Source organism: Cupriavidus sp. 291-E7, assembly GCF_057798835.1.
In genome coordinates this window covers 222,344-278,163 of record NZ_JBYOJV010000010.1, presented here as the reverse complement: position 1 = coordinate 278,163, position 55,820 = coordinate 222,344, and the positions used below count along the sequence as shown (strand labels likewise).

Genomic DNA, 55,820 nt, shown 5'->3' with positions numbered 1-55,820 from the left:
TTGCGGTCGCGCAGGGTGCTGACCGTGCCGACACTGGAACGGAAGACGTTGGCTTCTTCCTCGGCGCGCCTGGCGGCGGCTTCGGCGGCCACGCGCTCGGCCTCGCGACGCTCGGCGTCGACCTTGAGGTCGTCACGCAACCCGGCCAGATCGTGCAGGCTGAATCGCTTGGGAGGGGTTTTGGCGCCGTTCGACATAGCAGAAACCTTAGATAACGCTCGGCACCGATTATAAGGAAAACGGGGACGACCGCAGCAAGGCGGGCGTCCCCGTTGGCTTCGCGCCGGGGCCAGCCGTGGGCTGGCCGGCGGGAATTTACTTCAGTGCTTCCACGTAGCGCTGGGCATCCAGCGCGGCCATGCAGCCCGTTCCGGCGCTGGTGATGGCCTGGCGATAAACGTGATCCTGCACATCGCCCGCGGCGAAGACGCCCGGGATATTCGTTGCCGTGGCATCGCCCGACAGGCCGCTCTTGGTGATGATGTAGCCGTTCTTCATCTCCAGCTGGCCCACGAACAGGTCGGTATTGGGCTTGTGGCCGATTGCCACGAACAGGCCGGACAGTTTCAGGTCCTCGGTTTTCGACGCGTCCTTGGTGCTGCGGATGCGCAGGCCGGTCACGCCCGACTGGTCGCCCAGGACTTCGTCGAGCGTATGGTCGTAGCGCAGTTCCACGCGGCCTTCCTTGACGCGCTGGAGCAGGCGGTCCACCAGGATCGGTTCGGCGCGGAACTTGTCGCGGCGATGGATCACGGTGACCTTGCTGGCGATATGCGACAGGTACAGCGCTTCTTCCACGGCCGTGTTGCCGCCGCCGATCACGGCCACTTCCTGGTTCTTGTAGAAGAAACCGTCGCAGGTGGCGCAGGCCGACACGCCGCGGCCCATGAAGCTTTCTTCGGACGGCAGGCCCAGGTACTGTGCCGAGGCGCCCGTGGCGATGATCAGGGCATCGCAGGTGTACTCGCCTGCGTCGCCGATCAGGCGGATGGGTTTTTCGGTCAGGTTGGCCGTATGGATGTGATCGAAGATGATTTCGGTGTTGAAGCGCTCGGCATGCGCCAGGAATCGCTGCATCAAGTCCGGGCCCTGGACGCCGTTAGGGTCAGCGGGCCAGTTTTCCACGTCGGTCGTGGTCATCAGCTGGCCGCCCTGGGCCAGGCCGGTGATCAGCACCGGGTTCAGGTTGGCGCGGGCCGCGTAGACGGCGGCGGTGTAGCCGGCCGGGCCGGACCCGAGAATCAGCACTTTTGCGTGTTTTGCAGACATGATGCGTTCCTGTAGGCAGCAAATGACCCGGCGCGGTATTCGTGCCGGTGTCACTCGAAACCGCCATTATAAGTGGCGCGGCGTTTGCCGACTGTTGCAAATTCCAATGGAGGCGATAGGGGCAGCCGAGGTTAAAATGGCCCCCATCGTCCACTTCGCACGATCGAACAGACCCTGACGCATGGCTCGCGCAACCACGACTACCCGGACCGACCCGTCGGCACTCCCATCGCGCATCGGCAAGCTGCTTGGCGAGGTGCGCTGGTTCCTGCTGCTTGCCGTGACGCTCGGCTTCCTGTGTGTGCTGGCCAGCTACAGCAAGGCGGACCCCGGCTGGTCGCATGCCAGCCAGGTGTCCGATATCCGCAACCTCGGCGGCCGTGTGGGCGCCTGGGTGGCCGACATCCTCTTCTTTATCTTCGGTTTTTCCGCCTATTGGTGGAGCGTGCTGCTGCTGCGCCGGTGCTGGCGCGGCTGGCGCGAGCTGACCGCCGAACTGCCTGAGCGTGTGCAGGAGCCGCAGCACAGTACCGTGATCAGCTGGATCGGGTTCGTGCTGACGCTGGTGTCGAGCATGGGCCTCGAGGCCATCCGCATGTATCCGCTGCGCTCGGCGCTGCCGCGCGCGCCGGGCGGCGTGCTGGGCGATCTGCTCGGGGGCTGGCTGCAGCTGGCGCTGGGATTTTCCGGCGCGACGCTGCTGTTGCTGCTGATGTTCGCCATCGGCCTGTCCCTGTTCTTCCATTTTTCCTGGCTGTCGGTGGCCGAGCATGTGGGCGGCTTCGTGGAGACGTTCTTCATGGGCTTCAAGGCCCGCCGCGAGAAAAAGCAGGACCGCATCATCGGTGCCGCGGCGAAAGTGGAACGTACCGAAACCGTGGAAGTGCAGCGCGTGAAGCAGGAAGAGGCCGTGCCGGTGCAGATCGTGCGTCCGCAGGCCGTGCCCAAGCACGAGCGTGTGGAGCGCGAAAAGCAGCAGCCGCTGTTCGCGGACATCCATGATTCGGACCTGCCGCCGCTGTCGCTGCTGGACGCCGTGCCCGCGCATCAGGAAACGGTCAGTGCCGAGACGCTGGAATACACGTCGCGCCTGATCGAGAAGAAGCTCAAGGACTTTGGGGTCGAGGTCAAGGTGGTGGCCGCCTATCCTGGCCCGGTGATCACGCGCTACGAAATCGAGCCGGCCACGGGCGTGAAGGGCAGCCAGGTAGTGAACCTGGCCCGCGATCTGGCGCGAAGCCTGTCGCTGGTGTCGATTCGCGTGGTCGAGACGATTCCGGGCAAGAACTACATGGGCCTGGAACTGCCGAATCCGAAGCGCCAGACCGTGCGCCTGGCCGAGATACTGGGTTCGCACGTGTACAACGAGAGTGCGTCGAGCCTGACGATGGCGCTGGGCAAGGACATCGCCGGCAAGCCGATGGTGGCCGACCTGGCCAAGATGCCGCATTGCATGGTGGCCGGTACCACGGGTTCGGGTAAGTCGGTGGGTATCAACGCGATGATTCTGTCGCTGCTCTACAAGGCCCGCGCCGACCAGGTTCGCCTGATCCTGATCGATCCGAAGATGCTCGAAATGAGCGTCTACGAGGGCATTCCGCACTTGCTGTGCCCGGTGGTGACCGACATGCGCCAGGCCGGCAACGCGCTGAACTGGGCCGTCGGCGAGATGGAACGCCGCTACAAGCTCATGAGCAAGGTGGGCGTACGTAACCTGGCTGGCTACAACAAGAAGATCGACGAGGCCGCGGCGAAGGAAGAGAAGATTCCGAACCCGTTCAGCCTGACGCCCGATGCCCCGGAACCGCTGGAAAAGCTGCCGACGATCGTGATCGTGATCGACGAACTGGCCGACCTGATGATGGTGGTGGGCAAGAAGGTCGAGGAATTGATCGCGCGGATCGCGCAAAAGGCGCGTGCGGCGGGTCTGCACCTGGTGCTGGCCACGCAGCGCCCGTCGGTGGACGTGATCACGGGCCTGATCAAGGCCAACGTGCCGACGCGTATCGCGTTCCAGGTCAGCAGCAAGATCGACTCGCGCACGATCCTGGACCAGCAGGGCGCCGAAGCCCTGCTGGGCATGGGTGACATGCTCTACCTGGCGCCGGGCACCGGGATGCCGGTGCGTGTGCATGGCGCCTTCGTGTCCGACGATGAAGTGCACCGCGTGGTCGAGAAACTCAAGGAAGGCGGCGGGGCCAACTACATCGAGGGCATTCTCGAAGGCGGCCTGGTCGATGGCGACGGCGCTGGCGACAGCCTTGGCGGCGGTGCCGGCATTGGCGGGGGCGGGGGCGAGGCCGATCCGCTCTACGACCAGGCGGTGGAAGTGGTGATCAAGAACCGCCGCGCGTCGATCTCGCTGGTGCAGCGGCATCTGCGCATCGGCTACAACCGCGCGGCGCGGCTGCTGGAAGACATGGAAAAGGCCGGACTGGTCTCGGCCATGTCGGGCAACGGCAACCGCGACATCCTGGTGCCGGCGGGCAGCAGCGCAACCGCCGACGACTGACGCCGCACCATCCGCACGCCGCACAGGCCAAAGTGACGGGTAATATACCGTTACGCCCGTCACAGCCTGTCGCGGAATTGGCGACACGCGGCACGCTCTAATCGGACATCAGCCACACGTAAGGGATGGATTTCATGCGACATCGCATTCTCGCGCCGCTGTGCGCGACGCTGGCGCTGCTGGCCGCCGTGCCCGCCGCGCATGCAGCCGCCACGGACCAACTGCAAACCTTCGTCACCAGCGTGAAGACCGCGCGCGGCGAGTTCACGCAGAAGCAGATCAAGGGGCAGGGGGGCGAGGCCAAGGTGGCCGGCACGTCGAGCGGCACGTTCGCGTTTTCGCGCCCGGGCAAGTTCACATGGCGCTATATCAAGCCTTATGACCAGCTGCTGCAGGCCGATGGCCAGACGCTGTACATCTACGACAAGGACCTGAACCAGGTGACCGAGCGCAAGCTCGACAACGCGCTCGGTTCAAGCCCTGCCGCCATCCTGTTCGGCAGCAATGACCTGTCGAAGAACTTCGATGTGAAGAACGGTGCCACGCGTGATGGCGTCGAGTGGCTGGAACTGACGCCGAAGTCCAAGGACACCCAGTTCGAGCGTATCGGCATCGGCTTCAAGGGCGGCAATCTTGAGGCGATGGAACTGCGCGACGCATTCGGCAACACCACGTTGCTGACGTTCACCGGCATCCAGAAGAATCCGTCGCTGCCGGCCGATGCATTCCGCTTCACGGTGCCGAAGGGCGCCGATGTGATGAAGCAGTGAGAGACCGACGCCCAAGGACCGCTATGAAAGACGCCCCCGCTTTCCGTCATCTCCCGGCCCTGCGCCACATTGTCATGCCCGGCGGCGCGCTGGCCGCCGCGCTGGTCCTGTCCGCCTGCGCGCACAGCCAGGCCAGCCGTTTCGATGTCGACGCCTTCCTGCGCGGCTCCGACACGGCTCTGCCCGAAGTGCTGGGCAATACCGACTTCCTCAACGCCACGCGCATCGCGCAGACCGATTGCGCCGTGTTGCTGCAATCGCCGCACAACGGCGTGCTCGAAGATCTGCCGGCCAGCAACACGACGCGCGGACCGGCATGGGTGCTGCATCCCAATGGCACGCCGGACAAGGTCTGGCTGATCGTCGGTCAGGCCAATGGCGAGCGCAGCTGCCACGGCCCGCTGCCCGCGGATGCGATGAAGACCCTCACCGATCGGGCCAAGGGCTGAAGACTTGCAAGGTGGCGGCCCCCGTCGCGGGGCCGCGTGCTACGACGCCAGTGCTTCGCGCGCGTAGCGTTGGCGCGGCTTGGGCAGCGCCTGCAATTGCTCGCGCCGTATCCGGATGGCTTCCTCGTTGCCGCGCTTGATGGCGGCGCGCAGCTTCAGCACCGCTTTCTTGTACTGCTTCTTCTTGCGCATGCGGGTGGTGATGGCCATGACAGTGGTTTCCTCCTGACGGGCCGGCACGGGCGCCGGCTGCCAGTCATGGTAAGGCTGGCCCAGCGCTGCCGCGCCCGATTTCGAAAGAATTCAGATCGCCCCACAAGCCTGCTCATTGCTGCGCCGCGCAACCGGCCGCCGCCGCCCGGCCAGCCGGGTCAGAGCAGAAAGCGCCGGTTGTCGTTTTCCTCGTAGCGCGGCTCGACCTTGCGGAATTTCAGCTTCGTGCTGCTGTCGAGCTTGCGGCCGGCCAGCTTGCGTTGTAGCTGGCGATGCACGGCGCGGATATGACCGACCGAATCCTGCGCATAGGGCTTGCCGTCGCTGGCGCCGGCCAGGCCGCCGCCAGCGGCGAGCGCTTCGTTGTGAGCGGCCGCGGAACGGGCGATCAGTACGTCCAGATACTGGCGGGCGCGCACGGCGGCGTGCAACATGCCATCGGTCGGATTCTGCTTGGCGCGCACGGCGTCCTGCGGCAGGCGGACATTGGCGGCGATACGGCGCAGCGCGGCGCGCAGTTCGGCGCCGTCCAGATCGGCTTCCTGGATGATCCAGACCGCGTCGTGGCGAATCCAGCCTTCCACATCGATCATGCGGCGCATCAGCGCCGGCAGCAGCAGGCGGCCGCCGTAGCGCCGCGTGCGGCGAATGGCGGACAGGCCGATGCGGCGCACGTGCGCGTTTTCATGATCGAACAGGTCGTTGACGACGTGGTCGGCATCCTCCTGGGATGCGATCAGTTCGGCAAACTGCCCGGCCAGCGAGATTTCTTCCACGCCATTGAGCTTGTTCTTGCTCGCCAGCCGGTTCAGCTTGAACATCAGCATGCGGTATCGCAGCATACAAATCCCCGAAATTCGCAAACAGTGGTTCTGGAGTGAGCCGCCGGTCGTTGTGCCGGCGTCGCCCTTCCCGCGTGCATGAAACGCGGGCCATTGGAAGTTATCGGCATAACCAAAGCCGGCTTTAGGGGGTGGCGCAAAATAATTCGCGCGGCGCCGATGGTCTACACTGTGGCGTTCCGCGCCGCCTGCGGCGGCCGCTACCTGACAGAAAGGCTCCAGTACCGTGGCGGATTCGTTGTTCTCCGACCCTCCTGAACGTTCCCGGCAACCGCTGGCGGAGCGCCTGCGCCCGCGCAATATCGACGAGGTGATTGGCCAGCAGCATCTGCTGGGCGCCGGCAAGCCGCTGCGCGTGGCTTTCGAATCGGGCGAACCGCATTCGATGATCCTCTGGGGGCCGCCCGGCGTGGGCAAGACCACGCTTGCCAGGCTGATGGCCAATGCGTTCGACGCCGAATTCATCGCGCTGTCGGCCGTGCTGTCCGGCGTCAAGGACATCCGCGAGGCGGTGGAGCGTGCCGAGCAGTTCCGCGCCCACGGGCGCCGCACGCTGGTGTTCGTGGATGAGGTGCACCGCTTCAACAAGAGCCAGCAGGACGCCTTCCTGCCCCATGTGGAAAGCGGTCTGTTTGTATTCATCGGTGCCACCACCGAAAATCCGTCGTTCGAAGTCAACGGCGCATTGCTGTCGCGCGCGGCGGTCTATGTGCTCAAGAGCCTCGACGACAACGAGCTGAAGCAACTTGTGCTGCGCGCCAGCGAGGAGCTGGGCGGCGTGCAGTGGGACGACGAGGCGCTGGGCCTGATCGTCGGTTCGGCCGATGGCGATGGCCGCAAGCTGCTGAACAATATCGAGATCGTGGTGCGTGCCGCCCGCAATGCTGGCGTGCAAATCATCGATACGGCCTTGCTGGGCAGCGCGCTGGCCGAGAACCTGCGCCGTTTCGACAAGGGCGGCGACGCGTTCTACGACCAGATCAGCGCGCTGCACAAGTCGGTGCGCGGCTCCGATCCCGATGGCGCGCTGTACTGGTTCTGCCGCATGCTCGATGGCGGCGCCGACCCGCGCTATCTGGCGCGCCGGATCGTCCGGATGGCTTGGGAAGACATCGGTCTGGCCGACCCGCGCGCGGCCCGCATCACGCTCGACGCGTCTGAAACCTATGAGCGGCTTGGCTCGCCGGAAGGTGAGCTGGCGCTGGCGCAGGCCCTGATCTACCTGGCCGTGGCGCCGAAGTCGAACGCCGGCTACAACGCCTACAACGCGGTGCGCGCCTTTGTTTCCAAAGACAAGTCGCGCCCGGTGCCCGTGCACTTGCGCAACGCGCCGACCCGGCTGATGAAGGAGCTGGGTTACGGCCACGCCTACCGGTATGCGCACGACGAGCCCGAAGCCTACGCCGCCGGCGAGCACTACCTGCCTGATGACCTGCGCCGGCAGGACTGGTACCAGCCCACCCCGCGCGGGCTGGAAGGCAAGATTGGCGACAAGCTGCGCCATCTGCGCGATCTGGACGCCGCCTGGCATCGTGAAAACCGGGGAAAGCCGGCGGATGACAAGAAGGGCGGCGACAAGGATTGAGCGTTGCAACCTGGGCCTTGGGAGCCGGATCCGGCGCCGAATGACCGAACAGCGTGGGAAATCCGGGCAGATTCGGCGCCGTCCGGTCATGCCGGTGCAGTAAAATGTCGCGTTCGCCGGCATGTCGCCGGCACTGCACACGACCCCCAAGCAACATGCTCGACATCCAGCTGTTCCGCAAAGACATCGACGCCGTGGCCCAACGCCTGGCCGCGCGCGGTTTCCAACTCGACGTGGCCACGTTCCAGGCCCTGGAGGCCGAACGCAAGCAACTGCAGACCCAGACCGAGGAACTGCAGGCCCGCCGCAACGCGCTGAGCAAACAGATCGGCATGCTCAAGGGCAAGGGCGAGGACGCCTCGGCCCCGATGACCGAAGTGGCCGGCATTGGCGATACGCTCAAGGCTTCGGCCGAGCGCCTGGGCCAGATCCAGAGCCAGCTCAATGACGCGATGATGTCGATTCCGAACCTGCCGCACGAGAGCGTGCCGGTGGGCAAGGACGAGACGCAGAACGTGGAGGTGCGCCGCATCGGCACGCCGCGCACGTTCGACTTCGAGGTCAAGGACCACGTCGACGTGGGCGCCCGGCTCGGCCTCGATTTCGAGACCGCATCCAAAGTGACCGGCTCGCGCTTCGCGTTCCTGCGGGGCGGCGTGGCTCGCATGCATCGCGCGCTGGTGCAGCTGATGGTGGACACCCATACGCTGGATCACGGCTACACCGAGATGTACGTGCCGTACATCGTCAATGCCGCGTCGATGCGTGGCACCGGCCAGCTGCCGAAGTTCGAGGATGACCTGTTCAAGGTGCCGCGCAAGGTGGGTGGCGAGGATGGCCAGGATGTCATCGAGAACTTCTACCTGATCCCGACTGCGGAAGTGCCGCTGACCAACATCGTGCGCGACGCGATCGTTTCGGCGGAAAAGCTGCCGATGCGCTTCGTGGCTCATACGCCGTGCTTCCGCTCGGAAGCCGGTTCGTATGGCAAGGACACGCGCGGCATGATCCGCCAGCACCAGTTCGACAAGGTCGAGATGGTGCAGGTGGTACCGGCCGAGCAGTCGATGGACGCACTGGAGCTGATGACCGGCCATGCCGAGGCGATCCTGAAGAAGCTCGAACTGCCGTTCCGGACCGTGGTGCTGTGCACGGGCGACATGGGCTTTGGCAGCACCAAGACCTATGACATCGAGGTGTGGATTCCGGCGCAGAATACGTACCGCGAAATCAGCTCGTGCTCGAACATGGGCGATTTCCAGGCACGCCGGATGCAGGCGCGCTCGCGCGCCGGACAAGGTAAGCCGGAACTGGTGCACACGCTGAACGGATCGGGCCTGGCCGTGGGCCGCACGCTGGTGGCCATTCTCGAGAACTACCAGAACGCCGACGGTTCGGTGACGGTGCCGAAGGCACTGCAAGCCTATATGGGCGGCATCGAGCGCCTGGAACCCGAAGCGTAAAAAATTTCCAGGAAGGGGCTTGCGCTCGGTATAGCAATGTCCCTATAATCTTGGTTTCGCTGCTTACGCAACGACCCAGTTACCGGAGAGGTGGCAGAGTGGTCGAATGTACCTGACTCGAAATCAGGCGTACCGGCAACGGTACCGTGGGTTCGAATCCCACCCTCTCCGCCATACAAAAAGCTGCTAGCTGTTTCGACCACCAGCAGACAAAAACATCGTAGTAAAGCTAGAGCCGACGCCTGTGAAAACACGCGTCGGTTTTGTTTTTCTGCGACGCCCATCCTCAGCGGGGTACGCGAACTACTCACCGAGGCCCGACATAGACTGCTCCAAACAACAACAATGTATGAAGCAGCATGTTAGTCGGATACGCACGGGTTAGTACGCAAGAACAAGAGACACACGCACAAACCGACGCACTGCGAGAAGCGGGCGTCGGTTTTGTTTTTTCCGAGAAGCGATCAGGCGGGAGCGTATCGAAGCGGCCAGTGCTTGAGGAGATGTTAAGCACCATCGGCCAGGGCGACACGGTAGTGGTCTACAAGCTCGACCGTATCGCACGTTCGCTGAAAGACCTACTCATCATCATCGAGCGCATCGAGCAAGCAGGCGCTCAATTCCGCAGCCTCACAGAACACATCGACACGCGATCACCTGCAGGGCGGATGATCTTTCAAATCGTCGGGGCATTCGCGGAATTTGAGCGCGAACTCATTCGAGAGCGCACACGTGTAGGCATGGCTGCAGCTGCGCGACGCGGCGTGAAAATGGGTAGACCCACAGCAATGAGCCCTGCAGATGAGGCAGAGGCCATGCGTCTATGGTTCACCGGTAAGCACACGAAGTCCGCGCTAGCGCGTCAATTCGGTACGCACATATCCAGCATCAAACGTGCAATTAAGCGCCATCACGAACGCACCCAACCAAGCCTGCTTGACGCAGCGTAAAGGCTAAAACGGAACCCCGCCACCCTGATATGGTAGGTTTACCAAAAATGACAAGGGGTTCCAATGCTTCGAATCGTGATAGCCATAATAGTTGCGGCCGCCAGCGGCAATGCCCTAGCAATGAAGTGCACCAGCGGTAAGAAGACGCTCTACACTGACGCACAAAACTGCCCCACAGGCTATTCCTACAGCGTAAGCCAAGAAACAGGCACCGTATCGACCATCGGAAAGTCTGAAAACGTACGACAGCAGGAAAGCGAATTTCTCAAGGGCCGAGAGCGCGAGAACAGCCAGTACTCCGCTCAGATCGCGCAGACGCAAATACAGGCCGCACAACAGATCGCGAACAACGCAGGACTATGCTCATCACTATCGGATCAGGCACGCTCACTCGAAGCCGCGATGCGACAACCGAACAGCCCGCAAACACTCGACTATCTCAAACAGCAGCACCGAGGCGTCCGCGATCAGATGTACCGGTACAAGTGCTAACAATCCTCAATTGGCTTGGTGTACCACTCGTCAGCAGTGGCAAGCCAGAAACATCCACGACCGTGTGACACGTAGCTCGAAAGACCCTGCATGTTAGCGTTATCGCACAGCCAACCGAAGGCGAAACGCAAAGCATCATCCAGCGACGAGAACTGACCCGAAATGGGCTTTTCGATGTCAATGCCGCGAGACGACCAATAGCGCTTAGCATTCAACTCTGAATCTTCGGCATCCTTGCCGATGTACTTCGAGATATAAGCAGCCAGCTTGTGCCGTGGCCACTCCTTAACCTTGCCAGCGTGGTTGCCCTTCGGGTTCTGAACATCAATGTTGCCCATACCGACGCCAACCACTTGATGCCACAGCGCACGCACTACGTCATAAACCTGCCGACCGTGCACAGCAAGGTGAATATGCCATGCACCGCGCTCTTGACGTTCCAGCACAGCGACATACCGCCACTTGTCCTTGCCCGTGCGCTTGGCAAGCCTGTTCATGAGCCGCGAAAACTCTTTGAAGTCCCGCTCAACACGCTCACGATCCTCCACGTTTTCACGGTAGGTAAGGGTAAGCAACCGGTCCGCCAATATTTGCTTGCACAGAAGCCGCACACGTTTCCTAGCACGCTGCACAGCACGCTCTCTATTCTTATCTTCATTGAGAGACTCACCACGCTTAGCCTTCGGCATGGGCATGAGATTGATGTCACGGAAAACCTTAACCGGATAGCCAACAACCTCACGTTGCCCACCAGGAAGCGTCACACACTTCACCACGACCTCTTCACGAACGTTGGGCCTCATGAGTCGCGTAGCAACTGCATCAGCATATGAATCCGCAGCACCAGAATCCCGGTCATACCACGACAAATCATCGTGGTTGATTTCCTGATAGGTGTCAGCTATCGTAAAGCCATTCATGGCGAACGCTCCTAACGTTTCTCGCTGTGATCACGTCCCCGGAGGATTGCCGTCCTCGCGGGGATTTTCTTTTCTGTCAGTACTACCGTGGCGTCTCGTTGCTTAAGTGTCAGTGATACAAGTCTAGGGGCGCGCTTCGCGCGCCCGCGCTCATGCCGCCTTACGGCTGGCCTTGAGCGCGTGGGCCAGCATTCACGAACACGTCATCCTGAGTCTGCGGAGCAGGGTGTAGAGCCATCAGGAAGGCTATGGCTATGGCCAGCAACCAAGCGGCTACCCCTACCTGCATTGCTTCGATCAACGCGCCTACGCTCTTTCTGATCGTTTCCAGCAGTCGTTTTCTTCCCTTCATAACCCCTAACCCCTTGGGCGATTCCTTCGGACCGGGCTTTCGCGCAAGCGTCGAGCCTAGGTCTCGCTCCATTCGGACATCAATCCCTATCGCTTCCGCTCTCCGAGCGGCCAGACACCTCAACGGTTTCTGGACTTCCCGAGAAAAGACCATCTAGTGTGCTTCGCACAAAAGGCGCTCGCCGCGCAGCGTCTCCACTCGCCCTGGTGAGCGTCATCAGTCCGCCGAGCCCGCCGTCCCTTTTTCGAACGTAGTCCACTCCCTTCGGACTTTCGCGGCATAAACGGCCTGCTCCCCATTTCCGATGAAACCGGAAACGGGTCCCCTCCATTTATTCCACGTTCCGAAGGGAGCGGCCTCTCACGTTCGCGGGACGACGAACTCAGCGGACTGATGCCGAAACAGCTTCGGCAAGACTCCCGGAGACAAAGACGCCGGGACTCAGAATCTAGCGGCCCGATGACCTTAAAGGCGAAAACCATGAACCAACTGACCCTCTCACTCGCTGGCGGAATGTGCAACGCCCCGCTGTGGTTCGCTCTCCCGAGCAAGCGCCGTGTGGCACGTAGCAAGATCGAGTTCTGCCCCTTCGTGCAACTCGCACTCAAGCTCCACATCCGCAAGCTCATCCGCACCGGCAACCACTTCGTATGGACCCGCAGCGACGGCAAGCAATTCGTTTGCCGCACGATTCGCCAACTCGTTGCGCGCATCATGGATTGGGACGGTAAGCTGCTGCAGGGTCTGCTGCGCTCTGCGACATCGCAAGCGAACGCGAGCCAAAAGCGCCGTCGCTAGACGATCGCGTTTCGAACTCGCGGAAGTAGCCTTTCTGCGCAATCGACGCGCAGGCACTGCGCTCGACATCCAACACCGTAGCCTGTTCGGTGTAACACCTACATCCCGCCTTCTGCGCAATACAGCCCGCCACCACCGGCGCCCGAGTCGGTTGCGTGATGGCGTCATATACCGGCGCCGTGTGGGGCAGCCCAGGTATCCGCGGCTGACGTTCCGCAATGTACTCACCGGTCGTTTTCTTACGCTCAGAAGCCGGCGCGGCACTTGAAATGATTCCGGCGCCTGACTTGCCACCAGTCTCCGCCTTAACTGGATCAGAGCCCTGAAAACCCATCGACGCAAAGTGACGGTATCCAAAGAACCCGATCACGCATAACACCACCAGCAGCGCCGGAATCATGAACAGTTTCAGCGGAATGGACCGCTTCACTGTATGCATCGTTGCCGAACGGTACTTCCCGTAAAAGTCCTTGGGAGGCACGAATGGCTTACGCACAGCATTCTTGCGCGCGAAATAGTCCTTCGGGTTCTCCGCAACACCGTCTTGCCACTCGAAGCAAACAGCCTTCGTCATACCGAACGGGCGATGCATATGCCAGTGCGTTTGCACCAAGCGTCGAATCTTGGCCTCGAACTGCAACGGAGCCTGAGTAATCAGGTACAGATCGAAACCGCGATGGCGATGCACCGCTACGTCGGCGTAGTGCTTCGGCAATTCCTTGCCTAGCGCCAGAGACGGAAACGTGTTCTGGCACTCATCAAGCACGATGATGGCCCCGTCCGGGCACTTCACCCAGTCGGAGCCTTTCTCCATCTCTGTCCACCCCTCTAGCTTCACGTCGGGGATGCCGTGATAGAACACCGGACGGCCTTCCTCTTTGCGCCGCTTTTCAACAGTAACCAGCGTATAGAAAGTCTTGTAGTTGCCCGGAAGCCCGGTCGTCAGATAGACAGGCATCAGGCCCCCCCTTGATCACCAGTACGGTTCCAAATCATCTTGACCAGGCCACCGTTAAACACACCGCCCAACGCTGCCTTTATCGTGATGCACGCCAACAGCAGGTTGAATGCCACACCAAGACCCAGCATCGACATCACCTGAAGCACTTGCGGAGGAATGTTGATCACCTGAGCATTGATGATGTCCACCAGCTTGTTAAAAAGAAACTCAACGCCCTTGTATTGGACATAACCAACACCAAGGGCAATCAGCACCTTGCCAACCATACTGCCAATGATGGATAGCAACGCGCCCCACAAAAGTTGAACGAGAGGAGCCCACATGATCAGCCCTTATTGAAGAAGAGAATGCGCGCACAAAAGAGCGCCGTACACAGCAGCACAATTGCGCGAATCCAACCTGCGTAATCACACACTGGCTGAAACGAGATCTCCACAGTAACGTCCATAGGGCGCATCACGAGCGGAGCAGGACAGGCACCTGTCCCGAAACGATCTGTCACGTTGTCCAGTTTGTTTTGCACGTCCACAACTTGAAGACCACCCGTGGCACTAATCACACCAGCATTGCCTTGCCCCTTAGCTGCCTCGCTGGAAAAAACATCACGGTACGGATGCGAAGCCTCTGCCTGGCAATTCCGTGTGTATTGCTCTTTGGCGATCGCGCACTGGATAGCGTCACCAGTACAAGTGAAGGAAGCTGCGCAGCTGCCCTGAAACGAATCAACGTCCTTGCAAACGGCGTCATCGGCATTCTTTGCACAGAATGCATCCTTCGTTTGAGTCGTCGTTTCCTTCGAACCATCCGGTTTTGTCGTCGTTTGCGTGACCGTCGCAACACCATTGTTGTTCGTTACGTTTGTGGTCGTATTGGTCGTCTGGCTCGGCGCCTGAACACCGCTCGCATCCGTAGCGGTCGATGTCTTCGAATCATTCTTTGTGACACTAGTGCCGGGAATCTCGCCACCCTTGGCGCAAATCCCCACACCATTCACAGTGCCGTAGACCAAGCCCAACTGCGCGCAGCTGACAGGCGATGGCGGGTCAGTCGGTTTCGTCGTGGTGTCTACGCTGTCGTAATTGGCACCACTGCATGTCTGCCCGTTTCCCTTGCCGACAGACATCCCATACGTAGACTGCAACCCAACCGCAATTGAGCCTTGCGGATACTGGCACCCCTGGATGCACGCATAGTTAGGGGGAGTACTTCCCTGACCCACCACGAAAGCGCCGATATATTTGGTCATTACAGACGCATCCGTGCAGCTCGGTGGCGCCGGCCCGCACTGTTGAGCGAGCGGCAGAGACGTATTCGGTGCGGAGTTGTTCGCGCACCACGTCACGCCATTGACCGCACCAGAATTCACAATCGTCCCTGCTTGACCAGAAGACGTAACCTTGTAGTTGTACGTGCAACCCGACCCCGGACTGGCAGCCGCCGCACTCACAAAAGTCCATCCCGGAGACAGCCCTCGATCAGTGAACGAACGCGGCACCGCATACGCGCACGCCTCATCCTTTGTGGGTCGATAGTCCGTTGTCAGGTTGTAATTCTTGCTCCCATCGACGTCACGCCACCACCACCACGTGACAGGAGCATCCGCCCTGGCCTCAGAAACCAACCCGAGGCCAAAGGCAAGCGCTACGCCCAGTAGCACAAGAACCCTGAGGAGCGGAGTCCAAAGCCGCGCAGGAAGAGAGCAGAGCACAGAGAATTCCAATTAGCGCATTGCGATAGCGAGACATACGACTAGCAGGATGACTTCGTATGTATTGAAAATGGATGCGGTGTCCATAAAAAAGAAGGGCGCCGAAGCGCCCCCTTGTGGTTTAGCCGAAGAACGCGGCCTTGGCCCACTTCCACGCGACCGCGATACCGGACACTGTGAGCATCACGCCGCCGATCACCGCCAGCGCGCCGCTGATGTCCGTTTTCGCTTGGTTCGCCGCACCCGAAGCATCGACACCACCCGTGGTCTGCGCGAACGCAGCGGCAGCACCCATACCGGCCACCACCACAGCAGCCTTGGCCCACTGCTTGACTTGCTCCGACTTCACGGCGGCTTTCACACCGCGTTGGACTTGTTGCAGGTTCATACTGACTCCCGAAGGGTTGAGGAAAAAAGCGCTATGACCTCTCCGAAGCCACAGCGGTTTTTTCCCGATCAATCAAGCGCTGCACACGCTTGAGAAAACGGTGTTGCCAGATCATTGCCTTGCGCGCGTTTCGTTGCTTGCCCTCCAGCACCGCCAAGCGGTACTTCGCCGACCAACGCTTACGCCGAAAATGCTCCTTAATTTCTTCACCGAACATCCGAACCATGTGCCAGCACAGGTAGCCAAGAAACGCAGAGAAGAAGCTCAGCAATGCAACAGCCGTTGCAAGCTGGCGGGCAAACTCAATCAGTTGCTCAGTGGTCATGTCAGCGTCGATTCAGAAAGAAGTCGTTCATCAGCCGGATTCCCCACGCCATCAGCATTACCGTGACGATCATGAGCATCCAGTCCGCTTTTTCCGCGTTCGTCAGCCTGGGGACGATTGAGTGCTGCGACAGCGCCGCATCAAGATCAACTGGTTGCGTTTGACACGCCTGAAAGTCAGCAACGTTCACAGGCGTTGGCGAGTCGCAGACAAGCACGTAGCGCATCACCAACCCCAGCCGGAACCCGAGCGATGCAACAGCACACTGAGCACCACCGCAGTGGCCGCAGCACCCCCGCACGCCTTCACAAACATCTCAGGCTCCACACCGATGGACCAAACCAGCGCGTACAAGTGAAACCAGTCGACCGAAAGTCCGATCAATCCGCAACACACTGCAGTCCATGCAAAGATCAGTGACATCGATCCATCCCCGTAAACGAAACAGAGGCCGGCGAACCGGCCTCAGCGAGCATTGAGATTCAAGCGGCCTTCTTCTCCGGCAACGGAGCAGCTTGCTTTACGCCCACAGGCTGCAGATCAACGATGCGGACGACCACCTTGCCTTCGAAATTGGAGAAGGAGAAAACCGGTTCATAGGCACCCGGAGCGAGGCCGCGAAGATGATCCGGCAGGTTCATAAGGCCGGCAGTCGTGTCACGCTTGATCTCGCCGTTCTGATCGGTGTACTCAGCCGTGGCGATGCAAGCGCCTTCTTCGATGTGGTACTGGTTGCCAGTCTTACGAGCAACGCCTTCACGAACGGTCACCGCGTGGATATGAACCAGATGCTTTTGAGCCATTGTTTTTTCTCCGCTATGCCGGGTATCGAACGTCCGGCAGGATTTGGTTACACAGCGCGCGGTTTACGCGCCGTTGTTTACGCCATACACTTCGATTGTGCCGTTCGGACTAAGTCCGTTTGGACAAATCGAAGGTTAGTCCGTTCGGACAAAGTGCACAACAAGGAGTTTTCTATGAGCTACCAAGAATTGATAGCAAGGGCGCTAAATGGTCGGAGCGTGAATCGCGCGGCCAAAGACTTTGGCGTTCCGCAGAAGACTTTTGATCGTTACACGAAGGGGGAGCGACTGCCCGACTACCACACCGCTCTGATGCTGGCTCAAGCAGCAGGCGTTGAACCGGGCGCAGCATTCCTCATGCTGGCCGAGGAAGAGGCGAAGCGGGCAGGGGTTCAAAAGGGACCCTCTCCGCCAAAACAAGAAGCTGCCGACTGATTCGACCACCGGCAGACAAAAATAGCGTAGTAAAACTCAAACCGACGCACTGTGAAAGCAGGCGTCGGTTTTGTTTTTGTCGCGCGGATTTCTTTCAGCGTTTGCTTCACCTTCACCTTCACCTTCGGCTGCGGCCATGACAGCCGCAGCCCGATGTCAGACTGGCAGTCCCTTGGCGCGCAGTACGGCGTCGAATCGTTCCGGGTCCGCCGTCCCCAGCCGGTTGGTTTCGCGCACGCGTGCTTCGCGCTCCAGTCCGGCGCGGGCGCGTGCCAGTACCGCTTCGGCTTCGGCCGCGGGCACCGCCACCACGCCATCGGCGTCACCGACGATCAGGTCTCCCGGCAGTACCGCCATGCCGGCGCAGGCGATCGGCACATTGATCTCTCCGGGGCCTTCCTTGCTCGGGCCACGATGGGTGTGGCCACGGGCGAATACCGGCATACCGTCTTCCGCCCATTCCGCAAGATCCCGGATCGCGCCGTCGATCACCAGCCCGCCCAGTTGCCTGGTCACGCAGGTGGTGCGCATCAGGCCGCCGATCAGTGCCTGCGTGACATCGCCGCTGCCGTCGATGACGAGTACATCGCCGGGCTGCACCATCATCAGCGCCTTGTGAATCATGAGATTGTCGCCGGGCCGTACGCGCACTGTCACGGCTGGGCCGCACAACACCTCCGTCAGCCGGCCGTGGTAGCGATGCAGGCCGAGCGTGCCGACGCTGCGGCCGATGGCGTCGCTGATCGCCGCCACCGGAATCTCGCGGAACGCGGCCACGATCGAAGCCGAGGGGCCGGCCGCGCGCGGTTCGATGCGATAACCGGCAGGCCACTGCACGGGTTGTTTTTCGGAGCTGGATGCTGTCATCGGTGGGTCCTTGTCGAAAAGATTCAGCGCAGTGCCTCGCAGGCGTTGCGCAGACGTGCCAAGCCGGCTTCGAGGCGGTCCATCGACGTCGCAAACGAGATGCGGAAGAACGGCGATGTCCCGTACGCGCCGCCCTGCAACACGGCCAGATTCTGCGCGTCGAGCAAGTAGAGCACGAAGTCTTCATCGGTCTCGATTACCTTGCCATCGGGTGTCTTCCGGCCGATCAGGCTGGCGCAGGAGGGATATGCATAGAACGCCCCTTCGGGCAGATGGCAGGTGACGCCGTCGATGCGATTCAGCGAGGAGACAACGGCGTCGCGCCGTGACTGGAACACGCGCGTGCGTTCGGCGATGAAATCTTGCGGACCGGTCAGCGCTTCAAATGCTGCAGCCTGGCTGATCGACGACGGATTGGACGTGCATTGCGACTGCAGCTTGACCATCGCCTTGACCAGCGTGGCAGGTGCACCGCCGTAACCGATGCGCCAGCCTGTCATCGCATACGCCTTGGACACACCGTTGATGGTCAGCGTCCGTTCCTTCAGGGCCGGTTCCACCTGCGCGATGGTGGCGAACTCGCGGCCATCGTAGAGGATGTGTTCGTAGATGTCGTCCGTCATCACCCACACATGCGGATGCCGCAGCAGCACGTCGGCCAGTGCCTGCAGCTCCGCGCGCGAATACGTGGCGCCGCTGGGGTTGTTCGGCGCGTTGAGCACCAGCCACCGCGTGCGCGGCGTGATGGCGCGCTCCAGGTCTTCCGGGGCCAGCTTGAAGCCGTTGCCGGGTTGGCACGGCACGATCACGGGCGTGCCCTCGGCCAGCAGCACGATATCGGGATAAGACACCCAGTAAGGCGCGGGCACGATGACTTCGTCGCCGGGTTCGATCGTGCACAGGAATGCGTTGAAGATGATCTGCTTGCCGCCTGTGCCGACGATCAACTCATTGGGCGCGTATTCGAGCTGGTTGTCGCGCCGGAACTTGTCGGCGATGGCGGCGCGCAGCTCGGGCGTGCCACCCACGTCGGTGTACTTGGTCTGCGAGCGCGCCATCGCGCGCGTGGCGGCTTCACAGACATTGGCTGGCGTGTCGAAATCGGGCTCGCCAGAGGTCAGGCCGATGATGTCGCGGCCCGCTGCGCGCAGCTCCCGTGCGCGTTGGCCGGCCATTGAGCTGGGCGAAGGTTGGATGCGATTCAGACGTGCGGCAATCAGGCTCATGATGGGATGGGTCCGGGGAACATTCAGGAATCGGTTTGTGGTGCGGCAGGCCGTGCAAAAGACCGGTGCTGGCGCAGGTAGGGCACCAGGCCGCCCGCGTCGCGGATGGTCAGTACGATGTCGGCCACCGGTTCGCACGGAATCACGCGCGATGCCTGGCCGTCGTCGTTGCCGACGCGAAGCTCGGCGTGCGAACCAGACAGGTGCAGCGCAATGGCATCGCCTTCGCGGATGGCGTCCCGCAGCAGCTCGGTATCTGCCGTAACAGGCAGCAGGCCGTTGTTCACCGCATTGCGCCAGTACGTGCGTGCGAAGCTGCGTGCCACCACTACGCGGATGCCGGCGGCCAGCACCACCGTCACGGCAACCTCCATCGCCGATCCGCAGCCGAAGTTGTGGCCGGCAATCAGGATGTCGCCGTCGCGTACCGTAGCCGCGAACGCGGGGTCGTAGTCTTCCAGCAGGTAGTGCCGCAGGACATCGCCGTCGAGGGTGTCCTTCTTGCGGCGCGACGAGATGATGTAGTCGGTGTTGATGTCGTCACCGAGCCGGCGTGCGCGGCCCTGGATGACTGTAGAAGGCAAGGACATGATTAGCGGCCGGACTCGCGCGGATCGGTCAGGCGGCCAGTAGCGGCAGCCGTGGCACAGGCCCGCGGCGAGGCAAGAAAGATTTGCGCCTGGCGATTGCCCATGCGCCCCTTGAAATTGCGGTTGGCGGTGGAAACCACATGCGCGCCGTCACCGGGAATCTCGCCACAGGTGCCGCAGCAGGAACCACACCCAGGCGGCTGGAATTCAGCGCCCAGCGCGGCAAACTCATCGAGCATGCCCGTGGCTTCGAGTTCGGCCTGTACCGCCGCCGATGCCGGTGTCACGATCAGCCGCACGCCGGGCGCTACGCCGCCGCTGGCGCGCAGCACGTCGAGCGCTTCGCGGTAGTCCTTGGTACGGCCGCCGGTGCAGGTGCCCAGATAGACCATGTCGACAGGTGTGCCGCCAGCGGCCGCGAAGTCCACGACGTTATCGACGCGATGAGGCAGCGCCACCATCGGCACCACATCGTCCAGATGCCAGTGCAGCGTTTGTGCATAGCGCGCGTCGGCATCGGCCGATACCGGTGTGAGCGGTGCGTGAGTGCGCCCGGAGAGCCAGGCGCCGGTCTGTGCGTCATACGGGAAGATGCCGGCCTTCGCGCCCATTTCCACGGACATGTTGGCCAGCACGATCCGGTCGTCGATATCGAGTGCCGTTACGCCGGGGCCGTCGAATTCGAGCGCCATGTAGTTGGCGCCGCCGGCTCCGAGCGCGCGGGCCATCGTCAAGGCGAGGTCCTTGGCCGAAGCATGGGCCGGCAGCTTGCCGGTCAGGCGGATGCGGATCGATGCCGGCACCTTGAGCCAGACCTGCCCGCACTGGAAGATGCCGGCCAGGTCGGACGAACCGATGCCCGTGCCGAATGCGTTGAGCGCACCGTATGAGACCGCGTGCGAGTCCGCACCCACCACGAGCTGACCCGGCAGCACTCGCCCGGTTTCGAGCATCAACTGATGGCCGATGCCTTCGGCCACGTCGAACACATGAACGCCGAAGAGCCTTGCGAAGCTGCGTGCTTTCGACTGTAGCGCCATCGCGCGTTCGCCAGATGCCACACCGTAGTGATCGAGCGCGAACACGAGCCGATCCGGTCTTGCCGGTACGGTCAACGCGCCGTCGTGTTGCATGTCGCGGAAGTATTCGAGCGCCATCGGCACCGAACCGTCCGTACCCATCGCCATGTCGGGCGCGCAGATTGCGAGATCGCCGGCGTAGACGGCATGCCCGGCAGCCCGCGACAGCAGCTTCTCGGTCATGGTCTGGCCGCGTGTGGCGGGCGTCATGATGGACTCGCGCATCGGTTGGTCACGCTCAGTTCAGTTTGATGCCGGCGGTCTGCACGACCTTGCCCCACTTGTCGTGCTCGGTCCGGATCTGCCGCGCAAAATCCTCGGGGGTGCCGCCAACCGGTTCCACGCCAAGCTGTACGAGCCGAGCCTTGACGTCGTCGGACTTCAGGATCTGGTCGATCGCGCGATTGAGCTTGAGAACGATGCCTTTGGGCGTGGCGGCGGGGGCCACGACACCGCTCCACGACAACGACTCGTAGCCCTTGACGCCGGCTTCTTCCAGCGTCGGCACATTGGGCAGGCCGGGCAGGCGCTGGCGGCTGGTGACGGCCAGCGCGCGCAGCTTGCCTTGCTGGACAAAGCCGATCGACGAGGGCGCGTTATCGAACAGCATCGTGACGTTGCCGCCCAGCAGGTCGGTCAGTGCAGCCGAGCTGCCCTTGTAAGGCACGTGCATCAGCTTGACGCCGGTCAGCGAGGAAAACAGCTCGCCAGACAGGTGAGTGGAGCTGCCCGGCCCGGACGACGCAAAGCTCAGGGCGCCGGGCTTGGCCTTTGCCATCTGGATCAGCGCGGCCACGTCGGATGCCGGAAGGCTGGGCGCAACCACGAGGATGTTCGCGTTCTCGGTGGTGTAGCTGACCGGCGTGAAGTCCCTGGCCGCGTTGTAGTTGAGCTTGCCGTAGAGATGGTCGTTGATCGACAGCACGCCGGTGGCGCCCATCAGCAGCGTGTAGCCATCGGCCGGCGCCTTGGCCACGAGTTCGGCGCCGATATTGCCGCTGGCACCGGCGCGGTTATCCACCACGAACGGCTGCTTGAACTTTTCCTGCAGCTTCTCGGCAAGGATGCGTGCAACCACGTCGGTGGAACCGCCAGCAGCGAACGGCACGACGATGCGTACGACCTTGTCGGGGTAGTTGTCTTCGGGGGCGGCGCCAGCGACGAGAGGAAGGCAGGCGAGACACGCGGCAGCAAGACCAGTCAGCATCTTCATGGGGGTTTTCCCTTAAGAGAGGGGCATGTTGTGGATGTGGCCACGTTTGCTGTCTCGCGGCTCAGGGAAAGTCTACGGACGCGTATTTCCCTGGACAAACGAATTTCTTCTGCCCATTATTCGCAAAAAGTGAAAAGTCAGGAGACACGTCGCTCATGCGCCACAACGTCACGCTCAAGCAATTGCGCTGTTTTCTTGCCGTAGCCGAAACCGGCTCGTTCACGGCGGCGGCGTTGCGGCTGTGCGTGACGCAATCGGCGTTGACGGCCACCATCCAGCAGTTCGAAGAGTCCGTTGGACTGCGTATGTTCGACCGCACGACGCGGCGCGTGAACCTCACGGATCACGCGGCGCAGTTTCTGCCCGAAGCGCAGCGCGTGGTGAATGGTTTCGACAGTGCGATATCGGATCTGCAGGCGCTTGCGCAGGGCGAGCGCGGGCATATCCGTATCTGCGCGGCGTCATCGGTGATTGGCCAGTTCCTGGTTCCCGCGCTGCCACGCTTCCGCGACGCCTATCCGGGCATCACGATCTCGCTGCGCAATCCCGCGGCGCAGCAGACCGAGCAACTGGTGCTGGAGGGCGAGGTCGATTTTGCGATCGACAGCAAGTACAACGGGCATGACGAACTGGACTACACGCCACTGGTCGTGGATTGCTACGGTGTGGTATTCCATCGCGATTCGCCGCTGGCGCAGGATGATGGCCCGGTGACATGGGATGCACTGCGGCACGGCAAGTACGTGGGCTTCAGCGCCGATACGGGCATCGGCCGCTTTCTGCGCAGCCACGCCGCGCATTGGCCCGAGCTGACGCGCGAGCACGACGAAGTGGAAAGCACGGCCTATCTGTTCGCCATGCTGGCGCGCGGCGGGTATTACTCGGTGCTGCCAGCGCTCGCGTACCAGCGCAATCCTTACCCCGAACTGCTGTTTCGTGCGCTGGAGGCGCCGGGTCTGTCGCGCGAGCTATGCGTGATCACGCGGCCGTTGCGATCGCAGTCGGCCAGCGCGCAACGGCTGCTCGGCATCGTCCGCGACACCCTGAAAGGCCAGGACATGCCGCCGGGCGTCTCAGTGGCTTAAGGCTGCGCGGATGGCAGTCTCGACACCAGCAACTGGTCGATCTTGTGATGGTCGATGTCGAGTACCTCGAAGCGGAAGCCCGCCACCGTGATCGACTCCGACTTCTTGGGAATCCGTTTCAGCGAATAGATGACCAGGCCGGCAGCGGTATCGACATAGTCCTCGCCGGGAATCGTATCGAGTTCGAGCGCTTTTTTCAGGTCGACCAGCGGCGTCAGGCCGTCAACGAGCCATGACGTGGCATCGCGCCGCACGATCTGCTCGTCCTCGGCCGAATACAGGATGTCACCCATCAGCGCACCGACGATGTCGTCCAGCGTGACGATGCCGACCACGAGGCCGTACTCGTTCATGACGACAGCAAAGCTCTCGTGCATTTCGCGGAAGCGCGTCAGCGATTCGGATAGCGTCAGCGTGTCGGGGATCACCAGCACGTTCTTGTCGTAGTGCTTGCCGATGTCGTCCAGGACCGCCGCATTCTCATTGGCCAGCAGCAGCTGCAGGATGTTCTTGGAATCCATGAAGCCGAGCACGTCGTCGATGCTCTTGCCGCAGACCGGATACTGCGCGTGCGGCTGCTTGACCAGCTTGCGGCGCACGCTGTCCGCGGATTCGTCGAGCGTCAGGAACACTACGTCGTCGCGCGGGGTCATGATGGCGGTAATCGGCTTCGAGTCGAGTTCGAACACGTTCTCGATCAGATGCAGCTCGTGCTTGTGCAGCACGCCGGCCTCCGCGCCGGCATCGACCATCGCCGCAATGTCCTCGGTGGTGATCTGGTCCACGGGCTTGGTCGGAATACCGAGCAGTTTAAGCATGGCGTCGGCCGCGGCATTGAACACCCAGACCACGGGTTTGAAGACCTTCAGCATCGTCAGCATCGGACCGATCACGTTGACGGCGCAGGCTTCGGGGAAGGTCATGGCCACGCGCTTGGGGATCAGATCGGCAAACTGGATGAACAGCAGCGTCACCACCAGGAATGAACCGATATTGGCCACGCGCTGCGCGGTATCGGGACTCAGCCAGGGCAGCAGGGCGTCGAAGAGCAGATCGGAGACATGCTTTTCGCCGAGGATACCGGCCAGGATCGCCACGCTGTTCACACCGATCTGCACGACGGTGAAGAAATTGCCGGGTTCTTCCTTGAGCAGCAATACCTTGGTGGCGCGGCGGTCGCCGCGGTCGGATAGGACTTGGAGTTTTGTGCGGCGGGCCGCGGTCAGGGCGATCTCGGAGATCGAGAAGAACGCGCTCGCCAGCACCAGAAGGACAAGGGTCAGGACAAACATAAAGAAGCTCACGCGCCTGTCGAGGCGTGTTGATGATGGTGCACAGGATGGTGCGCTGTCAATTGTCTGCTCAATGTGCCGGCCGCTAACGGACCGCCGGATCGAATTGCGCGGCGGGGATTTCCAGCCGGTCGCCCAGCGTTGCAGCCAGTGCATCCGCTGCCGCGGCGAACTGCGCGTGCATGTCGTCGACCAGGCTCGATGCTCCGCGATGGCTGGCGCGCAGCATATGGATTTCGAATGACAATTCGGGCTGCAGGTCGTGCAATGCGACGTGATCGGGGTTGGCGCTCAGCGCGGTGTACTGGTCCAGCAGTGTCAGGCCAAGACCCGCGTCCACCAGAGCCAGTGCCAGCGAGTACGTCTGAACCTCCAGCGTGGAATGTGGCTCCAGCGCATGGCGGGCCAGCGTCTGCCGTACCAGCAACCCCAGCGAGCTGTCATCGTCGTAGCCAATGAACGGACGTTCCATGACCTTGCGGATCGGCACGGTACCGCGCCGGCCGCCCGATGGCAGCGGCTGCGCGCGGGGCACGGCCAGCAGCATGCGCCCCGTGGCCACCGGTGCGCTGGTGATGGCTTCATGGCGCGGCGGGGAGAACGCAAAGCCGACGTCGATCTGGTTGGCCAGCAGCGCCGCCACGATCTCGTTGGTGTGGTGGGTGAGCACCTGGACCTGCGTTTCGGGGTGCCGCGCACAGAAGCGGCGCACCGCGGGCACCAGCAGTGGATTGGCCAGGCTGGGCGTGGCCGCCACGCGCAGGCGCCCCGCGCCCTTGTGCCGCAGACTCTCCGACACGCGCCGCACGCGCTCCACCTCGCCATATAGCCTTTCGACATCGCCATAGAGCGCCACGGCCTCGGGCGTTGGCTGCAGTCGACCGCGCTGGCGGTCGAACAGGCGGAAACCCAGCGACGCCTCGGCGTGCTGCAGGACACGTGTCACAACGGGCTGCGAGACATGGAGCAGGCGTGCGGCCTCACTGACGGTGCCTGTCAGCATGACGGCACGGAAGACTTCGATCTGGCGCAGGCGCATCGTTGTGGTGCGGGAAATTGCGGAAAAGGTGCGGAAAAATGGTGCCGTGCACTACGGGAAGACCCGGGTGGCGGGACCCATAGCCTGGGGACATATTCTGGCACGTATTCGCATTGGGCAAGCCGTGCGGCGTGTTCTACGCTCTGGCCCATCGTTTGAAATCGGAAGCAAGGCAAGTCAGATGCGGGTAGCGATCGTGGGCGCCGGCGTGGTCGGCATGACCAGCGCGTGGCGATTGGCCAATGACGGCCACGAGGTGACGGTGGTGGAGCGCCACGACGGTCCCGGAGAGGAAACCAGCTTCGCCAACGGCGGTCAGCTCAGCTACAGCTATGTGGCGCCGCTGGCAGGCCCGGGGGTGTTGTCGAAGGTGCCGGGATGGCTGCTGGACCGCGATTCGCCGATGCGTTTCCGGCCGTCGATGGACCCATCGCAGTGGCGCTGGCTGATGGCATTCATACAGGCGTGCAATGCATCGACGAGTGAAGCCACCACGCGCAAGCTGCTGCGGCTGGCCTTTTATTCGCGGGACCTGATGCAGGCGTTCGTGAACCGGCCGGAGGCACGTGAGGAGGGCGGAGGTTTCGATTTCGCGCGGCGCGGCAAGCTGGTGGTGCACCGCGATGCGGCGGCATATGACTCGGCATGCCGATTGCTGGACTACCAGGCCAGCCTGGGCTGCGAGCAACAGGCCTTGGACCGGGACGCGACGATTGCGCTGGAGCCTGCGCTGGCGGGCATCCGTGACGAGATAGCCGGCGCGATCTACACCCCGAGCGAAGAAGTGGGCGATTGCCACCTGTTCTGCGTGTCGCTGGCCCATCTGTTGCAAGGCAACCCCGCCGTGAAGCTGAACTTTGGCACGCGGGTGACGGAACTGATGCGCAGCGGTGACCGCGTGACGGGGCTGCGTACCGACAAGGGGGAGATTGCGGCCGACGTCGTGATCGTGTCTGGCGGCATCGGCAGCGTGCCGCTGTTGCGGCCGGCGGGTATCCGGCCGATGCTGTGGCCGCTCAAGGGGTACAGCATCACGGTACCGATTGCGGATGGTGCGCGGGCCCCGCACATCAGCGTGACGGACTTCGCCAACAAGATCGTCTACGCGCGCATCGGTAACACGCTGCGCGTGGCGGGGATGGCCGACATCGTGCGTGGCGGCGCGGTGATCGACCGGGAGCGTGCGCAGACACTGGTGACGCAGACGCGCGCGGTATTCGGCAACGTGATGAACGGGGCCGACCTGGACGCGCTGCAGCCCTGGGCGGGCCTGCGTCCGGCCACGCCGACGGGGCTGCCGATGATCGGCGAATCGCGGCTGCGCGGGCTTTGGCTGAACCTGGGCCACGGCGCGCTCGGATTCACGCTGGCGATGGGCAGCGCGGGCCTGCTGGCGGATCGCCTTGCGGGCCGGGCCCCGGCCATCGACGCGGAAGATTTCAGTGCAGTGTCGGCCTGACTTTGTCAGCGTCGATGCGAACACGGGTTGTACTGGAAGTTGCAGGAAGTATCTTGAAGTCAGTTGGGTAGTGAGATTGCCTCAAGTTTGCATTTATTAATCCAAGCCCCTTGAAGGAGCGAACCATGAAGTCACTGTCTGTCCGTTCGACCCCCATCCATCGCCTGGTAGCCGCTGCCGTGCTGGCAGGCGCAGCCATCGGTGCCCATGCCGCCGATGGCGATACGCTCAAGAAGATCAAGGACAGCGGCGTGATTTCGCTGGGCTACCGCGAATCGTCGATTCCGTTCTCGTATTCGGACGGCAATCAGGTCATGGGCTATTCCCATGACTATCTGCTGGCCATCGTCGACAAGGTGAAGTCGACGTTGAACATGCCGAACCTGCAGGTCAAGATGACGCCGATCACGTCGCAGAACCGCATTCCGCTGATGCAGAACGGCACGATCGATATCGAGTGCGGCAGCACGACCAACAACACCGAGCGCCAGAAGCAGGTGTCGTTCTCGAACAGCCTGTTCATCTACGGCATTCGCATGCTGACGAAGAAGGATTCGGGCGTGACCGACTTCCCGCAGCTCAAGGGCAAGAACGTGGTGACCACGGCCGGTACCACGGGTGAGCGCCTGCTGGTGAAGATGAATGGCGAAGGCATGAACATGAACCTGACCAGCGCCAAGGACCACGGCCAGGCTTTCCTGATCCTGGAATCGGGCCGCGCCGTTGCATTCGTGATGGATGAACCGCTGCTCTACGGCGAGCGCACCAAGGCCAAGAACGCGGGCGAATGGGTCGTGGCAGGTACGCCGCTGCAGACCGAAAACTACGCCTGCATGTTCCGAAAGGATGATGCTTCGTTCAAGAAGCTCGTGGACGGCGTGGTGGCGGACATCCAGAAGAGCGGCCGTGCCGAGAAGCTCTACACCAAGTGGTTCCTGCAACCGATTCCGCCGCGCAACATCAACATGAACTACGCGCTGTCGCCGGAAATGAAGCAGCTGTTCGCGGAGCCGAACGACAAGGCATTCCAGTAAGCCGGGTTGCACACGGGCGCCTTCGACGGAACACCGGGGAGGGCGTCCTGGCCCGCAGTGCAGAATTGGTTATATAGCCATTTCGAATCGTTATTTCGTGGTCGATAGCATTTGCGATACCTTGGTGCCCGTTATAGGCTCTTAGAGCCGTCGGATTTCCCTCAAAAGGGGCATCGACAGCAAAACCGCATCCCACTGGAGAACATATGCGAACGATTCGATCGGGTTGGTTCAAATCCCTGCTGGCTACCGCGCTGGTGGCAGGCGCCACGGGCCTTGCCGCAACGGCTGCCCATGCCGCCGATCTGCTGGACACGGTCAAGCAGGCTGGCGTGCTGAAGGTCGGCCTGGAAGGAACCTACCCGCCGTTCGGCTATCGCGGTGCCAACAATGAGCTGGATGGCTTCGACGTCGACGTGGCGCGCGCCGTTGCCGGCAAGCTCGGCGTCAAGCCCGAGTTCGTGACGACCGAATGGAGCGCGATCATTGCCGGGCTGCAGGCTGGCAAGTTCGACATCATCGTCAACCAGGTATCGGTGACCCCGCAGCGCAAGCAGGTGCTCGATTTCTCGACGCCCTACGTCTACTCGGCCGCGCAGCTGATCCAGCGTAAGGACGACAAGCGCGAGTTTGCTTCGCTGGACGCGCTCAAGGGCCACAAGCTCGGCGTGAGCCTGGGCAGCAACTACAACGACCTCGCCAAATCGGTGCCCGGCATCGACGTGAAGACTTACCCGGGCGCCCCCGAATACCTGCGTGACCTGGCCGCACAGCGTGTGGATGCCGCGCTCAACGATCGTCTGATGGTCAATTACCTGATCAAGCAGGCCAACCTTCCGCTGCGTCCGGGTGCCGTGCTGCCGGGTGCCAACAGCGAAGTCGCCATCCCGTTCCGCAAGGACAACCCGAAGTTCGCTGCCGCCGTCGACAAGGCGCTGGATGACCTGCGCCGCGATGGCACGCTGGCCAAGCTGTCGAACAAGTGGTTCGGCTCGGATGTGACCAAGCCGCTCAAGTAAAAAGCAGTCGCACAGTCGCACAGTCGCACAGTCGCACAGTCGCACAGTCGCACAGTCGCACAGTCGCAGCGGCCGGAAGTCGCAAATCCATTCTCGGATCTTCCGGTCGCGTATGCGCTTCCAGTCGGCGCGATAGGGATTGATATGCCGCCGGCGCAATGACGGACGTCCTCCGGTAATCCATCCATCGTTCGCCAAAGGCATGGCTTGCCCAAGGCACGGCGTCCCAGCCCGCCAGCACACGGTATCCGTTGAATGCTTGCAGGCGTTTTGCCAGGGATCGTCTGGTACATCATCGCCGCGCGTCTTGAAGGTCAGGGTACTATCCGTGCCGCCCTCCGCCCCGATCACGTATGATCGCGGCATTCCAGGCCCAGATTGACTGACCCAAGCCCCACCATGTCCGCGCTCCAGCTCGTCATCGATTCGCTTCCCGTATTGCTGCAGGGCACGCTGCTCACGCTGAAGTTCGCCGTGTTGTCGATGGTGTTCGGACTGGTAATCGGCATTGTGGTGGCGCTGATGGGCATTGGCCATCAGCGGATTCTCAAACTGATTGCGCGTGTGTACGTCAGTATCATGCGCGGCACGCCGCTGCTGGTGCAGATCTTCGTCGTGTATTACGGATTGCCGGGCATCGGCATCGCGCTGGAGCCAACGCCGGCTGGCGTGCTGACGCTGAGCCTCAACGTCGGCGCCTATCTATCGGAAAGCATGCGCGGCGCCATCCAGGGTGTGGCGCGCGGCCAATGGCTGGCTGCGTACAGCCTGGGCATGACGCCTGTGCAGACGCTGCGCTTCGTGGTCGGCCCGCAGGCGTTGCGGCTGGCGGTGCCGAGTTTGTCGAACAGCCTGATCAGCCTGATCAAGGATACGTCGCTGGTATCGGTCATCACCGTGACCGAACTGCTGCGTACCTCGCAGGAGATCATCGCCGCCACCTACCAGCCGCTGCCACTCTATCTGGCAGCCGCCGCCATCTACTGGATTCTCAGCACCGCGCTATCGGCGTTGCAGCACGTGCTGGAACGGCGCCTGTCGCTGCCGACACGTCACTGAGCCGTCCGCGGTGCCGATGGCGCGGGCGGAGGCTTGGGCGCTTCCACGTTGAGCTGGCGTCCTGTTTCGAGCAGCGTTTTCAGACCAGCCAGGATCAATGGCCAGCCATTACGGCCACCTTGCAGGATCTGCTCGTCCACCGGCTCCTGATGAAGCTCGCTGACCGTCAGCCGCACGGCTTCGTCGCCCACGGCATCGATCTGCCATGTGACAACCACTTCGGGTAACTGGCGGAATGCTTCGAGCCATTCCACGCGCCAGGTGACCGAGAGCCGGTAGGGCGGTTCGGCGGCCAGCACCACGCCTTGCGAATCGACCTTGCCGTCATCCATGCGTAGCACGAACGGGCTGCCCACCTGCCAGTCCGATTCGACGCGGCGTCCAAAGAAGTACTTCACGCTGAGCCCAGGGTCCGTCAGTGCCTGCCACACCTGTTCGGGGCTGGCGGCGATATAGGTCACCACAATGGTCTGGGCGTTCCGAGACGTAGACATGCGCATTCTCCTCGACGACGGCGGGGCAGGGCCGTTGGCGTGGTGACGGGAATGGTGTAACGGATATCGGTACTGTCGCACCGAATGGCGGCGGACGGCAAGAGGAGGAGGCCCCTCCGCCGCACGCAACGCAGTGCGGCGGAAGAGGGGCGGGCGCGGCAGTGCTTACTGCTGCGCGATACGGCCGGCGATGTGGTCCAGTGCTTCTTCCACCTGGTCGATCAGGATCAGGCACAGGTCACCCGGCTGCAGGCGCGCCAACGCCGTGTCGATGGCCAGGTACTCGCCGCGGATTTCCTCGGTGTGGCTGGTACGTTGCGCACCGACCAGACCTTCACGCAGCAGAGCCAGCACTTCGCCGTCTTCGCGGCCGCGCTGGCATTGATCCTGATACAGCAACACGTCGTCGAACACGCCGCCCAGGATCTGCGTCTGCTTGCGGATGTCCTCGTCGCGGCGGTCGCCGGCGCCGCTGATCACGACCACGCGCTTGTTGGAGCGCATCGTCTGCACGGCATTGCACAGCGCCTGGATGGCGTCGGGGTTGTGGCCGTAATCGGCAATCAGCGTGGCGCCCTTGTAGTCGAACACGTTGAAGCGGCCCGGCGCGGTAGCGGCGTCGCTCACGAACGTGGCCAGCGCGCGGCGGATCACGTTCCAGTCGATACCCAGCGCCCACGCCGCGGCAATCGACGACATCGCGTTTTCCACCTGGAAACCGATCGAGCCATTGCGCGTCAGCGGGATATCGGCCAGCGCGAATCGCACGTTGGTGTCGCCTTCGGTGGCCACGATTTCGCCGCCTTCCACGAACACCACGCGCTTGCCCTGGGCGCGATGCAGCGCCATCGTCGGCAGGCCCGGGTCGTGCGCGAAGAACGTGACCGAGCCTGGGCAGGCATCGGCCATGCGCGCGACCATCGGATCGGCGGCGTTCAGCACGGCCATGCCATGCGGCGCCACGTTCTGCACGATCACGCTCTTGAGCACTGCCAGGTCTTCGACGGTGCTGATGTACGACAGGCCAAGGTGGTCGCCTTCGCCGACGTTCGTCACCACGGCCACGTCGCAGCGGTCGAAAGCCAGGCCTTCGCGCAGCAGGCCGCCGCGTGCCGTTTCAAACACGGCGGCGTCCACGTCGGGGTGCAGCAGCACATTGCGCGCGCTGCGCGGGCCGCTGCAGTCGCCGGTGTCGATACGCTGGCCCTGGATATACACGCCGTCGGTGCCGGTCATGCCCATGCGCAGGCCGTTCGATGCCAGGATATGCGTGATCAGGCGGACGGTAGTCGTCTTTCCGTTGGTGCCCGATACGGCCACCACGGGAATCCGGCCGTCGTCGCCGTCGGTGAACATGGTCGAGATGATGGCCTCGCCAACCGCGCGGCCCTTGCCGTACGACGGCTGCAGGTGCATGCGCAGGCCCGGCGCGGCGTTCACTTCGACGATGCCGCCTGCCTGTTCCTCGAACGGCTTGAGCATCGTTTCGCAAACGGCGTCGACACCGCAGATATCAAGGCCGACCATCTGCGCGGCAGCCACGGCGCGCGCGGCGATGTCCGGATGCACGTCGTCGGTCACGTCGGTGGCGCTGCCGCCGGTGGACAGGTTGGCGTTGTTGCGCAGTACCACGCGCACGCCCTTGGCCGGCACGGACTCGGCGGTCAGGCCCTGCTTGGCCAGCGTGGCCAGCGCGATATCGTCGAAGCGGATCTTGGTCAGGGACGTGGCATGGCCCTCGCCACGGCGCGGGTCGCGGTTCACTTCCTCCACGAGCTGGCGCACCGTGTGCGAACCGTCGCCAATCACCTGCGGCGGATCGCGGCGTGCCGCGGCCACCAGGTGCTTGCCCACTACCAGCAGGCGGAAGTCATGACCGGGGATATAGCGTTCGACGATGACATCCGAAGAAATGTCGGCGGCCACTTCATAGGCCGTCATCACTTCCTCGCGCGTGCGGATGCGCACGGCAACGCCCTTGCCCTGATTGCCGTCGCGCGGCTTCACCACGACCGGGCCGTTGATCTCCTGCGCGGCAGCCCAGGCTTCTTCGGCGCCGGTCACGGAACGGCCCAGCGGAACCGGCACGCCAGCCGCGTGCAGCAGGCTCTTGGTCAGTTCCTTGTCCTGTGCGATCGACTCGGACACCGCGCTCGTCATGTCGGTCTCGGCAGCCTGGATGCGGCGCTGCTTGCTGCCCCATCCGAACTGAACCATCGAGCCTTGCGTCAGGCGGCGATACGGAATGCCGCGCGCCACGGCGGCGTAGACGATCGAGCCCGTGCTCGGGCCCAGGCGCACGTCTTCGTCGAGTTCACGCAGGCGGTGCAGCGCGTCATCGAGATCGAACGGCTTGTCATCGCGCGCGGCCAGGCACAGTTGCTCGGCCAGATCGAAGGCCAGGCGGCCCACTTCTTCTTCGCTGTACTGCACCACCACCTGGTAGGTGCCCGGTTCCAGCGTCGGTGCGGCGTGGCTGAACGTGACCGGGCAGCCGGCGGCGGCCTGCAGGCCCAGCGCGGCGGCTTCCAGTGCGTGGGCCATCGACGGCGAGCCGGCCTCGTCGTCGGGGCGCATCGGCGGGATGGCCGGAAAGCGTGCGCGCAGGCGATCTTCGAAACCCGGCAGTTCGGCCAGCAGGTGCGATTGGTCCGAGCAGGCCACGATGGCTTCGATCGCGGTATGCCGACACCAGAGATTCGGGCCACGCAGAGCCCGGATACGAGAGACTTCCATAGAATCGTTTGTCCGTTGTTCTTCCGGCCGGAATCAGGCGCGGCGTCCGCTGCGGCCCATCCACTGGTGCACCTGCTCGACGGTGCTCTCGGTAGAGCCTTCGTCGCACTGCAGGACCAGCAGGTCACCCGCTACCAGCTGCGACAGCGCGGCTTCCACCGCGTCGCGGCGTGCGCCTTCGTCGATGATCTTTGTCACGCGGCGGCCTTCGTACAGGCCCTTCTTCAGCAGCGCGCGGGCTTCGGCATCGGGCAGGTCGCGGCGCACGCTCCGGTCTTCGCACAGGAACACGCGGTCGAACGTCTTGCCGATGGCCTTGCCTTGCAGCACCAGGTCTTCGTCGCGGCGTTGCACGCCAGCGCCGAACACCAGCATGCGGCGCTCGGCCGGGAAGCGGTCCAGCGCGGCAGCCATCGCTTCGAGCGCCGGTGCATTGTGCGCGTCATCGACGATCACCGTGGCGCCGTGGCGCTCGAACATCGTGAAGCGTCCCGGCACGTCCACCTGGCCCACGTCGAACGTGACGATGCCCGCGCGGATCAGATCGTTCGAGATACCCAGTGCCCAGCCCGTGGCCACGGCGGCCAGCACGTTCTCGATCTGGAACGCGACGCGGCCCGCGTAGGTCAGCGGAATGGCCGACACATCGGTCAGCGCGGTTTCGCTGCTGCCGGTGGCCATCACCACCTTGCCGTCGCGCACGAATACGGTGCGCTTGCCAGCGGCACGATGCTCGACGATGGCAGGCAGATCGGCGGACAGACCGAAGAAGATCACGTCGCCATCGCACAGTTCGGCCATTTCGACCAGACGCGCATCGGCGGCGTTCAGCACGGCGGCGCCGGTCTTGAGCACCACGTCGACCTGCGTGCGCAGGACGTTGTACATGCGGTCCTCGTCCTCGACGTAGTAGTCGCCGAGGTGATCGGGCTGGCCGAAGTTCGTGACCACGCCTACCTGGCAGCGGTCGTACGGCAGGCCCTGCGACAGGATCATGCCGCTGTCGTTTTCGAACACCGCGGCTTCCACCGCGCGATTCATCAGGATGCGGTGGCCGGCGTCCCAGCTCGCCTTTTCGCCACGGTCGCCCTTTTCCACCTGGCGGCGGTCCAGGAACAGGCCGTCGCTGCAGGTCAGGCCCGTATGCTTGCCCGACAGCTGCAGCAGGCGCGCCACGAGCTTGGCCACCACGGTCTTGCCATTGGTGCCGGTGATGCCGACCACGGGAATGCGGCCGTCGTCGTCCACGCCGTTCCGGCTGGAGAACAGATGGTCGACGATGGCGCGGCCCACGGGCCGAGGTTCGCCATCGGCCGGCTTGATATGCATGAGCAGGCCGGGTCCGGCATTGACCTCGACGATGGCGCCGCGCTGGTCGGCCAGCGGACGCGAAACGTCCTCCGCCACCAGGTCCACGCCAGCGATGTCCAAGCCGACGATGCGCGCGGCCAGCGCGGCATGCGCGGCAACGCTCGGGTGCACGCGGTCGGTCACGTCGAAGGCCACGTTGCCGTTGCGCTGGATCAGCACGGTGCGGCCCTCGGGCGGCACGGCGTTGCCATCGGCATAGCCCTGGCGCTTCAGTTCCAGGCGCGCGGCGGAATCCAGTCGCACGCGGTTCAACGGATGATCCTCGGTGCTGCCACGGCGCGGATCGGAATTGATCTGCGATTCGATCAGTTCGTCGATGGTCTGCTTGCCATCGCCGACGACCGAGGCCGTCTCGCCCATTGCGCAGGCCACCATGCGGCCGCCGACGATCAGCAGGCGGTGCTCGTTGCCGGGCACGAAGCGCTCGACGATCACGCCGCTGCCTTCCTCGATCGCCACGCCGTAGGCGGTTTCCACTTCCTCGCGCGTCATCAGGTTCGTGAACACGCCGCGGCCGTGGTTGCCGTCATAGGGCTTGACCACCACGGGCACGCCGATGCTTTCGGCTGCGTCCCAGGCGTCCTCGGGGCTTTCGACCATGCGGCCTTCCGGCACCGGCACGCCGCACGACTCCAGCAGGGTCTTGGTCAGGTCCTTGTCGCGCGAAATGGATTCGGCGATGGCGCTCGTGCGGTCGGTCTCGGCCGTCCAGATACGGCGCTGGCGCGCGCCGTATCCGAGCTGCACCAGGTTTCCGTCGGACAGCCGGATCGATGGGATGTCGCGGTCGTCGGCGGCATCGACGATGCACGCCGTGCTCGGTCCCAGGCAATGTTCGTCGACCAGGCGGCGCAGGTTGTCCACGGCGGCCGGCACGTCGAACGGACGGTCCTCGATGGCAGCCATGACCAGGTCGCGCGCGGTGAACAGTGCGGCACGTGTCACCTGCTCGTGCCAGGCGCGCACGATGACCTTGTAGACGCCGCGCACCGGGGTCTCGCGGGCTTTGCCGAAGCCGCCGGGCATGCCCGCCAGGTTCTGCAGCTCAAGCGTAACGTGTTCCAGGATGTGGCCCGGCCATGTGCCTTCCTTGAGTCGCATCAGGAAGCCGCCGCGCACGCCTGGGCTGCAGCGGTGCTCGATCAGCGTGGGTAGCCATGCCGACAGGCGCTCGTAGAACCCCGGAATCTTGTTGGAGGGGAAATCCTCCAGTTCGCCGATATCGACCCATGCCTCCAGCACTGGCCGATATGTCCACATATTCGGGCCGCGCAGCGACATGACATCGAAAATCTCAATGTCCTTCTTTTTCATTGAATTTGCTTGAGGCAGTGGGCGAGTGCCCGGGAAATGGAAAGCCTAATCTTTCGTTAACGTTACTGTAGCCTCAGGGTTGACCCTTCGTTACCCTTCAGAGGCCGGCAACGCATTGTGCAGCGCACCAAGGCGCCCGCTTGTTTGCGTTATGTATACTTGCGGGCAAAATTGCGGTCCGCCAGCCTGGTTGACCGCTTAAATTGTTTCAAGTTATGTCCGTATTTGATCCATTTTTTGGGCTTGCGGACGCGCTTTTATCGCATTTTGCGCCAACAATGACCCAGTCCTCCCCGTCTGCTTCCACCCACCCCGGCCCGCAAGGTCCCTGGGCTGCCGAACTTGGCACCGGCCTGCTTCCCGGGGAAACCGTCCTGGCCGGGCTGATGCTGGACCTGGACGCAAGGCTGCATTTTACCCAAGGGTGGCTGATTGTGACGGATCGTCGTCTGATCTCTCGCTCTCCGGGTGAAAAAGACCTTCGCAGCTGGGACATCACACCAGGCTTGACACTGTCCCACGGGGACCATGCAGGCGTGGGCACGCTGGAACTGTCCGATGGTGAGCGCCGTCTGGGCAACTGGCGCTACACGCTTGGTTACAATCCCGACGCATTGCGGCTGGCCGATCAGTTCGATGCGCGGCGCGACATGCTGGCTACGGGGCAGGTGACCGAGCCCGACGCCGACATCTGCCCCACCTGCAAAGCGCCGATCCCACCGGGCGAGGAACAGTGCCCGCAATGCAGCCGGGAACTCGAGACGCCGCCGTCCACCTGGGCGCTGTTGCGTCTGTGGCGCTTTGCGCAGCCGTATCGCTGGGAACTGCTGGGCGGGTTCCTGCTGCTGCTGCTGGGTACAGCCGCCACGCTGGTGCCGCCGTACCTGACCATGCCCCTGATGGACAAGGTGCTGATTCCGTATCAGAACGGTCTGCCGATCGACTACGACCTGGTCAAGCTCTACCTGGCCGGCCTGCTGGGCGCCGCGCTGGTGGCGTGGGCACTGGGCTGGGCACGTACATACCTGCTGGCTCGCGTTTCCGAACGCATCAGCGCGGACCTGCGTACCACCACCTACGAACATCTGCTCAAGCTTTCCCTCGAATATTTCGGCGGCAAGCGTACGGGCGACCTGATGGCGCGTATCGGTTCCGAAAGCGACCGCATCAGCGTGTTCCTGTCGCTGCACCTGCTCGACTTCGCCACCGATGTGCTGATGATCGCCATGACGTCGATCATCCTGATTTCCATCAATCCGTGGCTGGCACTGGTCACGCTGGTGCCGCTGCCGTTCATCGCGTGGATGATCCACTTGGTGCGTGACCGTCTGCGGCACGGCTTCGAGAAGATCGACCGGATCTGGTCCGAGATCACCAATGTGCTGGCCGACACCATTCCAGGCATTCGCGTGGTCAAGGCGTTCGCGCAGGAAAAGCGCGAGGTGGTGCGCTTCCGCGAAGCCAACCGCCACAATCTGGCGATCAATGACCGCGTGAACGCGGTGTGGTCGCTGTTCACGCCGACCGTAACGCTGCTGACCGAGGTGGGCCTGCTTGTGGTGTGGATCTTCGGCATCTGGCAGGTCAGCCACAACGCGATTACCGTCGGTGTGCTGGTGGCCTTCCTGACCTACATCAGCCGCTTCTATACCCGGCTTGATTCGATGAGCCGCATTGTGTCCGTCACGCAAAAGGCGGCAGCGGGCGCCAAGCGGATCTTCGATATTCTCGATCACGTGTCGAGCGTGCCGGAGCCACAGAAACCCGTGCATCTGCAGAATGTGCAGGGCGCCATCGAGATGCGTGACCTGGGCTTCCGCTACGGCAACCGCGCGGTGATCCGTGGCCTGAACCTGACGATCCAGCCCGGCGAGATGATCGGTCTGGTGGGGCACAGCGGGTCGGGCAAGAGCACGCTGGTGAACCTGATCTGCCGTTTCTACGATGTGTCCGAAGGCGCGATCCGTGTGGACGGTGTCGATATCCGTTCGCTGCCGGTCTCCGAGTTCCGTCGCAATATCGGCCTGGTGCTGCAGGAACCGTTCCTGTTCTTCGGCACCATCGCGGACAACATCGCCTATGGCAAGCCCGATGCCACGCGCGAGGAAATCGTCGCCGCCGCGCGCGCGGCGCATGCGCATGAGTTCATCCTGCGCCTGCCGCATGGTTATGACTCGCTCGTGGGTGAACGTGGCCAGGCGCTGTCCGGCGGTGAACGGCAACGGATTTCGATTGCCCGGGCTCTGCTGATCGATCCGCGCATCCTGATCATGGATGAGGCGACGTCGTCGGTGGATACCACGACCGAGAAGGAAATCCAGAAGGCGCTGGACAACCTGGTGCAGGGTCGCACGACGATCGCCATCGCGCACCGGCTCTCCACGCTCCGCAAGGCCGACCGGCTGGTGGTGATGGATCGCGGCCAGATCGTCGAAGTGGGCAGCCACGACGAACTGCTGGCCCGCGAAGGAGCCTATTACAAGCTGTATCAGGCGCAGGCGCGCAATGTCGATACGGAGGCGGAGGACGCCAGCGAAGGCAATCGCGTCGAGTCGGCGGAGCCGGTCAGTGCCCAATAATCCTTCATTTGAACAAACGGACATGCAGACGTCTGATTTCACGTTGACCCGCAACAGCCTTGGCAAGCTTGTGCTGACGACGGCCGATGGCACGCAGCACGAGGGCGTGGTGCCTGTGCGTGCATTCCCGATTTCGGCCGCGGACGACGGCGTGGGAATAATGAGCACCGATGGGCACGAACTCGCCTGGATTCCGCGTCTCGACGGGCTGCCGAATCAGACACGCGAGATGATCGAGGCCGAACTGGCATCGCGTGAATTCATGCCCGAGATCCAGAAGATTATCGGCGTATCGACCTATGCGACGCCCAGTGTATGGACCGTGAAGACCGATCGCGGACAGACCGACCTGGTGCTGCGCGGTGAAGAGGATATTCGGCGGCTGACCGGTACGTGCCTGCTGATTTCGGACAGCCACGGCATTCATTACCTGATTCGGGACCAGCTCGCACTCGACAAGCCGAGTCGGAAAATTCTGGACAGATTTCTCTGACCGATTACGCTGCACGAACAAAAACGGCACGCCTTGGCGTGCCGTTTTTGCTTCGGGTCCGGATCGACTTCAGTGCAGGACGGACGGCGCGTCGTCGTCGTCCTCGCCATCCCAGTCCTCGTATTCGATCGGGGTATCGGGTGCCATGTCCCACACCATCGAATTGAAGCGGATGGTGAACCATTCGCGGAACATGGCAAGCGTCAGTGACTCCGGCCAGACCGAGTCATCAAACCATTCGCCGAGCATGAATTCGAAGAAGTGCCGCCAGCGCTTTTCCACCCAGCGCAAGGCGTTCTCGGGGGTGTCGGCCACCTCGTCCGGCAGCAGGAACACGCTGGCGTCGTCCCGCACGTCGTCAAGCGTCAACGTGGGCACGGGGTCGGGGTCCACCGCCTGGATCCAGTCCAGAAACGGTTGCTCCGGCAAGAGCATGACGATGGACCGGTTGACGGTGAAGCGGGGGTGTTCAGACATGGAGGCGGGCAGGAGAGAACGACGCGCCATTGTAGCGCCGACCCGTCGGAGCACAGCGATGAATCCCGGAATGTCATGCGCTTGATCACCCGCATGGCATTCGGATGTTTCGGAGGTATCCGATTTCTTGTGCCTGGTGCAGCGGTTGAAATCGAGCATCCCGTCAGCGCGAGGGCGATGACGACCGCAACTTTTAGGAAAAGCACCATGCATCTCAAGAGGGCAGTATTTACGGGGCTGGCAACGGCCGCCGTGGTGGCCGCGCCGTTGCAGGTACTCGCGCACGGGACGATGGAACTTCCGGCCAGCCGCGTGCTGACTTGCTACAACGAAGGCGCCGAGCAACCAAAGTCCGGCGCATGCCGTGCCGCCAGGGCCGTGGGCGGCTCGCAGCAGTTCTATGACTGGAATGGCGTTCGCCAGGGCAGCGCGGCGGGCAACCACCGGGCCTTCGTCGCCGATGGCGAGCTGTGCTCCGGTGGGTCGGCCAGTTTCCGCGGGCTGGACCTGGCGCGGCTCGACTGGCCGCAGACTTCGATTGTGCCGACGGCTTCGGGTGATTACACCTTCGTCTGGCGCGCTTCGGCCCGCCATGCCACGCAGTACTTCAAGTACTACATCACGCGGGACGACTGGGATCCGGCCGTGCCGCTGCGCTGGAGCGATCTTGAAGAGTTCGCCAGCGTGCCGGGCGTGCAGGCGGTGGATGAAGGCGGGCGCTATCGCATGAAGGTGCAACTGCCCAGGAACAAGAAGGGAAGTCACATCATTTACAGCATCTGGCAACGCAGCGACAGTCCCGAGGCGTTCTATGCGTGCGCCGATGTGCGGTTCCCCGATGACGGTCAGGCCATACGGGAAACCGGCTGGGAAGACCAGGGCGCACTCTCCGCGATGGGAAATCTCGTCGTGGGGACGAAGCTGACATTTCGCGCGCTGGACAGTGCTGGCCGTGACGCCGGCAAATATGTGCTGACAATCAACGCTGCCAATGCCAAGGCGCTCATGTGGCCCTATCAGCTGGCACAGAAGGTCAACGCCGAGTCGCAGATATTCCGCATCGGCGAGCTTCAGGCGCGCAACGGTGCGTCCAGCATCGTGCCGCTTAGCTCAGCCACCGCGAATCACGTCTATCTCAGCAAGTCGTATCCCGGCTATCGCTATGAAATCGACAAGGAAGCACCCAGCGCCAGCGGCCGGTCGGGCGGCGGCAACGGCGCTTCGACGGGGCAGCCTGACGGCAATGCACTGGATACCTGGCGCGAAGGACCGACCTATGAAATTGGCCAGGCCGCGACGTATCAGGGCAAGCGTTACGTCTGCCTGCAACGTCATACGGCGTGGCGCGGTGCAGGATGGACCCCTGCGGTGACGCCGGCATTGTGGCGTGTGATTCGCTAAGTGTTGTTTTTTCGCTGGAAGCTGCATCGATCAGTTCCGATTCCTACAGTTTTCAGCGAAAAATGCCGTCATTGTTCAGACACGGGGATAGGAGCCGTCTGATGAGCTTTACTTTTCTCCCGCCCGGCGATGCCTTCATGCCAACCATGACGGAACGGTTTGCCGAAGCGGAAAAAATTGAAGACCGTGCCGCGCGCTGGACTGCCCAGGCAGAAATCGCGCTCGATACGGGTGATATGTACCTGGTGGGTCTGGTGCTGTTCAAGGCCATCCAGGAATTCGGGGTCGACGCCTTCGCGGCGCATTCGGGAGAGTCGCACACCCGGCTACAGCGACTGTGGATGCCGGGCATGGTTGGATCGGTGGATAACGCCAGGCATCTCTACGGCCATCTGGGTGTCAGGCTGCAGGTGGACCGCTACTATGCTGCCCGGCTGCAAAGCCTGCCGATGGACGGCGCGGTGGTGCACTGACGCGCTGGCGTTGTACAAGCGGTGACACACAAGCGAACGGGCCTTTATGGCCCGTTTTTTATTCTCGCTGACCGTCCACCAGTTCGGTTTCCGCGCGCTGCCACAGCGCATCGCGCCGCTGCAGGGCTTCGATGACCGCTGGCCTTCGCAGTTGCGCCACCGCGGATACCAGCGCATTGCACAGGAAGAATGCCGCCGTATAGGAATCGAACGGTGACGCATTGGCCGTACGCACCAGCAAATGGTGATCGGCCGTCGCCACAAGGGGGGCGGTAGGGCTGTCGCAAATGGCGATCACCGTGGCGCCGCGCGCGCGGAATGCCTCGGCAATGCGCACCGGTGCAATCGAATAGCGGCGGATGCTGAAGGTGAGCAGCACATCGTCCGGTTCGAGCCAGAGCAGCGCGTCAGTGGCCGTGATGGCACCGGCACCGAGCTCCTGCACGCGCGGCCGGCACATGTTGAGGTGCAACGACAGCCACGCGCTCACCGGCGCGCTGTTCTTCTGCGCCAGCACGAAGACCCGGCCTTTGGCGGTAGCCAAGACTCTGGTGATGGCTTCGAAGGCGGCGCCGTCCAGTGCGTCGTAGGTGGCCTGCACGTTGTGCAGATCGTGCGTCAGGGTGTCGTCCAGACAAGCCCGCAGCGTCCGCTTGCCGCCAATGGTGGCCGGTGCGCGCAGGCCGGCCGTCGGCAATGTGGCGGTGACGCTGGCGCGCGCTTCACGCTGGGCCTCTGCGTAGCTAGGGTAGCCGAGCTTGGCGAACAGGCGCACGACGGTCGACGCACTGGTGCCGCATTGCGCCGCCAGGGCCGTAGCCGATTCCAGCAGCACGTGCGGATATCGCTGCGTCAGCATGTCGGCCAGTGCACGCTCACGAGCGGTCAGGCTCGCTGCCTCCACGGCCAGCCGATCCAGCAAGGTGCGTGGTGCCGCGGCGTGCTTCAGGGATTTCATGGTGTTGACACTGTGCAATGCGTATTGCAAGATCGTATCACGCATGCAATATTTATTGCATTGCTGCGGCCCAGCCTGGCTGGTGACGATCTTCACGAATTGCTCGGAGTTTGAAAGACATGCAGGATAACGCAGTCACCCCGGATGCCATGACCGCGGTGGAATGGCTGGCTGGCCAGCACGACGCCATGCAGGATCTGCTGCAACGGATCGTCGATATCGACAGCGGCAGCCGCATGGAGGCGGGTGTGACCGCGGTGGCCGAGACCCTGGCCGCGCCCCTGCGTGAAGCCGGGCTGACGGTCCGGCTCGATCATGTGCCCGGCTACGGCGTGTGTCTGGACGCCATGTCGCCCGGCTCGGGGCAGGGCAAGCCGGTGCTTCTGATGGGACATATGGATACGGTGTTCCCCGCCGGCACGGTGTCACGACGCCCGTTCCGCGTGGAGGAAGGACGCGCCTTCGGTCCTGGCGTGGCCGATATGAAGTCGGGCCTCGTGATGAATGTGTTTGTCGCTCAGGCGCTGGCGCGCATGGGTGACAAGGCACCGCCCGTGCGGGTGTTCTTTTCCTGCGACGAGGAGATCGGCTCGCAGGCCACGCGTGAACGCATCATGGAAGTGGCGCGCGAGGTCAAGGCGGTCTTTAACGCCGAGCCAGGCCGCATCAGCGGCAATATCGTGACGGGCCGCAAGGGTTCGATGGTGGTGGATTTCGAGGTCGACGGCATAGCGGCGCACGCGGGGATCAATCACGCGCATGGTGCCAGCGCCATCGACGCGCTTGCGCGCAAGATTCTGGAGCTTCATGCGCTTACCGACTACGAGCAAGGCATTACGGCCAACGTAGGCGTGATCGGTGGCGGCATCGTGCCGAACATGGTGGCGCCGCTGGCCAAGGCCGAACTCGACGTGCGATTCACTGCGGAAACCGATGTCGATGCGTTGTACGCCCGCATCTGCCAGATCATCGAAGCGGAGTCGGTGCCGCGCACCAAGGGCCGTGTCACGGCGATGCGCCGAGGCATGCCAATGGCGCGTACACCGGACGACCTGTTTGCGCTTTACCTGCGCAGCGCCCAGCAGGTGGGCTTCTCGGTGGAAGGTGAGTTCACCGGTGGCGGGGCGGATAGCGGCCTGACCGCGTCGGTGGGCATCCCCACGATTTGCGGCGTGGGTCCTGTAGGCGGCCATCCGCACACCGAACGCGAGTTCTGCGAACTTGCCACGTTCGTGCCACGCGCGCAGGCCGTGGCGCTGGCCATCCTTGGGTTGCGATGACCGGCGCCGCGCGCTGGCATTCGCACTGATATTCCTCTTCTACGTTTGTGAAACATGCAGAATCCTGATCGTCTTCGTCGCCGCGTGGTCGGCGGGTTGCTTGGCGCCGCTGCCGTGGCTGCCGTGCCGTTCACCGCCCAGGCACAAGGTGCGTGGCCCGCTCGGCCCATCACGCTGGTCGTGCCGTTTCCGCCCGGCGGGTCGGTCGACATCATGGCTCGCCAGTATTCGGAGCCGCTGTCGCGCATCCTGGGGGTTTCGGTGGTCGTCGATAACCGGCCCGGCGCGGGCGGTTCAGTGGCCACGCAATCGGTGGCGCGGAGCAAGCCCGATGGCTACACGCTGGTGGTGTCGTCGCAGAGCAGCCATCTGGCCAATCCGCTGACGCAGCCGAAAATCGGCTATGACCCGATCAAGGATTTCGAGAACATTGCGATTCTGGGTCGTCAGCCAAACGCGCTGGTCGTGCATGCGAGCCTGCCGGTACGCACCTTTGCCGAGTTCCTTGCGTACGCCAAGAAGAATCCGGGCAAGCTCGACTACGGCAGCGGCGGTGCGGGCAGCATGGGCCAGCTCAATGTCGAGATGCTCAAGGAGGCCACGGGCATCTATGCCACGCACATTCCGTATCGCGGTGGCAGCCAACTGATTACCGCGGTGCTGAGCAATGAGGTGCAGTTCATCCTCGACAACCTGGTGATCATGCTGCCGCATATCAAGGACGGTAAGGTGCGCGCACTGGCCGTGGCGTCGGAACAGCGGCTGCCCCAGCTACCCGACGTGCCAACGTTGGCTGAACTGGGATATCCGCAACTGAACCTCAGCTCGTGGACAGGCATCGCCGCTCCAGCGGGCACGCCTGAACCGGTGGTGCAGAAGCTTTATCAGGCAGTGCGCCAGGCTGCCACCGACCCGGCGTTGCAAGCAGCGCTGCGCGCGCGGGGCGTGGTACCGCCGGAGGAATTGCCGCCGGCCGGATTCGAGAAGATGATGGCGGACCGTCTGCAGCGCTACGGCGAGGTGGTGAAGCGCGCAAAGATCTCGGCGGAGTAGCGGAATCCCCGGACGCCGGACGAAAAAAATCCCCAATGCCGCGAAGCGTTGGGGATTTTTTGATTCCAGCACGATGTGCTGGATGGTGTACTGGTGGAGCCGGCGGGAATCGAACCCGCGTCCGCAAGCCCTCCACAGAGAGTTCTACATACTTAGTTCTGTCATTTGATTTAACCGTACCATCGCGGACGAACACGCTCTGTTACGGCGAGTCACTTGGTTTTCGTCCCCGCAGTCGTGACACCGACGGGGCTTATCTGACGTAAATGACCTCGCTGGTTCTTGCGAACCCTAGCCCGTCAGCGAGCCAGTGCGAGGACGGCGGCCCTTAGGCTGCCAGTGCGTAACGTTCGTCGTTAGCAGTTATTGCATTCCCATTGATTAACGAGGTGACGGGTCCTCGGTATGCCCTCCACTGCTTTGCAACCCACGTCGAAACCAGGTCGGCCCCAATGTGCGTAGTAAAACGCGAAAGAAAACGGATTGTACCCGGTTTCGACGCCTGTGGCGCGCCACCGGTTCCCTACGGATAGCTGGGGACTCAGCCCAGCAGTTCAAGCAGCTTAAGCAATTCCGACGGGTGATGGATCAGGTAGTCGGCGCCCCAGGTGTCGGGTGGTTCGTCTTCGCCGCAGTAGCCATAGGCTGCCGACACCGTTGCCATGCCAGCGGCTTTGCCGGCCTGTATGTCGCGCAGGTCGTCGCCAACATAGAGACAGCGCGCCGGCACCACGCCGCTGAGTTCCGCCGCATGTAGCAGCGGGGCAGGGTGGGGTTTTGCATGGGGTGTCGTGTCGCCGCTGACCACGGCTGACGCGCGCGGCGCGAGGCCGATGGCCTTGACCAGCGGCACGGTGAAGCGGGCGATCTTGTTCGTGACGATGCCCCAGGGCACGCCATCGGCTTCGAGCTTTGCCAGGACGTCGTCCATCCCTTCGAACAGCCGGGTATGCACGGCGATATCGGCCTCGTAGTACTCGAGGAAGGTATCGCGCAGCGTCGGGAACTCCGGATCTTCCGGGCGCTTGCCGAAGGCCGCGCCGATCAGCCCGCGCGCGCCGTGCGAGGCCACCGGCCGGAGCTTTTCGTAGGCGACTGGCGGCATGCCATGTTCGACGACCAGTCGGTTGGCGGCGGCGGCCAGGTCGGGAGCCGTATCGGCCAGCGTGCCATCAAGGTCGAAGAAAACCGCGTCAAACTTCGTCATGGTTCAGGCTGCCTTCCGAAACGCCATCATGTAGTTGACGTCGGTGTTGCGGCCTAGCGAATAGATCTGCGTCAGCGGGTTGTAGGTCATGCCAAGCATTTCCACGAGGTCCAGGCCGGCGTTGCGTGCAAAGCGGGCCATTTCGGACGGCGTGATGAACTTCTCGTAGTCATGCGTGCCGCGCGGCAGCATGTTCAGTACATATTCGGCGCCGACGATCGCCAGCAGGTACGCCTTCAGGTTGCGGTTGATCGTCGAGAAAAAGACATAGCCGCCGGGTTTGACCAAGGTCGTGCAGGCGCGCACGATCGACTGTGGATCCGGCACATGCTCGAGCATCTCCATGCAGGTCACCACGTCGACGCTAGCCGGTGCGCGGGCCGCCAGATCCTCCACGGCGATTTCCTCATATGTCACCGCCACGCCCGATTCCAGGCTGTGCAGGTCGGCTACCTTCAGGGCCTTGGTGGAGAGGTCGATGCCGCGTACGGACGCGCCGGTGCGCGCCATGCTTTCAGACAGGATGCCGCCGCCGCAGCCGACATCGATCACCTGCTTGCCCGACAGGCGCGCGATGCCGTCGATCCATCCCAGTCGGAGCGGGTTCAGGTCATGCAGCGGCTTGAATTCGCTGTTCGGGTCCCACCAGCGGTGAGCCAGTTCGCTGAACTTGTCGATCTCCTTTGGATCGGCATTGCGGCTGGGTTGGGCGGGAGAGTTCAAGGTGTTGGAATGCGACATCATGGGCGCCACGCATTGCGGCGGGTCGTATGAGAAGGCTGCGGCAACTTTACCAAAAAAATGGTGCCGCGCCGAATGCGGATGGGTTGTCGGGTCCCTGGCGGGAAGCCGAGCTAGCCAAGGCCGACAGGGGCGACCGGGCCAGGGCGAAAAAAAAGCCCAGCTTGCGCTGGGCTTTTCTTCATCGGAGAGGATCCGATTAACGTGCGCTGCGGGTGCCGACCACTTCGACTTCCACGCGACGGTTCGGCTGCTGGCAGGCGATCTGAGCGGTGCGGTTGCCCTTGCACGACTTCGGATCAACCTTCAGCTGACGCTTGCCCTTGCCTTCGGTGTACACGCGGTTGGCTTCAACGCCCTTGCTCACCAGGTATGCCTTGACCGATTCAGCACGACGGATCGACAGGCGATCGTTGTACTTGTCCGAACCGAACGAGTCGGTATGGCCAACGGCGATGATGACTTCCAGCGTGATGCCTTGCAGCTTGGAGACCAGGTCGTCCAGCTTGGCCTTGCCTTCGGGCTTCAGAACAGCCTTGTCGAAGTCAAACAGGGTGTCAGCAGCGAAAGTGACCTTCTCGCTCGACACAACCGGCGGAGCCACCGGGGTCGGGGCCGGAGCCGGAGCAGCAGCCGGAGCCAGTGCGCCATCGCACAGGGCATTAGCCGTTGCCGGGGTCCAGGAGCTGTCGCGCCAGCAGAGCTCGTTCGTGCCATTCTTCCACACGTACTCGCTCGTACCGTTGCCCCAGTTATCGTTCACTGCCTTCTTTTCGTAGGGGACGGACTGGGCTTGAGCGGATGCAGCCATTACTGCGGTAGCTGCAACGAGCGCGAGCTTGGCAAATTTTTTCATATTTCTCCTCTCAGGATGAGATCACCGCAGGGTTACTGCGAGCAAATGGACGAAAACAAGTCATACATTCTTCGGAGTATAACATTCTCGATGTGGTGGATGCTCCACTTCGAACAATGTCTGGCTCTTCGCTGGGGAATTGTGCCACAAGGCTCGTTTCCTAAGAAGTAAATATATTCGATTCAACCACGTGGTTTTATGCCTGTGGTGTTTGTGCAACATCGCTCTTGCGGCGCCTGCAAACCCTTGTCCTGTATGGCTTGCAGGGGATCGGGGGTGACCGCCCGGTGCGCCGGGAAGGGGGTGGCGGGGCTGGTTCGGGCAGGGGCGGGAAGGGGTTCCGCGCGTGATAGAATGCCATGTTCGCCCGTGCCGGCATGGTGCCCCCATGCCGGTGGATTTGAGGGCTTCATTTGCTTAAACCCGCCGCATAAACCACGCCGCAATGGATCAATTCGCCAAAGAAACTCTTCCGGTGTCGCTGGAAGAGGAAATGCGCCGCTCATACCTGGATTACGCGATGAGCGTTATCGTAGGGCGCGCGCTTCCCGATGTCCGGGACGGACTGAAACCCGTACACCGGCGCGTGCTCTTTGCGATGCATGAGCTCAATAACGACTGGAACCGGCCCTATAAGAAGTCGGCCCGTATCGTCGGTGACGTGATTGGTAAGTATCACCCGCACGGGGATACCGCCGTCTACGACACGATCGTTCGTATGGCGCAGAATTTCTCCCTGCGCTATATGCTCGTCGATGGCCAGGGTAACTTCGGTTCGGTGGACGGTGATAACGCCGCGGCGATGCGTTATACCGAAATCCGCCTGGCGAAGATCGCCCATGAAATGCTTCACGATATCGACAAGGAAACTGTCGATTTCGAACCGAACTATGACGGTTCGGAGAAAGAGCCGGGTATTTTGCCGGCACGTATTCCGAATTTGCTGATCAATGGTTCGTCGGGTATTGCCGTGGGTATGGCCACGAATATCCCGCCGCATAACCTCAATGAAGTTGTAGATGCATGTCTGCATCTGCTGCGTAATCCGGATGCCACGGTCGATGAACTGATCGAACTGGTGCCCGCGCCCGATTTTCCGACGGCCGGCATTATCTATGGTATCCAGGGCGTGCGTGAAGGCTACCGCACCGGCCGCGGCCGGGTGGTCATGCGCGCGCGCACGCACTTTGAGGACATTGATCGCGGTCAGCGCCAGGCGATTATCGTCGACGAACTGCCGTACCAGGTGAACAAGCGGACGCTTTTGGAGCGTATCGCCGAGCTGGTCACGGAGAAGAAGATCGAAGGCATTTCCGACATCCGCGACGAGTCTGACAAGTCAGGCATGCGCGTGGTGATCGAGCTCAAGCGCAACGAAGTGCCCGAGGTTGTGCTGAACAACCTATATAAGAACACCCAGCTGCAGGACACGTTCGGCATGAACATGGTGGCGCTGGTGGATGGCCAGCCGCGCCTGCTGAATCTGAAGCAGATGCTGGACGCCTTCCTGTCGCACCGCCGCGAAGTGGTGACGCGCCGCACTGTGTTCGAATTGCGCAAGGCGCGCGAGCGTGGACACGTGCTGGAAGGTCTGGCCGTGGCGCTGGCAAACATCGACGAGTTCATCGCGATCATCAAGGCGGCACCAACGCCCCCGCTGGCCAAGCAGGAACTGATGGCCAAGCCTTGGGATTCCGGCCTGGTGCGTGAAATGCTGTCGCGTGCCGAAAACGACACGGCCGGCGGCCGTGCCTCGTACCGCCCCGATGGCCTGCCTGCTGTGTTTGGTATGCAGCCGGATGGCCTTTACCGGCTGTCCGATGGCCAGGCGCAGGAAATCCTGCAAATGCGCTTGCAACGCCTCACGGGCCTGGAGCAGGACAAGATCGTCCAGGAATACCGTGAAGTGATGGGCCTGATTGCCGACCTGCTCGACATCCTGGCCCGCCCGGAGCGCATTACCTCGATCATCACCGACGAACTGGGTGCCATCCGCGCCGAATTCGGCGACGAGCGCCGCTCGCAGATCGAACTGAACGCGACCGAACTCGATACGGAAGACCTGATCACGCCGCAGGACATGGTCGTGACGCTGTCCCATTCGGGCTACATGAAGAGCCAGCCGATCTCCGAGTACCGCGCGCAGAAACGCGGCGGCCGCGGCAAGCTGGCCACGGCCACGAAGGAAGATGACTGGATCGACACGCTGTTCGTGGCCAACACGCACGACTACATCCTGTGCTTCTCGAACCGCGGCCGCTTGTACTGGCTCAAGGTCTACGAGGTGCCGCAGGGTTCGCGCAATTCGCGTGGCCGCCCGATCGTGAACATGTTCCCGCTGGCCGACGGCGAGAAGATCAATGTGATTCTGCCGGTGCGCCAGTTCGATGCCGAGCATTTCGTCTTCATGGCCACCGCGCGCGGAACGGTCAAGAAGACGGTGCTGACCGACTTCTCGAACCCGCGCAAGGCCGGCATCATCGCTGTCGACCTCGACGAAGGCGACTTCCTGATTGGCGCCGCCATCACGGATGGCCAGCATGACGTGATGCTGTTCTCCGATGCAGGCAAGGCCGTGCGGTTTGATGAGAACGATGTGCGTCCGATGGGCCGTCAGGCGCGCGGCGTACGCGGCATGAACCTTGACGAAGGCCAGGCGGTGATCGCCATGCTGGTCGCGCCGGCGGAGACCGCCGATGCGGAAGCGGCCGAGGGCAGCCCGACGGTGGGCAGCGTGCTGACCGCCACCGAGAATGGTTACGGCAAGCGCACGCCGATCTCCGAGTACACTCGACACGGCCGTGGCACCAAGGGCATGATTGCGATCCAGACGAGCGAGCGCAATGGCCGTGTGGTTGCGGCGGCGCTGGTTTCGCCCGAGGACGAGATCATGCTGATCACCACGGGCGGGGTGCTCATCCGCACCCGCGTGGCCGAGATCCGCGAGATGGGTCGCGCCACCCAGGGTGTCACGCTGATCAATGTGGACGAAGGCACCAAGCTGTCGGGTCTGCAACGCATCGTCGAAACTGACGCCGACAGCAACGGCAACGGCGAAGACGACGATCTGGCTCAGGATGCCGCTGGCGATGCCGATACCGATAGCGATACCGATGCGGGCGCTACCGACGCGGACGCGAATTCGTAAATTGTTGCAACAACGGGACGACGGCCGGAACTCGCCAGACGGCCGCTCGGACTAATCCGGACGTATTTACCAGGGAGTCATAATGCTCAAAACCTACCGACGTATCGCTGTTCTGGCTGCTTTCGCTCCGATCATGATGCTTGCGCAAGGCGCGCACGCTCAGGAAGACAAGGACAAGACCGCGGCCATCAAGGAACTGCTGTCCGTCATGCAGGCCGACCAGGCTGTCAAGGGTCAGGCCGAAAACTGGCAACAAGGCGCCAAGCAGGAGGCACCGCTGGTGCTGGAGCAGGTTTTGGTGGAAAACAAGACGCTGAACGACAAGCAGAAGCAGGCCGCTGTCGAGAAGCTCAAGAAGAACGGCGCCGTGCAGCGCATGGTGGATGGCGCCGGTACGGCGTTCAACACCGATGGCTTCCGTCAGGACGCCATCAAGGCGCACTACGACGCCTTCGGCAAGTACTACTCGACCCAGGAAATCAAGGATCTGACCACGTTCCTGAAGTCGCCGACGGGCCAGAAGTTCATGCAGAACCAGGGCAAGGCCACCCAGGAAATCTGGGGTTCGATGATGCAGAAGTACGGTCCGCAGGTTGGCAAGTCGATGCGCGACTCGGCTGAGAAGGAAATCGCCGCTGCTGCGAAGTGATCGACGGCTGACCTCTCCGGTCCTTGGAGCGGAGAGGTCAGCGCAGTCCAGGCCCGCATCTGGATACCGTGGTGTCCAAGGTGCGCGGGTTTTGGGCGATAATGGCTGCCTGGTGCAATCCGGCAGCCATTTTTCTTTTCCTCCATGAACGATCCCCAGAATCCCGCCCTCACCGGCCTGCAACGTTCCCTGGCCGAGCGCGTCTTCAATTTTTCGCCTGGCCCGGCCGCGCTGCCGACTGAAGTCCTGCAGCAGGCCGCCGCGGAGATGTTGTCATGGCGGGGTACCGGCGTATCGGTGATGGAGATGAGTCACCGCAGCAAGGAATTCGAAAGCATCCATCAGCAGGCGCTGGCGGACCTGCGCGAACTGCTGCACGTGCCGAAGAACTTCCGCATTCTGTTTCTGCAAGGCGGTGCCATTGGCGAGAACGGCATCGTGCCGCTGAACCTGGCCAACCGCGTCAATGCCGCCAAGCCCAAGACCGACTTTGTGGTGACCGGCACGTGGTCGGTCAAGACCGAGCAGGAAGCGCGCCGCTACGGCGAAGTGAACATCGCTGCGTCCAGCAAGGACCAGAAGTGGCACAAGATTCCCGACGTGAACACCTGGAAGCTCTCCGACGATGCCGCGTACGTGCACCTTTGCACGAACGAGACGATCGTTGGCGTGGAGTTCCAGGAGATTCCGGACATCGGGCAAACCGGCACGCATGACAAGGGCCGTATCGTCGTGGCCGATGCATCGAGCCACATTCTCTCGCGCCCGATCGACTGGTCGCGCGTGCAGGTGGTCTATGGTGGCGCGCAGAAGAACATCGGCCCGGCCGGTGTGACCATCGTCATCGTGCGTGAAGACCTGATCGGCTTCGCGCACCCGTTGTGCCCGTCGGCGTTCAACTGGCGCCTGGTGGACGAGCATGACTCGATGTACAACACCCCGCCCACGTATGCGATCTACATCGCGGGCCTGGTGTTCCAGTGGCTCAAGGCTCAGGGCGGCGTGGCCGCGATCGAACAGCGCAATATCGCCAAGGCGCGCGCGCTGTACGACTTCCTGGACCAGAGCGACTTCTACCGTAACGAAATCGATCCCGGCAGCCGCTCGCGCATGAACGTACCGTTCTTCCTGCGCGATGAATCGCGCAACGAAGCGTTCCTGACCCAGGCGCGCGCGAATGGCCTGGTACAGCTCAAGGGCCACAAGTCCGTGGGCGGCATGCGCGCAAGCATCTACAACGCGATGCCACTCGAAGGTGTGAGCGCGCTGATTGAGTTCATGCGCGAATTCGAGCGCACCGCTGCCTGACGGCGGTGCTTTCTGTCGCGGCCCTTGCAGTGCGGGGCCTCGGCATCAGCTCAGACTTTCCGAGGCCGCGCCATGCGCGGCCCACAGGCCTATGACACAGCAAGACAAGCCCGGCGCGCAGGCCCCGGGCAACGACAATGCCGCACCGAGTCCGCAGGAACAGGCGCTGTCGGCAGACCTGGCGCCGCTGCGCGATCAGATCGATGCCGTCGACCGTGAACTGCTGGCCCTGCTGAACCGCCGCGCACAGCTTGCGCTCGACGTGGGCGAGGTCAAGAAGAAGTACGGCGCGCCGGTGTTTCGCCCCGAGCGCGAATTGCAGGTCATCCGCAAGGTGCAGGGCGCGAATCCCGGACCGCTGCTCGGTGAAAGCGTGGCATCGATCTGGCGCGAGGTGATGTCTGCCTGCCGCGGGTTGGAAAAGCCGCTGGAAATTGCCTTCCTCGGCCCGGCCGGCACGTTCTCCGAGCAGGCGCTCTACGCGCACTTCGGCCACGAGGTCAAAGGCGTGCCTTGCCCGAGCATCGACGAGGTGTTTCGTTCGGTGGAAGCGGGCACGGTCGAATACGGCGTGGTGCCGGTGGAAAACTCCACCGAGGGTGCGGTCTCTCGCACACTCGATCTGTTTCTGCAGACGTCGTTGAAGATCAGCGGCGAGATTGCGCTGAAGGTCCATCACAACCTGATGGCGTCGACGCCGGACATGAAGGGCGTGACCGTGGTGCGCGCGCATGCGCAGGCGCTGGCGCAGTGTCAGCACTGGCTCACGGCCAACTATCCGCACCTGGAGCGCCAGGCTGTGTCGAGCAACGCGGAAGCGGCGCGCATGGCCAGCGAGGACCCTACCGTGGCCGCGATTGCCGGCGAGACCGCTGCCAATCGATATCACCTGCATATCGTTCGCGCCAATATCCAGGACGACCCGCATAACCGTACGCGCTTTGCCGTGATCGGCCGCTACGAAACCGAGCCATCGGGCAGTGACCAGACGTCGATGATTCTCTCGGTGCCGAACAAGGCGGGTGCCGTGTATCAGCTGCTGGCGCCGCTGGCCGAGAACGGCGTGTCGATGTGCCGCTTTGAATCGCGGCCGGCCCGTAGCGGTGCGTGGGAGTACTACTTCTATGTCGACGTGGAAGGCCACCAGCACGAACCCGCCGTGGCGCGCGCGATTGGTACCTTGCGTGCCAACGCGGCGTACCTGAAGGTGCTTGGGTCTTACCCGTCCAGCAAATAACGCAGGCAGGAGACACGCATGACAGCGCAGGAAAACGTGGCGGCGAATGTTGCGGCGCAGGCCGCCGATTTCTTCGGTCCGACCTACGTCCGCAAGATTTCGCCGTACATCGCCGGTAAGCCGATTTCGGAAGTCGCGCGCGAATTCGGTCTGGACGAGGCTCGCATCGTCAAGCTGGCCTCGAACGAGAATCCGCTTGGCATGCCGGCTTCGGCCAAGGCCGCCATCGCTGCTGCGATGGCCGACCTGGGTCGCTATCCGGACAGCAACGGTTTCGAACTGAAGGCGAAGCTGTCAGAGAAATTTGATGTGCCAGCCGAATGGCTGACGCTGGGCAACGGCAGCAACGACATCCTGGAGCTGGCCGCGCACGCGCTGGTGCGTACCGGCGAATCGATCGTCTACGCTGAATACTCGTTCGCGGTGTACGCGTTGGCCACGCAGGAAGTTGGCGCGCGCGCTATCGAGGTCAAGTCGCGCCACTACGGCCATGATCTCGATGCAATGGCAGCCGCGATCGCACCGGATACGAAGCTCGTCTTCATTGCCAACCCGAACAATCCGACGGGGACGTTCGTGTCCGCCGCGGAGATCGAGGCGTTTCTGGCCAAGGTGCCGCCGCATGTAGTGGTGGTGCTGGACGAGGCCTACAACGAATACCTTGATGCCGATCAGCAGTACGAGTCGACCGGCTGGGTGCGCAAGTATCCGAACCTGATGGTGTCGCGCACGTTCTCGAAGGCCTACGGGCTGGCGGGGCTGCGTGTCGGCTATGGCGTGGCACAGCCGCCGCTGACGGATCTGTTGAACCGTGTGCGGCAGCCGTTCAACGTCAACAGCCTGGCGCAGGCCGCGGCAGTGGCGGCATTGGGCGATTCCGCTTTCCTGCGGCAGAGCGCGGAGCTGAATCGTGCGGGCAAGGCGCAGCTGGTGGCGGCATTCGAGCGCATGGGGCTTGAATACGTGAAGTCGTCGGGCAACTTCGTCATGGTGCGCGTTGGCACGGACGACGGCGCCGGCGCGCGCGTGAATCTGGCGATGCTCAAGCAAGGCGTGATCGTGCGCCCGGTGGCGAACTACGGTCTGCCGCAGTGGCTGCGCATTACCATTGGACTGCCTGAAGAGAATGCCGCGTGCATCGCGGCACTCGAACAGGCATTGAAGTGATTTCGAGGCAAACGGAAGCCGTGAGCGCTTTGCATTTTTCCCGTGTTGTGATCGTTGGCGTCGGCCTGATTGGCGGATCGCTGGCGTTGTCGCTCAAACGTGCCGGCGTGGTTGGCACCGTGGTGGGCGTGGGTCGTTCTGCAGCTTCGCTGGAAAAGGCGAAGGCGCTGGGCGTGATCGACGAGGTGGCTGAATCGCTGGCCGATGCCGCGCGCGGTGCAAGCCTGATCGTGCTGTGCGCTCCGGTAGCGCAGAACTTTGCGTTGCTGCACGCGCTGGAGCCGCACCTGCAACCGGGCACGATCGTCACCGATGCCGGCAGCACCAAGTCCGACGTGATCATGGCCGCCAAGACCGCGCTCGGCGATAAAGTGGCGCAGTTCGTGCCGGCGCATCCGATCGCCGGCCGCGAACTGAATGGCGTGGAGGCCGCGCTGAATGACCTGTACCTGGGCAAGAAGGTCGTGATGTGCCCGCTGCAGGAAAACAGCCGCGCCGATGTGGCCGCCGTCCGTGCGATGTGGGAAGCGACCGGCGCCGACGTGCACGTGATGTCCGCCGTGCAGCACGACGCGGTCTTTGCTTCGGTCAGTCATTTGCCGCACGTCCTGTCGTATGCGCTGGTGGCCCAGGTGGCCAATGCAGAGGATGCCGCGCTGAAGCTCGATTTCGCAGGCGGCG

The 55,820-nt window shown here is 62.8% G+C and carries 53 protein-coding genes, 1 tRNA gene and 1 other RNA gene (2 of these 55 running past the window's edge); 27 read left to right on the top strand and 28 right to left on the bottom strand.

From position 1 onward, the window contains the following. Nucleotides 1-197 carry the beginning of a Smr/MutS family protein gene (locus tag AC3FLX_RS19570; RefSeq protein WP_488698957.1) on the bottom strand. It extends 469 nt beyond the left edge of the window, so 197 of the gene's 666 nt are visible here — the first part of the coding sequence; its start codon is at nt 195-197; the stop codon falls past the left edge of the window. 118 nt (nt 198-315) lie between these two features. Continuing rightward, entirely contained in the window at nt 316-1,269 is a 954-nt protein-coding gene (gene trxB, locus AC3FLX_RS19565; protein WP_488698956.1) for a thioredoxin-disulfide reductase, read from the bottom strand. A 181-nt stretch (nt 1,270-1,450) separates the two neighbouring features. Here trxB and AC3FLX_RS19560 point away from each other — a divergent pair, with 181 nt between their 5' ends. The 3 genes from AC3FLX_RS19560 (at nt 1,451) to AC3FLX_RS19550 (ending at nt 5,000) form a co-directional block, all read left to right on the top strand. Beyond that, nucleotides 1,451-3,781: a DNA translocase FtsK gene (locus AC3FLX_RS19560; protein WP_488698955.1), complete on the top strand. Its 2,331-nt coding sequence runs from the start codon at nt 1,451-1,453 to the stop codon at nt 3,779-3,781. Nucleotides 3,782-3,915: 134 nt separating this feature from the next. Beyond that, a complete protein-coding gene (lolA, locus tag AC3FLX_RS19555; RefSeq protein ID WP_488698954.1) occupies nt 3,916-4,551 on the top strand; it encodes an outer membrane lipoprotein chaperone LolA in 636 nt (211 codons plus the stop codon). A 74-nt stretch (nt 4,552-4,625) separates the two neighbouring features. Further along, nucleotides 4,626-5,000 (top strand): hypothetical protein, encoded by a 375-nt coding sequence (locus AC3FLX_RS19550; RefSeq protein WP_488698969.1) that lies wholly within the window; start codon nt 4,626-4,628, stop codon nt 4,998-5,000. A gap of 39 nt (nt 5,001-5,039) precedes the next feature. Here AC3FLX_RS19550 and AC3FLX_RS19545 read toward each other — a convergent pair whose 3' ends face one another. Then, nucleotides 5,040-5,210, bottom strand: coding sequence for a hypothetical protein (locus AC3FLX_RS19545; protein ID WP_488698953.1), 171 nt, complete (start codon nt 5,208-5,210; stop codon nt 5,040-5,042). 161 nt (nt 5,211-5,371) lie between these two features. Continuing rightward, nucleotides 5,372-6,055, bottom strand: a complete 684-nt coding sequence (locus tag AC3FLX_RS19540) for a hypothetical protein (RefSeq protein WP_488698952.1) — start codon at nt 6,053-6,055, stop codon at nt 5,372-5,374. Nucleotides 6,056-6,281: 226 nt separating this feature from the next. Here AC3FLX_RS19540 and AC3FLX_RS19535 point away from each other — a divergent pair, with 226 nt between their 5' ends. The 5 genes from AC3FLX_RS19535 (at nt 6,282) to AC3FLX_RS19515 (ending at nt 10,545) form a co-directional block, all read left to right on the top strand. After that, nucleotides 6,282-7,640, top strand: a complete 1,359-nt coding sequence (locus AC3FLX_RS19535; protein ID WP_488698951.1) for a replication-associated recombination protein A — start codon at nt 6,282-6,284, stop codon at nt 7,638-7,640. A gap of 155 nt (nt 7,641-7,795) precedes the next feature. Continuing rightward, nucleotides 7,796-9,103, top strand: a complete 1,308-nt coding sequence (serS, locus tag AC3FLX_RS19530; RefSeq protein ID WP_488698950.1) for a serine--tRNA ligase — start codon at nt 7,796-7,798, stop codon at nt 9,101-9,103. 84 nt (nt 9,104-9,187) lie between these two features. After that, nucleotides 9,188-9,277 (top strand) — tRNA-Ser (locus AC3FLX_RS19525). Between the two features lie 185 nt (nt 9,278-9,462). Then, nucleotides 9,463-10,053: a recombinase family protein gene (locus AC3FLX_RS19520; RefSeq protein WP_488698949.1), complete on the top strand. Its 591-nt coding sequence runs from the start codon at nt 9,463-9,465 to the stop codon at nt 10,051-10,053. A gap of 63 nt (nt 10,054-10,116) precedes the next feature. Then, complete coding sequence (locus AC3FLX_RS19515; RefSeq protein ID WP_488698948.1) at nt 10,117-10,545, top strand: hypothetical protein; 429 nt, start codon at nt 10,117-10,119, stop codon at nt 10,543-10,545. Here the strand turns inward: AC3FLX_RS19515 and AC3FLX_RS19510 are convergent. Then, nucleotides 10,542-11,465 carry a rolling circle replication-associated protein gene (locus AC3FLX_RS19510; RefSeq protein ID WP_488698947.1) on the bottom strand — a complete coding sequence of 308 codons (924 nt, stop codon included), beginning with the start codon at nt 11,463-11,465 and terminating at the stop codon, nt 10,542-10,544. The genes AC3FLX_RS19515 and AC3FLX_RS19510 overlap by 4 nt on opposite strands. Nucleotides 11,466-12,297: 832 nt before the next feature. Here AC3FLX_RS19510 and AC3FLX_RS19505 point away from each other — a divergent pair. After that, on the top strand, nt 12,298-12,615 hold the full coding sequence (locus AC3FLX_RS19505) for a hypothetical protein (protein WP_488698946.1): 318 nt from the start codon (nt 12,298-12,300) through the stop codon (nt 12,613-12,615). On the opposite strand, the gene AC3FLX_RS19500 is transcribed toward AC3FLX_RS19505, so the two are convergent. The 7 genes from AC3FLX_RS19500 to AC3FLX_RS19470 all read right to left on the bottom strand — a co-directional run bounded on the left by AC3FLX_RS19500 (nt 12,530) and on the right by AC3FLX_RS19470 (nt 16,800). Then, the gene (locus tag AC3FLX_RS19500; RefSeq protein ID WP_488698945.1) at nt 12,530-13,573 is read right to left on the bottom strand and encodes a zonular occludens toxin domain-containing protein; all 1,044 of its coding nucleotides are present in this window, start codon (nt 13,571-13,573) and stop codon (nt 12,530-12,532) included. The genes AC3FLX_RS19505 and AC3FLX_RS19500 overlap by 86 nt on opposite strands. Further along, nucleotides 13,573-13,899 carry a DUF2523 domain-containing protein gene (locus tag AC3FLX_RS19495; RefSeq protein ID WP_488698944.1) on the bottom strand — a complete coding sequence of 109 codons (327 nt, stop codon included), beginning with the start codon at nt 13,897-13,899 and terminating at the stop codon, nt 13,573-13,575. Before AC3FLX_RS19495 ends, AC3FLX_RS19500 begins: the two co-directional genes overlap by 1 nt. 2 nt (nt 13,900-13,901) lie before the next feature. Further along, nucleotides 13,902-14,822 (bottom strand): virulence factor TspB C-terminal domain-related protein, encoded by a 921-nt coding sequence (locus AC3FLX_RS19490; protein WP_488698943.1) that lies wholly within the window; start codon nt 14,820-14,822, stop codon nt 13,902-13,904. Nucleotides 14,823-15,405: 583 nt separating this feature from the next. Further along, nucleotides 15,406-15,672, bottom strand: coding sequence for a hypothetical protein (locus AC3FLX_RS19485; protein WP_488698942.1), 267 nt, complete (start codon nt 15,670-15,672; stop codon nt 15,406-15,408). 31 nt (nt 15,673-15,703) lie between these two features. Continuing rightward, nucleotides 15,704-15,997 carry a hypothetical protein gene (locus tag AC3FLX_RS19480; RefSeq protein ID WP_488698941.1) on the bottom strand — a complete coding sequence of 98 codons (294 nt, stop codon included), beginning with the start codon at nt 15,995-15,997 and terminating at the stop codon, nt 15,704-15,706. Between the two features lies 1 nt (nt 15,998). Beyond that, nucleotides 15,999-16,223 (bottom strand): hypothetical protein, encoded by a 225-nt coding sequence (locus AC3FLX_RS19475; RefSeq protein WP_488698940.1) that lies wholly within the window; start codon nt 16,221-16,223, stop codon nt 15,999-16,001. Nucleotides 16,224-16,479: 256 nt separating this feature from the next. Continuing rightward, nucleotides 16,480-16,800: a hypothetical protein gene (locus AC3FLX_RS19470; RefSeq protein WP_488698939.1), complete on the bottom strand. Its 321-nt coding sequence runs from the start codon at nt 16,798-16,800 to the stop codon at nt 16,480-16,482. Between the two features lie 174 nt (nt 16,801-16,974). Here AC3FLX_RS19470 and AC3FLX_RS19465 point away from each other — a divergent pair, with 174 nt between their 5' ends. Continuing rightward, on the top strand, nt 16,975-17,235 hold the full coding sequence (locus AC3FLX_RS19465; protein WP_488698938.1) for a hypothetical protein: 261 nt from the start codon (nt 16,975-16,977) through the stop codon (nt 17,233-17,235). Nucleotides 17,236-17,391: 156 nt separating this feature from the next. Here the strand turns inward: AC3FLX_RS19465 and AC3FLX_RS19460 are convergent, their stop codons facing one another. The 5 genes from AC3FLX_RS19460 to AC3FLX_RS19440 are packed head-to-tail and all read right to left on the bottom strand — an operon-like array spanning nt 17,392 to nt 22,210. Next, entirely contained in the window at nt 17,392-18,102 is a 711-nt protein-coding gene (locus AC3FLX_RS19460; RefSeq protein ID WP_488698937.1) for an RraA family protein, read from the bottom strand. Between the two features lie 23 nt (nt 18,103-18,125). Next, nucleotides 18,126-19,328, bottom strand: a complete 1,203-nt coding sequence (locus AC3FLX_RS19455) for an aspartate transaminase (RefSeq protein ID WP_488698936.1) — start codon at nt 19,326-19,328, stop codon at nt 18,126-18,128. A 23-nt stretch (nt 19,329-19,351) separates the two neighbouring features. After that, complete coding sequence (locus AC3FLX_RS19450) at nt 19,352-19,918, bottom strand: LeuD/DmdB family oxidoreductase small subunit (protein ID WP_488698935.1); 567 nt, start codon at nt 19,916-19,918, stop codon at nt 19,352-19,354. 2 nt (nt 19,919-19,920) lie between these two features. Beyond that, nucleotides 19,921-21,207, bottom strand: a complete 1,287-nt coding sequence (locus AC3FLX_RS19445) for a 3-isopropylmalate dehydratase large subunit (protein ID WP_488698934.1) — start codon at nt 21,205-21,207, stop codon at nt 19,921-19,923. A gap of 28 nt (nt 21,208-21,235) precedes the next feature. Then, nucleotides 21,236-22,210: a Bug family tripartite tricarboxylate transporter substrate binding protein gene (locus tag AC3FLX_RS19440; RefSeq protein WP_488698933.1), complete on the bottom strand. Its 975-nt coding sequence runs from the start codon at nt 22,208-22,210 to the stop codon at nt 21,236-21,238. Nucleotides 22,211-22,365: 155 nt separating this feature from the next. Between AC3FLX_RS19440 and AC3FLX_RS19435 the strand changes: the two genes are divergently transcribed. Then, the gene (locus AC3FLX_RS19435; protein ID WP_488698932.1) at nt 22,366-23,295 is read left to right on the top strand and encodes a LysR family transcriptional regulator; all 930 of its coding nucleotides are present in this window, start codon (nt 22,366-22,368) and stop codon (nt 23,293-23,295) included. On the opposite strand, the gene paeA is transcribed toward AC3FLX_RS19435, so the two are convergent. Both paeA and AC3FLX_RS19425 read right to left on the bottom strand, forming a co-directional pair. After that, complete coding sequence (gene paeA, locus AC3FLX_RS19430) at nt 23,292-24,587, bottom strand: polyamine export protein PaeA (protein ID WP_488698931.1); 1,296 nt, start codon at nt 24,585-24,587, stop codon at nt 23,292-23,294. The two genes, AC3FLX_RS19435 and paeA, sit on opposite strands and share 4 nt — an antisense overlap. An 85-nt stretch (nt 24,588-24,672) precedes the next feature. Further along, entirely contained in the window at nt 24,673-25,626 is a 954-nt protein-coding gene (locus tag AC3FLX_RS19425; RefSeq protein ID WP_488698930.1) for a LysR substrate-binding domain-containing protein, read from the bottom strand. Between the two features lie 181 nt (nt 25,627-25,807). On the opposite strand from AC3FLX_RS19425, the gene AC3FLX_RS19420 reads away from it, so the two are divergent. The 4 genes from AC3FLX_RS19420 to AC3FLX_RS19405 all read left to right on the top strand — a co-directional run bounded on the left by AC3FLX_RS19420 (nt 25,808) and on the right by AC3FLX_RS19405 (nt 30,197). After that, nucleotides 25,808-27,085 (top strand): D-amino acid dehydrogenase, encoded by a 1,278-nt coding sequence (locus AC3FLX_RS19420; protein ID WP_488698929.1) that lies wholly within the window; start codon nt 25,808-25,810, stop codon nt 27,083-27,085. Between the two features lie 125 nt (nt 27,086-27,210). Continuing rightward, a complete protein-coding gene (locus AC3FLX_RS19415) occupies nt 27,211-28,119 on the top strand; it encodes a glutamate/aspartate ABC transporter substrate-binding protein (protein ID WP_488698928.1) in 909 nt (302 codons plus the stop codon). Between the two features lie 206 nt (nt 28,120-28,325). Continuing rightward, nucleotides 28,326-29,138 carry a transporter substrate-binding domain-containing protein gene (locus tag AC3FLX_RS19410; protein ID WP_488698927.1) on the top strand — a complete coding sequence of 271 codons (813 nt, stop codon included), beginning with the start codon at nt 28,326-28,328 and terminating at the stop codon, nt 29,136-29,138. 399 nt (nt 29,139-29,537) lie between these two features. Then, nucleotides 29,538-30,197, top strand: a complete 660-nt coding sequence (locus tag AC3FLX_RS19405) for an amino acid ABC transporter permease (protein ID WP_488698926.1) — start codon at nt 29,538-29,540, stop codon at nt 30,195-30,197. On the opposite strand, the gene AC3FLX_RS19400 is transcribed toward AC3FLX_RS19405, so the two are convergent. The 3 genes from AC3FLX_RS19400 to cphA (AC3FLX_RS19390) all read right to left on the bottom strand — a co-directional run bounded on the left by AC3FLX_RS19400 (nt 30,191) and on the right by cphA (AC3FLX_RS19390) (nt 36,112). Continuing rightward, nucleotides 30,191-30,691 (bottom strand): SRPBCC family protein, encoded by a 501-nt coding sequence (locus AC3FLX_RS19400; RefSeq protein ID WP_488698925.1) that lies wholly within the window; start codon nt 30,689-30,691, stop codon nt 30,191-30,193. The two genes, AC3FLX_RS19405 and AC3FLX_RS19400, sit on opposite strands and share 7 nt — an antisense overlap. 165 nt (nt 30,692-30,856) lie before the next feature. Then, nucleotides 30,857-33,427 carry a cyanophycin synthetase gene (gene cphA, locus AC3FLX_RS19395; RefSeq protein ID WP_488698924.1) on the bottom strand — a complete coding sequence of 857 codons (2,571 nt, stop codon included), beginning with the start codon at nt 33,425-33,427 and terminating at the stop codon, nt 30,857-30,859. A 33-nt stretch (nt 33,428-33,460) separates the two neighbouring features. Then, nucleotides 33,461-36,112, bottom strand: coding sequence for a cyanophycin synthetase (gene cphA / locus AC3FLX_RS19390; protein WP_488698923.1), 2,652 nt, complete (start codon nt 36,110-36,112; stop codon nt 33,461-33,463). Between the two features lie 278 nt (nt 36,113-36,390). On the opposite strand from cphA (AC3FLX_RS19390), the gene AC3FLX_RS19385 reads away from it, so the two are divergent. Then, nucleotides 36,391-38,691: a cyanophycin metabolism-associated ABC transporter gene (locus AC3FLX_RS19385; RefSeq protein ID WP_488698922.1), complete on the top strand. Its 2,301-nt coding sequence runs from the start codon at nt 36,391-36,393 to the stop codon at nt 38,689-38,691. A gap of 22 nt (nt 38,692-38,713) precedes the next feature. After that, nucleotides 38,714-39,184: a cyanophycin metabolism-associated DUF1854 family protein gene (locus AC3FLX_RS19380; protein WP_488698921.1), complete on the top strand. Its 471-nt coding sequence runs from the start codon at nt 38,714-38,716 to the stop codon at nt 39,182-39,184. A 69-nt stretch (nt 39,185-39,253) separates the two neighbouring features. Here AC3FLX_RS19380 and AC3FLX_RS19375 read toward each other — a convergent pair whose 3' ends face one another. Further along, nucleotides 39,254-39,661: a hypothetical protein gene (locus AC3FLX_RS19375; RefSeq protein ID WP_488698920.1), complete on the bottom strand. Its 408-nt coding sequence runs from the start codon at nt 39,659-39,661 to the stop codon at nt 39,254-39,256. Between the two features lie 207 nt (nt 39,662-39,868). Here AC3FLX_RS19375 and AC3FLX_RS19370 point away from each other — a divergent pair, with 207 nt between their 5' ends. Both AC3FLX_RS19370 and AC3FLX_RS19365 read left to right on the top strand, forming a co-directional pair. Beyond that, nucleotides 39,869-41,062: a lytic polysaccharide monooxygenase gene (locus tag AC3FLX_RS19370; protein ID WP_488698919.1), complete on the top strand. Its 1,194-nt coding sequence runs from the start codon at nt 39,869-39,871 to the stop codon at nt 41,060-41,062. 101 nt (nt 41,063-41,163) lie between these two features. Next, a complete protein-coding gene (locus AC3FLX_RS19365) occupies nt 41,164-41,535 on the top strand; it encodes a hypothetical protein (RefSeq protein WP_488698918.1) in 372 nt (123 codons plus the stop codon). A gap of 58 nt (nt 41,536-41,593) precedes the next feature. Here AC3FLX_RS19365 and AC3FLX_RS19360 read toward each other — a convergent pair whose 3' ends face one another. After that, nucleotides 41,594-42,493, bottom strand: coding sequence for a MurR/RpiR family transcriptional regulator (locus tag AC3FLX_RS19360; protein ID WP_488698917.1), 900 nt, complete (start codon nt 42,491-42,493; stop codon nt 41,594-41,596). Between the two features lie 119 nt (nt 42,494-42,612). Here AC3FLX_RS19360 and AC3FLX_RS19355 point away from each other — a divergent pair, with 119 nt between their 5' ends. Next, nucleotides 42,613-43,773 carry a M20 family metallopeptidase gene (locus AC3FLX_RS19355; RefSeq protein WP_488698916.1) on the top strand — a complete coding sequence of 387 codons (1,161 nt, stop codon included), beginning with the start codon at nt 42,613-42,615 and terminating at the stop codon, nt 43,771-43,773. 54 nt (nt 43,774-43,827) lie between these two features. Next, nucleotides 43,828-44,826 (top strand): Bug family tripartite tricarboxylate transporter substrate binding protein, encoded by a 999-nt coding sequence (locus AC3FLX_RS19350; RefSeq protein WP_488698915.1) that lies wholly within the window; start codon nt 43,828-43,830, stop codon nt 44,824-44,826. A gap of 91 nt (nt 44,827-44,917) precedes the next feature. Here AC3FLX_RS19350 and ssrA read toward each other — a convergent pair. The 4 genes from ssrA to ompA form a co-directional block, all read right to left on the bottom strand. Next, nucleotides 44,918-45,277: a transfer-messenger RNA gene (ssrA, locus tag AC3FLX_RS19345) on the bottom strand. A 90-nt stretch (nt 45,278-45,367) separates the two neighbouring features. Continuing rightward, complete coding sequence (gph, locus tag AC3FLX_RS19340) at nt 45,368-46,033, bottom strand: phosphoglycolate phosphatase (RefSeq protein WP_488698914.1); 666 nt, start codon at nt 46,031-46,033, stop codon at nt 45,368-45,370. 3 nt (nt 46,034-46,036) lie between these two features. Continuing rightward, nucleotides 46,037-46,777: a bifunctional 2-polyprenyl-6-hydroxyphenol methylase/3-demethylubiquinol 3-O-methyltransferase UbiG gene (ubiG, locus tag AC3FLX_RS19335; protein WP_488698913.1), complete on the bottom strand. Its 741-nt coding sequence runs from the start codon at nt 46,775-46,777 to the stop codon at nt 46,037-46,039. A gap of 196 nt (nt 46,778-46,973) precedes the next feature. Then, a complete protein-coding gene (gene ompA, locus AC3FLX_RS19330; protein WP_066739225.1) occupies nt 46,974-47,630 on the bottom strand; it encodes an outer membrane protein OmpA in 657 nt (218 codons plus the stop codon). A 445-nt stretch (nt 47,631-48,075) separates the two neighbouring features. On the opposite strand from ompA, the gene gyrA reads away from it, so the two are divergent. From gyrA to AC3FLX_RS19300, 6 genes are all read left to right on the top strand, one after another. Further along, nucleotides 48,076-50,778 carry a DNA gyrase subunit A gene (gyrA, locus tag AC3FLX_RS19325; protein ID WP_488698912.1) on the top strand — a complete coding sequence of 901 codons (2,703 nt, stop codon included), beginning with the start codon at nt 48,076-48,078 and terminating at the stop codon, nt 50,776-50,778. An 82-nt stretch (nt 50,779-50,860) separates the two neighbouring features. Continuing rightward, nucleotides 50,861-51,427, top strand: a complete 567-nt coding sequence (locus AC3FLX_RS19320) for a DUF2059 domain-containing protein (protein ID WP_488698911.1) — start codon at nt 50,861-50,863, stop codon at nt 51,425-51,427. A 144-nt stretch (nt 51,428-51,571) separates the two neighbouring features. Further along, on the top strand, nt 51,572-52,735 hold the full coding sequence (serC, locus tag AC3FLX_RS19315) for a 3-phosphoserine/phosphohydroxythreonine transaminase (RefSeq protein ID WP_488698910.1): 1,164 nt from the start codon (nt 51,572-51,574) through the stop codon (nt 52,733-52,735). Nucleotides 52,736-52,826: 91 nt separating this feature from the next. Next, the gene (pheA, locus tag AC3FLX_RS19310) at nt 52,827-53,972 is read left to right on the top strand and encodes a prephenate dehydratase (protein ID WP_488698909.1); all 1,146 of its coding nucleotides are present in this window, start codon (nt 52,827-52,829) and stop codon (nt 53,970-53,972) included. 18 nt (nt 53,973-53,990) lie between these two features. Further along, nucleotides 53,991-55,139: a histidinol-phosphate transaminase gene (gene hisC, locus AC3FLX_RS19305; protein WP_488698908.1), complete on the top strand. Its 1,149-nt coding sequence runs from the start codon at nt 53,991-53,993 to the stop codon at nt 55,137-55,139. A 20-nt stretch (nt 55,140-55,159) separates the two neighbouring features. After that, nucleotides 55,160-55,820, top strand: partial view of a prephenate dehydrogenase gene (locus AC3FLX_RS19300; RefSeq protein WP_488698907.1) — the 5' portion only. Its footprint extends 239 nt past the window's final position; only the first 661 of its 900 coding nucleotides appear in the window; its start codon is at nt 55,160-55,162; its stop codon lies off the right edge, out of view.

Bases quoted from the DNA above. Each gene is read 5' to 3' on its own strand.
- AC3FLX_RS19365 (WP_488698918.1), top strand. From the start codon at position 41,164: ATGAGCTTTACTTTTCTCCCGCCCGGCGATGCCTTCATGCCAACCATG.
- AC3FLX_RS19435 (WP_488698932.1), top strand. From the start codon at position 22,366: ATGCGCCACAACGTCACGCTCAAGCAATTGCGCTGTTTTCTTGCCGTA.
- AC3FLX_RS19370 (WP_488698919.1), top strand. From the start codon at position 39,869: ATGCATCTCAAGAGGGCAGTATTTACGGGGCTGGCAACGGCCGCCGTG.
- gph (WP_488698914.1), bottom strand. From the start codon at position 46,033: ATGACGAAGTTTGACGCGGTTTTCTTCGACCTTGATGGCACGCTGGCC.
- AC3FLX_RS19375 (WP_488698920.1), bottom strand. From the start codon at position 39,661: ATGTCTGAACACCCCCGCTTCACCGTCAACCGGTCCATCGTCATGCTC.
- AC3FLX_RS19385 (WP_488698922.1), top strand. From the start codon at position 36,391: ATGACCCAGTCCTCCCCGTCTGCTTCCACCCACCCCGGCCCGCAAGGT.
- cphA (WP_488698924.1), bottom strand. From the start codon at position 33,427: ATGGAAGTCTCTCGTATCCGGGCTCTGCGTGGCCCGAATCTCTGGTGT.
- AC3FLX_RS19460 (WP_488698937.1), bottom strand. From the start codon at position 18,102: ATGACAGCATCCAGCTCCGAAAAACAACCCGTGCAGTGGCCTGCCGGT.
- AC3FLX_RS19505 (WP_488698946.1), top strand. From the start codon at position 12,298: ATGAACCAACTGACCCTCTCACTCGCTGGCGGAATGTGCAACGCCCCG.
- serC (WP_488698910.1), top strand. From the start codon at position 51,572: ATGAACGATCCCCAGAATCCCGCCCTCACCGGCCTGCAACGTTCCCTG.
- AC3FLX_RS19480 (WP_488698941.1), bottom strand. From the start codon at position 15,997: ATGACCACTGAGCAACTGATTGAGTTTGCCCGCCAGCTTGCAACGGCT.
- lolA (WP_488698954.1), top strand. From the start codon at position 3,916: ATGCGACATCGCATTCTCGCGCCGCTGTGCGCGACGCTGGCGCTGCTG.
- AC3FLX_RS19355 (WP_488698916.1), top strand. From the start codon at position 42,613: ATGCAGGATAACGCAGTCACCCCGGATGCCATGACCGCGGTGGAATGG.
- AC3FLX_RS19440 (WP_488698933.1), bottom strand. From the start codon at position 22,210: ATGAAGATGCTGACTGGTCTTGCTGCCGCGTGTCTCGCCTGCCTTCCT.
- AC3FLX_RS19485 (WP_488698942.1), bottom strand. From the start codon at position 15,672: ATGAACCTGCAACAAGTCCAACGCGGTGTGAAAGCCGCCGTGAAGTCG.
- AC3FLX_RS19510 (WP_488698947.1), bottom strand. From the start codon at position 11,465: ATGAATGGCTTTACGATAGCTGACACCTATCAGGAAATCAACCACGAT.
- AC3FLX_RS19445 (WP_488698934.1), bottom strand. From the start codon at position 21,207: ATGACGCCCGCCACACGCGGCCAGACCATGACCGAGAAGCTGCTGTCG.
- AC3FLX_RS19465 (WP_488698938.1), top strand. From the start codon at position 16,975: ATGAGCTACCAAGAATTGATAGCAAGGGCGCTAAATGGTCGGAGCGTG.
- AC3FLX_RS19420 (WP_488698929.1), top strand. From the start codon at position 25,808: ATGCGGGTAGCGATCGTGGGCGCCGGCGTGGTCGGCATGACCAGCGCG.
- AC3FLX_RS19470 (WP_488698939.1), bottom strand. From the start codon at position 16,800: ATGGCTCAAAAGCATCTGGTTCATATCCACGCGGTGACCGTTCGTGAA.
- gyrA (WP_488698912.1), top strand. From the start codon at position 48,076: ATGGATCAATTCGCCAAAGAAACTCTTCCGGTGTCGCTGGAAGAGGAA.
- AC3FLX_RS19560 (WP_488698955.1), top strand. From the start codon at position 1,451: ATGGCTCGCGCAACCACGACTACCCGGACCGACCCGTCGGCACTCCCA.
- AC3FLX_RS19360 (WP_488698917.1), bottom strand. From the start codon at position 42,493: ATGAAATCCCTGAAGCACGCCGCGGCACCACGCACCTTGCTGGATCGG.
- AC3FLX_RS19495 (WP_488698944.1), bottom strand. From the start codon at position 13,899: ATGTGGGCTCCTCTCGTTCAACTTTTGTGGGGCGCGTTGCTATCCATC.
- AC3FLX_RS19425 (WP_488698930.1), bottom strand. From the start codon at position 25,626: ATGCGCCTGCGCCAGATCGAAGTCTTCCGTGCCGTCATGCTGACAGGC.
- paeA (WP_488698931.1), bottom strand. From the start codon at position 24,587: ATGTTTGTCCTGACCCTTGTCCTTCTGGTGCTGGCGAGCGCGTTCTTC.
- ompA (WP_066739225.1), bottom strand. From the start codon at position 47,630: ATGAAAAAATTTGCCAAGCTCGCGCTCGTTGCAGCTACCGCAGTAATG.
- serS (WP_488698950.1), top strand. From the start codon at position 7,796: ATGCTCGACATCCAGCTGTTCCGCAAAGACATCGACGCCGTGGCCCAA.
- AC3FLX_RS19475 (WP_488698940.1), bottom strand. From the start codon at position 16,223: ATGCGCTACGTGCTTGTCTGCGACTCGCCAACGCCTGTGAACGTTGCT.
- hisC (WP_488698908.1), top strand. From the start codon at position 53,991: ATGACAGCGCAGGAAAACGTGGCGGCGAATGTTGCGGCGCAGGCCGCC.
- AC3FLX_RS19415 (WP_488698928.1), top strand. From the start codon at position 27,211: ATGAAGTCACTGTCTGTCCGTTCGACCCCCATCCATCGCCTGGTAGCC.
- AC3FLX_RS19405 (WP_488698926.1), top strand. From the start codon at position 29,538: ATGTCCGCGCTCCAGCTCGTCATCGATTCGCTTCCCGTATTGCTGCAG.
- trxB (WP_488698956.1), bottom strand. From the start codon at position 1,269: ATGTCTGCAAAACACGCAAAAGTGCTGATTCTCGGGTCCGGCCCGGCC.
- AC3FLX_RS19540 (WP_488698952.1), bottom strand. From the start codon at position 6,055: ATGCTGCGATACCGCATGCTGATGTTCAAGCTGAACCGGCTGGCGAGC.
- AC3FLX_RS19400 (WP_488698925.1), bottom strand. From the start codon at position 30,691: ATGTCTACGTCTCGGAACGCCCAGACCATTGTGGTGACCTATATCGCC.
- AC3FLX_RS19500 (WP_488698945.1), bottom strand. From the start codon at position 13,573: ATGCCTGTCTATCTGACGACCGGGCTTCCGGGCAACTACAAGACTTTC.
- pheA (WP_488698909.1), top strand. From the start codon at position 52,827: ATGACACAGCAAGACAAGCCCGGCGCGCAGGCCCCGGGCAACGACAAT.
- AC3FLX_RS19455 (WP_488698936.1), bottom strand. From the start codon at position 19,328: ATGAGCCTGATTGCCGCACGTCTGAATCGCATCCAACCTTCGCCCAGC.
- AC3FLX_RS19490 (WP_488698943.1), bottom strand. From the start codon at position 14,822: ATGACCAAATATATCGGCGCTTTCGTGGTGGGTCAGGGAAGTACTCCC.
- cphA (WP_488698923.1), bottom strand. From the start codon at position 36,112: ATGAAAAAGAAGGACATTGAGATTTTCGATGTCATGTCGCTGCGCGGC.
- AC3FLX_RS19380 (WP_488698921.1), top strand. From the start codon at position 38,714: ATGCAGACGTCTGATTTCACGTTGACCCGCAACAGCCTTGGCAAGCTT.
- AC3FLX_RS19545 (WP_488698953.1), bottom strand. From the start codon at position 5,210: ATGGCCATCACCACCCGCATGCGCAAGAAGAAGCAGTACAAGAAAGCG.
- AC3FLX_RS19520 (WP_488698949.1), top strand. From the start codon at position 9,463: ATGTTAGTCGGATACGCACGGGTTAGTACGCAAGAACAAGAGACACAC.
- AC3FLX_RS19410 (WP_488698927.1), top strand. From the start codon at position 28,326: ATGCGAACGATTCGATCGGGTTGGTTCAAATCCCTGCTGGCTACCGCG.
- AC3FLX_RS19320 (WP_488698911.1), top strand. From the start codon at position 50,861: ATGCTCAAAACCTACCGACGTATCGCTGTTCTGGCTGCTTTCGCTCCG.
- AC3FLX_RS19350 (WP_488698915.1), top strand. From the start codon at position 43,828: ATGCAGAATCCTGATCGTCTTCGTCGCCGCGTGGTCGGCGGGTTGCTT.
- AC3FLX_RS19450 (WP_488698935.1), bottom strand. From the start codon at position 19,918: ATGTCCTTGCCTTCTACAGTCATCCAGGGCCGCGCACGCCGGCTCGGT.
- AC3FLX_RS19515 (WP_488698948.1), top strand. From the start codon at position 10,117: ATGCTTCGAATCGTGATAGCCATAATAGTTGCGGCCGCCAGCGGCAAT.
- AC3FLX_RS19550 (WP_488698969.1), top strand. From the start codon at position 4,626: ATGCCCGGCGGCGCGCTGGCCGCCGCGCTGGTCCTGTCCGCCTGCGCG.
- ubiG (WP_488698913.1), bottom strand. From the start codon at position 46,777: ATGATGTCGCATTCCAACACCTTGAACTCTCCCGCCCAACCCAGCCGC.